General features: G+C 71.8%; 51 protein-coding genes (1 of these 51 only partly in view). 38 read left to right on the top strand and 13 right to left on the bottom strand.

Features of this window, described 5'->3' with window-relative positions; all coding sequences use genetic code 11:
• Nucleotides 1-79: 79 nt before the first annotated feature.
• From ACYVOO_RS02105 to ACYVOO_RS02090, 4 genes are all read left to right on the top strand, one after another.
• Nucleotides 80-967 carry a bifunctional DNA primase/polymerase gene (locus ACYVOO_RS02105; RefSeq protein WP_461013933.1) on the top strand — a complete coding sequence of 296 codons (888 nt, stop codon included), beginning with the start codon at nt 80-82 and terminating at the stop codon, nt 965-967.
• 3 nt (nt 968-970) lie between these two features.
• Complete coding sequence (locus ACYVOO_RS02100; RefSeq protein ID WP_461013932.1) at nt 971-2446, top strand: ATP-binding protein; 1476 nt, start codon at nt 971-973, stop codon at nt 2444-2446.
• A gap of 420 nt (nt 2447-2866) precedes the next feature.
• Nucleotides 2867-3112, top strand: a complete 246-nt coding sequence (locus tag ACYVOO_RS02095) for a helix-turn-helix domain-containing protein (protein WP_461013931.1) — start codon at nt 2867-2869, stop codon at nt 3110-3112.
• Between the two features lie 73 nt (nt 3113-3185).
• Nucleotides 3186-4424, top strand: coding sequence for a tyrosine-type recombinase/integrase (locus ACYVOO_RS02090; RefSeq protein WP_461013930.1), 1239 nt, complete (start codon nt 3186-3188; stop codon nt 4422-4424).
• A gap of 21 nt (nt 4425-4445) precedes the next feature.
• Here the strand turns inward: ACYVOO_RS02090 and ACYVOO_RS02085 are convergent, their stop codons facing one another.
• Nucleotides 4446-5333, bottom strand: coding sequence for a CAP domain-containing protein (locus ACYVOO_RS02085; RefSeq protein ID WP_461013929.1), 888 nt, complete (start codon nt 5331-5333; stop codon nt 4446-4448).
• Between the two features lie 300 nt (nt 5334-5633).
• Between ACYVOO_RS02085 and ACYVOO_RS02080 the strand changes: the two genes are divergently transcribed.
• From ACYVOO_RS02080 to ACYVOO_RS02065, 4 genes are all read left to right on the top strand, one after another.
• The gene (locus tag ACYVOO_RS02080; protein ID WP_461013938.1) at nt 5634-5912 is read left to right on the top strand and encodes an acylphosphatase; all 279 of its coding nucleotides are present in this window, start codon (nt 5634-5636) and stop codon (nt 5910-5912) included.
• Between the two features lie 304 nt (nt 5913-6216).
• On the top strand, nt 6217-6432 hold the full coding sequence (locus tag ACYVOO_RS02075) for a hypothetical protein (RefSeq protein WP_461013928.1): 216 nt from the start codon (nt 6217-6219) through the stop codon (nt 6430-6432).
• A 221-nt stretch (nt 6433-6653) separates the two neighbouring features.
• Entirely contained in the window at nt 6654-10286 is a 3633-nt protein-coding gene (gene smc, locus ACYVOO_RS02070; RefSeq protein WP_461013927.1) for a chromosome segregation protein SMC, read from the top strand.
• A 250-nt stretch (nt 10287-10536) separates the two neighbouring features.
• Nucleotides 10537-11961: a sugar porter family MFS transporter gene (locus ACYVOO_RS02065; protein WP_461013926.1), complete on the top strand. Its 1425-nt coding sequence runs from the start codon at nt 10537-10539 to the stop codon at nt 11959-11961.
• 123 nt (nt 11962-12084) lie between these two features.
• Here ACYVOO_RS02065 and ACYVOO_RS02060 read toward each other — a convergent pair whose 3' ends face one another.
• Nucleotides 12085-13083, bottom strand: coding sequence for an LLM class flavin-dependent oxidoreductase (locus tag ACYVOO_RS02060; protein WP_461013925.1), 999 nt, complete (start codon nt 13081-13083; stop codon nt 12085-12087).
• Between the two features lie 77 nt (nt 13084-13160).
• Here ACYVOO_RS02060 and ftsY point away from each other — a divergent pair, with 77 nt between their 5' ends.
• On the top strand, nt 13161-14378 hold the full coding sequence (gene ftsY / locus ACYVOO_RS02055) for a signal recognition particle-docking protein FtsY (protein ID WP_461013924.1): 1218 nt from the start codon (nt 13161-13163) through the stop codon (nt 14376-14378).
• 205 nt (nt 14379-14583) lie between these two features.
• On the opposite strand, the gene ACYVOO_RS02050 is transcribed toward ftsY, so the two are convergent.
• Entirely contained in the window at nt 14584-15288 is a 705-nt protein-coding gene (locus ACYVOO_RS02050; protein ID WP_461013923.1) for a bifunctional DNA primase/polymerase, read from the bottom strand.
• A 320-nt stretch (nt 15289-15608) separates the two neighbouring features.
• On the opposite strand from ACYVOO_RS02050, the gene ACYVOO_RS02045 reads away from it, so the two are divergent.
• From ACYVOO_RS02045 to ACYVOO_RS02015, 7 genes are all read left to right on the top strand, one after another.
• Nucleotides 15609-17186, top strand: coding sequence for a hypothetical protein (locus ACYVOO_RS02045; protein WP_461013922.1), 1578 nt, complete (start codon nt 15609-15611; stop codon nt 17184-17186).
• 366 nt (nt 17187-17552) lie between these two features.
• Nucleotides 17553-18854 (top strand): ammonium transporter, encoded by a 1302-nt coding sequence (locus ACYVOO_RS02040; protein ID WP_461013921.1) that lies wholly within the window; start codon nt 17553-17555, stop codon nt 18852-18854.
• Entirely contained in the window at nt 18851-19189 is a 339-nt protein-coding gene (locus tag ACYVOO_RS02035; protein WP_453349211.1) for a P-II family nitrogen regulator, read from the top strand. Before ACYVOO_RS02040 ends, ACYVOO_RS02035 begins: the two co-directional genes overlap by 4 nt.
• Nucleotides 19190-19239: 50 nt before the next feature.
• Entirely contained in the window at nt 19240-21816 is a 2577-nt protein-coding gene (locus tag ACYVOO_RS02030) for a [protein-PII] uridylyltransferase (RefSeq protein WP_461013920.1), read from the top strand.
• 99 nt (nt 21817-21915) lie between these two features.
• Nucleotides 21916-22416: an FBP domain-containing protein gene (locus tag ACYVOO_RS02025; RefSeq protein WP_461013919.1), complete on the top strand. Its 501-nt coding sequence runs from the start codon at nt 21916-21918 to the stop codon at nt 22414-22416.
• Between the two features lie 179 nt (nt 22417-22595).
• Entirely contained in the window at nt 22596-24161 is a 1566-nt protein-coding gene (ffh, locus tag ACYVOO_RS02020; protein ID WP_461013918.1) for a signal recognition particle protein, read from the top strand.
• Between the two features lie 153 nt (nt 24162-24314).
• Entirely contained in the window at nt 24315-24833 is a 519-nt protein-coding gene (locus ACYVOO_RS02015; protein ID WP_453349817.1) for a GNAT family N-acetyltransferase, read from the top strand.
• A gap of 50 nt (nt 24834-24883) precedes the next feature.
• Here ACYVOO_RS02015 and ACYVOO_RS02010 read toward each other — a convergent pair whose 3' ends face one another.
• From ACYVOO_RS02010 to ACYVOO_RS01970, 9 genes are all read right to left on the bottom strand, one after another.
• A complete protein-coding gene (locus ACYVOO_RS02010) occupies nt 24884-26113 on the bottom strand; it encodes a phosphopentomutase (RefSeq protein ID WP_461013917.1) in 1230 nt (409 codons plus the stop codon).
• Between the two features lie 71 nt (nt 26114-26184).
• A complete protein-coding gene (locus tag ACYVOO_RS02005) occupies nt 26185-27348 on the bottom strand; it encodes an alanine racemase (RefSeq protein WP_461013916.1) in 1164 nt (387 codons plus the stop codon).
• A gap of 2 nt (nt 27349-27350) precedes the next feature.
• The gene (locus ACYVOO_RS02000; protein WP_461013915.1) at nt 27351-28616 is read right to left on the bottom strand and encodes an aminotransferase class V-fold PLP-dependent enzyme; all 1266 of its coding nucleotides are present in this window, start codon (nt 28614-28616) and stop codon (nt 27351-27353) included.
• Nucleotide 28617: 1 nt separating this feature from the next.
• Nucleotides 28618-29646 (bottom strand): phosphotriesterase family protein, encoded by a 1029-nt coding sequence (locus ACYVOO_RS01995; RefSeq protein ID WP_461013914.1) that lies wholly within the window; start codon nt 29644-29646, stop codon nt 28618-28620.
• An 81-nt stretch (nt 29647-29727) separates the two neighbouring features.
• On the bottom strand, nt 29728-31155 hold the full coding sequence (locus tag ACYVOO_RS01990) for a YhfT family protein (RefSeq protein ID WP_461013913.1): 1428 nt from the start codon (nt 31153-31155) through the stop codon (nt 29728-29730).
• A gap of 34 nt (nt 31156-31189) precedes the next feature.
• Nucleotides 31190-31549, bottom strand: a complete 360-nt coding sequence (locus tag ACYVOO_RS01985) for a DUF2620 family protein (protein WP_453349823.1) — start codon at nt 31547-31549, stop codon at nt 31190-31192.
• Between the two features lie 46 nt (nt 31550-31595).
• Nucleotides 31596-31973: a PRD domain-containing protein gene (locus tag ACYVOO_RS01980; RefSeq protein ID WP_461013912.1), complete on the bottom strand. Its 378-nt coding sequence runs from the start codon at nt 31971-31973 to the stop codon at nt 31596-31598.
• 151 nt (nt 31974-32124) lie between these two features.
• Nucleotides 32125-33066, bottom strand: a complete 942-nt coding sequence (gene yhfZ, locus ACYVOO_RS01975) for a GntR family transcriptional regulator YhfZ (RefSeq protein ID WP_461013911.1) — start codon at nt 33064-33066, stop codon at nt 32125-32127.
• Nucleotides 33067-33215: 149 nt separating this feature from the next.
• A complete protein-coding gene (locus tag ACYVOO_RS01970; RefSeq protein ID WP_453349826.1) occupies nt 33216-34016 on the bottom strand; it encodes a methyltransferase domain-containing protein in 801 nt (266 codons plus the stop codon).
• Between the two features lie 819 nt (nt 34017-34835).
• On the opposite strand from ACYVOO_RS01970, the gene ACYVOO_RS01965 reads away from it, so the two are divergent.
• The 16 genes from ACYVOO_RS01965 (at nt 34836) to ACYVOO_RS01890 (ending at nt 48433) form a co-directional block, all read left to right on the top strand.
• Nucleotides 34836-35498 carry a hypothetical protein gene (locus ACYVOO_RS01965; protein ID WP_461013910.1) on the top strand — a complete coding sequence of 221 codons (663 nt, stop codon included), beginning with the start codon at nt 34836-34838 and terminating at the stop codon, nt 35496-35498.
• 340 nt (nt 35499-35838) lie between these two features.
• Entirely contained in the window at nt 35839-36282 is a 444-nt protein-coding gene (rpsP, locus tag ACYVOO_RS01960) for a 30S ribosomal protein S16 (protein ID WP_453349828.1), read from the top strand.
• Between the two features lie 2 nt (nt 36283-36284).
• Complete coding sequence (locus ACYVOO_RS01955; protein ID WP_453349829.1) at nt 36285-36524, top strand: RNA-binding protein; 240 nt, start codon at nt 36285-36287, stop codon at nt 36522-36524.
• 205 nt (nt 36525-36729) lie between these two features.
• The gene (rimM, locus tag ACYVOO_RS01950; protein ID WP_461013909.1) at nt 36730-37341 is read left to right on the top strand and encodes a ribosome maturation factor RimM; all 612 of its coding nucleotides are present in this window, start codon (nt 36730-36732) and stop codon (nt 37339-37341) included.
• Complete coding sequence (trmD, locus tag ACYVOO_RS01945) at nt 37338-38156, top strand: tRNA (guanosine(37)-N1)-methyltransferase TrmD (protein WP_461013908.1); 819 nt, start codon at nt 37338-37340, stop codon at nt 38154-38156. The genes rimM and trmD overlap by 4 nt, the downstream gene beginning before the upstream one ends.
• Nucleotides 38157-38286: 130 nt before the next feature.
• The gene (gene rplS / locus ACYVOO_RS01940; RefSeq protein ID WP_453349832.1) at nt 38287-38637 is read left to right on the top strand and encodes a 50S ribosomal protein L19; all 351 of its coding nucleotides are present in this window, start codon (nt 38287-38289) and stop codon (nt 38635-38637) included.
• Nucleotides 38638-38756: 119 nt separating this feature from the next.
• On the top strand, nt 38757-39476 hold the full coding sequence (gene lepB / locus ACYVOO_RS01935) for a signal peptidase I (protein ID WP_461013907.1): 720 nt from the start codon (nt 38757-38759) through the stop codon (nt 39474-39476).
• A gap of 532 nt (nt 39477-40008) precedes the next feature.
• Nucleotides 40009-41079 carry a signal peptidase I gene (gene lepB, locus ACYVOO_RS01930; RefSeq protein WP_461013937.1) on the top strand — a complete coding sequence of 357 codons (1071 nt, stop codon included), beginning with the start codon at nt 40009-40011 and terminating at the stop codon, nt 41077-41079.
• The gene (gene lepB, locus ACYVOO_RS01925; protein WP_461013906.1) at nt 41012-42178 is read left to right on the top strand and encodes a signal peptidase I; all 1167 of its coding nucleotides are present in this window, start codon (nt 41012-41014) and stop codon (nt 42176-42178) included. Before lepB (ACYVOO_RS01930) ends, lepB (ACYVOO_RS01925) begins: the two co-directional genes overlap by 68 nt.
• Nucleotides 42179-42292: 114 nt before the next feature.
• The gene (lepB, locus tag ACYVOO_RS01920; RefSeq protein ID WP_461013905.1) at nt 42293-43024 is read left to right on the top strand and encodes a signal peptidase I; all 732 of its coding nucleotides are present in this window, start codon (nt 42293-42295) and stop codon (nt 43022-43024) included.
• 39 nt (nt 43025-43063) lie between these two features.
• Nucleotides 43064-43387, top strand: a complete 324-nt coding sequence (locus ACYVOO_RS01915; protein WP_453349836.1) for a DUF2469 domain-containing protein — start codon at nt 43064-43066, stop codon at nt 43385-43387.
• Nucleotides 43388-43566: 179 nt separating this feature from the next.
• Nucleotides 43567-43950: a YraN family protein gene (locus ACYVOO_RS01910; protein WP_453349837.1), complete on the top strand. Its 384-nt coding sequence runs from the start codon at nt 43567-43569 to the stop codon at nt 43948-43950.
• Nucleotide 43951: 1 nt separating this feature from the next.
• Nucleotides 43952-45556, top strand: a complete 1605-nt coding sequence (locus ACYVOO_RS01905) for a YifB family Mg chelatase-like AAA ATPase (protein ID WP_461013904.1) — start codon at nt 43952-43954, stop codon at nt 45554-45556.
• Nucleotides 45553-46704, top strand: a complete 1152-nt coding sequence (dprA, locus tag ACYVOO_RS01900) for a DNA-processing protein DprA (RefSeq protein WP_461013903.1) — start codon at nt 45553-45555, stop codon at nt 46702-46704. The genes ACYVOO_RS01905 and dprA overlap by 4 nt, the downstream gene beginning before the upstream one ends.
• A gap of 272 nt (nt 46705-46976) precedes the next feature.
• Nucleotides 46977-47822: an RNA polymerase sigma factor WhiG gene (gene whiG, locus ACYVOO_RS01895; RefSeq protein ID WP_461013902.1), complete on the top strand. Its 846-nt coding sequence runs from the start codon at nt 46977-46979 to the stop codon at nt 47820-47822.
• Between the two features lie 71 nt (nt 47823-47893).
• Nucleotides 47894-48433, top strand: a complete 540-nt coding sequence (locus ACYVOO_RS01890) for a TetR/AcrR family transcriptional regulator (protein ID WP_453349859.1) — start codon at nt 47894-47896, stop codon at nt 48431-48433.
• Here ACYVOO_RS01890 and ACYVOO_RS01885 read toward each other — a convergent pair.
• On the bottom strand, nt 48387-49478 hold the full coding sequence (locus ACYVOO_RS01885) for a murein hydrolase activator EnvC family protein (protein ID WP_461013901.1): 1092 nt from the start codon (nt 49476-49478) through the stop codon (nt 48387-48389). The two genes, ACYVOO_RS01890 and ACYVOO_RS01885, sit on opposite strands and share 47 nt — an antisense overlap.
• A gap of 426 nt (nt 49479-49904) precedes the next feature.
• Between ACYVOO_RS01885 and rpsB the strand changes: the two genes are divergently transcribed.
• The 6 genes from rpsB to ACYVOO_RS01855 form a co-directional block, all read left to right on the top strand.
• A complete protein-coding gene (gene rpsB / locus ACYVOO_RS01880) occupies nt 49905-50837 on the top strand; it encodes a 30S ribosomal protein S2 (RefSeq protein WP_461013900.1) in 933 nt (310 codons plus the stop codon).
• A 176-nt stretch (nt 50838-51013) separates the two neighbouring features.
• Complete coding sequence (gene tsf / locus ACYVOO_RS01875) at nt 51014-51850, top strand: translation elongation factor Ts (protein ID WP_453349843.1); 837 nt, start codon at nt 51014-51016, stop codon at nt 51848-51850.
• A gap of 225 nt (nt 51851-52075) precedes the next feature.
• Nucleotides 52076-52849 carry a UMP kinase gene (gene pyrH, locus ACYVOO_RS01870; protein ID WP_453349844.1) on the top strand — a complete coding sequence of 258 codons (774 nt, stop codon included), beginning with the start codon at nt 52076-52078 and terminating at the stop codon, nt 52847-52849.
• A gap of 250 nt (nt 52850-53099) precedes the next feature.
• Nucleotides 53100-53657, top strand: a complete 558-nt coding sequence (gene frr, locus ACYVOO_RS01865) for a ribosome recycling factor (RefSeq protein ID WP_453349845.1) — start codon at nt 53100-53102, stop codon at nt 53655-53657.
• A gap of 47 nt (nt 53658-53704) precedes the next feature.
• Nucleotides 53705-54949, top strand: a complete 1245-nt coding sequence (locus tag ACYVOO_RS01860) for a phosphatidate cytidylyltransferase (RefSeq protein WP_461013899.1) — start codon at nt 53705-53707, stop codon at nt 54947-54949.
• Nucleotides 54950-55129: 180 nt separating this feature from the next.
• Nucleotides 55130-55148 carry the 5' end (the start) of a hypothetical protein gene (locus tag ACYVOO_RS01855; RefSeq protein ID WP_461013898.1) on the top strand. Its footprint extends 782 nt past the window's final position, so the window shows 19 of its 801 coding nt (coding positions 1-19); the start codon lies at nt 55130-55132; the stop codon falls past the right edge of the window.

The raw sequence follows: 55148 nt of genomic DNA, 5'->3' as shown, positions 1-55148 counted from the left end.
AGGGCGGCCCCCGTCTCGCCAAAGTCCGGGGCCGCCCTCATCCATCCGTCCCTCAACAGACCTGATGGAGGTCTCCAGCATGACCCAACCCACCGACATCCGGCGAGCGCGGAACAGGCCGCGTCTGCTGAGCGCCGCCCTGGGCACCGCGTTGGAACTCGCGGCGTCCGGTGTCCCGGTGCTGCCGCTGCGGGCCGGGAAGGTGCCGTTCGGCAACTGCCCGGCGTGCGCCAACAACGTCTGCGGTGGTCGGCCGAACATGAAGACCGCAGGCCCCTGCCGCTGCCCGGCCCCTTGCCACGGGTGGGCCGCCGCCACCATCGACCCGGACGTCATCGACTCTGGCCCCTGGCGGCACGCGTGGCGTGGGGCGGCGGCTGTCGCCTACCACCCGGGCGGGGCCGGGCTGACTGTCGTGGACCTGGACGACGCGGCGGCGGTCGCCTGGGCCCGCACCGCCCTGCCCGCCACCCGGACCGTGCCGACGACGCGGGGTGAGCACTGGATCTACCGGGGCGCCATGCGGTCGGTGAACGCGGTGAGGCCGGGCGTGGACATCAAGTCCACGATGGCCTACGCCCGCTGGCTCGGCCCCGGAACCGGCACCCTCGCGGACCTGCCGGAGGCCGTGCGCGAGCTGGCCGTGAAGGAGCGCCCCACGGCACGGCCCGTGCCGCAGGTCATCAGCGTGCCCGCCGGGGCCGGGGGCGGGGAGTGCCGTCACCGCACCCCCGCCTACCTGGAACGCGGCATCACGATGGCGGAGCAGCGCATCAGGGAGGCCCGCAGCGCGATCCACGCGACCGTCTACCGCACCTTCCTGGCGGTGCTGGCCACGCACGGCCGGTGCGGCTGCCTCACCGACACCCACGTCGCCCGGTTGTTCACGGCCGCGCAGGCCAAGGGCGAAACGCTGAGGCACTGCACGGACGCGTGGACCAACGCCCGCACCGCCCTGGGGATGTGAGCCATGTCCGAGGACGAGAAGACCCCGGCCCGCGAGGTCATCACCGACTACGCCCAAGCCCACTTCCGCTACTTCCGCACCGCCGACGGCACCGTGTACGCGCAGAAGAACGGCCACCCCGTGGCCCGCCCCATCCGCTCCCAAGGGACCACCGGCAGCCACCGACAGGAACTCATGGTCGGACTCTTCCGCGACGGCGTAGGCGTGTTCAACGGCACCGCGCTCAAGGAGGCGTTGGACTTGATCGAAGCACTCGCGCTCACCGAGGACGTACAGCCCACACACATCCGCGTCGCCCCCGGCTTCGACGGCGCCACGTGGCTGGACCTGGGACGGGCCGACGGACAGTCCGTGCGCATCCACCCCACCGGCTGGGACATCACTACCCCTGACCCGCGTGAGGTGTGCTGGCGCCGCACCCAGCTCACCGGAGAACTGCCCCTCCCGGCCAGGGACACCGACGGCAAGGGCATCGACCTGCTACTGCGGCTGTGCAACTTCGCCAGCGCGGAGACTGAGTGCCTGGCCCTCGCCTGGCTGATCGGCTGCCTGGGCCCGTCCGTGCCGGTGCCCGCCCCCTTCCTCACCGGGCCGCAGGGGGCGGGCAAGTCCACCGGGGGGCGGATGCTGGTGCGGATCATCGAGGGTATGAGCGGTGACCTGCGCCGCGCACCGAAGGATGAGGAGAACCTGATTGCGGCGGTGGCGGCCGGGTGGGTCACGGCGCTGGACAACCTCTCGCACCTGACCCCGGATCTCTCCGATGCCGTGTGCTGCATCGTCACGGGCGCGGAGAGCGTCAAGCGGGCTCTGTTCACTGACGGGGACGTGTTCCGCGTCGGCTACCGCCGCCCCCTGCTGCTGACCGGCATCGACGTGGGCGTGATCCGTGGCGACCTCGCGGAACGGCTTCTGCCGCTGCGTCTGGAGAGGCCCCGCGTGCGGCGGACCGAGGCGGAGCTGTGGACCGAGTTCGAGGAGATCCTGCCCGTCGTCCTCGGGTCGCTCCTGGACCTGACGGTCAAGGTGCGCGCGGCCGAGGCCGAGACTCCGACCGATCTGCGGATGGCGGACTTCGCGCACTTGTGCGCGCAACTGGACGCCGCGACCGGCTTCGGCGCGCTGGCCGCCTACCGGGCCAGCCTGGACGACCTGAATGACGACGTGATCGAGGGTGACCTGCTGGCGCAGACCGTGTTGCAGCACGCCGCCAGCATGGAGCCGGGCGCGGCGCAGCGGATGACCTCCACTGAGTGGCTGTACCACCTCAGCCGCCTCTACGCGGGCGAGGAACTGCGGCCCCTGCCTAAGGGCTGGCCGACCACGGGCAAGGTCCTCTCCGACCGGCTCAAGCGCCTCCAGCCCACCCTTGCCGCCCGGGGCGTCCTCATCGACTCCGGCCGCACCCGCGAGGGCCGCTACCTGGAGATGACCCGACAGGCACCCCAACCCCCACAGGAACAGGGCGAGGTCTTCTGACCCGCCGCTGTGGCCGCTCGGACAAGCAAGAAGAGCACCCGGTCAGGCGACGACGCGTGCTCCTCTTGCTGTTCGGCGCAGCGCGCCGCCCAAAGGACGCGCCGCGAAGCGGCTCCTTCTTCACGCCCTGAGCGCACCGCACCACCACAGACACCCCCTCTCTTTTTCCTAAGAGAGGAATCCTGCGTCACCTGCGTCACCCACAGGCTGAATGTGGCCCCTGGCCTGCGGTGACAGCCGTGACGCAGACGGCTAATGGCTGCGTCACCCTGCGTCATCCACGTCACGGATGACGCACCCCCGCACCCCTGCGTCACCCAAACCCGCAGGCCAGAGCCATGCATGACGCACATGACGCGGTGACGCAGAAATCCCAACCTCGGACACACAAGGGCCCGTGACTCGACTTCAGAGGACCCCATGAGCCGAACCCGGTCCGCTCGCCCCGACCCCCGCGCCACCCTTCGGGGCGGCCTACCTGACCGCTACCTCACCCCCGACGACATCGCCGAGATCTTCGGCGTCCCCCTCGAAACCGTCTACCAGTGGCGGAAGAAACGCACCGGACCGCCCGGCTTCCGCATCGGCAAGCACGTGCGCTACGACCCCGCCGACGTACGGACGTACGTCACCCAGCAGAAGAGCGGCGACCTAGCCGCCGCCTAGAAAACACCACATAACCCAGGGGAGGGCCCCACCAGGGCCCTCCCCTCTTCATGCCCAGAGGAGATCCGGACACATGGCAGGCCACATCCAAGACCGCTGGTACAAGACCGAAGAAGACCCTGACGGCAAGACCCGCCGCATCAAGACCGCGCGATACGGCAAGGGCATGCGCTACCGCGCCCGCTACATCGGCCCCGACGGCACCGAGAAGTCCAAGAGCTTCCCAGACGGCCAGAAGCGCCGCGCTGAACAATGGCTGTCCAAGATTGAGACGGACATGGCCAGCGGCCAGTACATCGACCCGGCCGTTGGTCGGATCACCTTCGAGCGGTTCGCCGTTGATGTGTGGATGCCGACGCAGACGACGGACCCGGCCACGCGTGAGTCTGTGGAGATGCGGCTACGGCTGCACGCTTTCCCCCACATCGGTGGCAGGGCCATGGACGCGTTCAAGTCGTCGGATCTGAAGCTGTGGATGCGGTGCCTGGAAGAGGCGGGGCTGTCGGCCGCGTACCGGCGTGGCATCTTCGCGCACGTCTCCACAGTCTTCAGTGCTGCGGTGGAGGAGCGCATCATTCGCGAGAACCCCTGTAGCGCGCGCTCCGTGAAGCCTCCTCAGCGCGACTCGCGCAGGATGCGGCCGTGGTCGACTGACCGAGTGACCGCAGTGCGAGAGGCGTTGCCGGAGCGCTACGAAGCGACGGTTGATCCGGCCGCTGGTTGCGGCATGCGACAGGGTGAGGTCTTCGGGCTGGCACTTGAGGACATCGACAGGTCCAAGGGCGTCGTCCACATAGTCCGTCAGGTCAAGCTCTTGCGCGGGGGGCCGATCTTCGCTCCGCCGAAGGGAGGGAAGGAACGCGACGTCCCGTTGCCCAACGCCGTGGACGTCGGGCTGACGGGGCATATGGCTAGGCACAAGCCTGTGGCTGTCACTCTGCCGTGGGGCAGCCTGTCCGGCCCGCTTGTCACGGCCTTCCTCATCTTCACGAGCCCCGGAGGGCTTCCGCTGGACAGGAACAGGTTCAACCATCGGGTCTGGAAGCCTGCGCTTCGGATCGCGGGTGTGCCAGCGGGGCGTGAGAACGGCATGCATGCGCTCCGGCACTTCTATGCCTCGGTGCTCCTGGACGCTGGGGAGAGCATCAAGGCGGTGAGCGAGTACCTCGGGCACCATGACCCCGGCTTCACGCTTCGCATCTACACGCACCTGATGCCCACGAGCGAGTCAAGGAGTAGGGCCGCAGTCGACCGCGTCTTGGGGTCCGCTTCCGGATCTGACGGCCCAGACGCGGCCCATCGCCCCGACTAAGGGTTCTGACCTGCGGTTTTCCTAGAAGCCGAAGTCCTGCGTCCACCACGGGCCGCCCTCGGCGAAGTGCGCGCCGACGCCCAGCGTGCGGTAGTCGCAGTTGAGGATGTTCGCCTTGTGGCCCGGGCTGTTCATCCAGGAGTCCATCACCGACTGCGCGTTCGCCTGCCCGCGGGCGATGTTCTCGCCGCCGAGGTCGTCTATGCCCTGTTCCTCGGCGCGGTCCCAGGGGCTCTGGCCGTCGGGCGAGGTGTGGTCGAAGAAGCCGAGCCTGGCCATGTCCTCGCTGAAGTCACCGGCGAGCGTGGCCAGCTCGGAGTCGGCGGTCACGGGCTTGCAGCCCGCCTGGGCTCGCTCCTGGTTGACCAGGCTCAGCACCTCGGCCTCCGCCGCTGCCTCGGGCCCCGAGGAGCCCGTCGTGCCGCCGCGGTTCCCGGAACCCTCGGTCTCGGCCTTGCCGCCGCCGCTGCCCGCCCGTGACGCCGAGGAGTCGCCGTCGCCCTTGTTGTCCGAGGGCTGCCGCGACGGCGAACCGGAGGGCTTCTCGGAGGGCTTGCCGGAATCGGAGGGCTGCGCCGAAGGGGCGGTCTTGCGGTCCGCGTCGCGGCTCGAACCCGGGTCGCGTTCAGAGGCGGAGGGAGAAGTGGGGGAGGGGGCCCGGGTCTGTGGGTCCGGCGGTCCGCCCGCCTGGACGCTGTCGGCGCCCTGGCCGCCGCCGAGGGCACCGGGCCCGGGTATCAGCCCGGAGGCCACGGCCACCGCGCCCACCGCGAGCGCGGCGGAAGCGCCGAGCAGGCCGGTGCGTACGGGGGCGGGGCCGCGTTTCCCGTGTGCCCGGTGCCGGTGGGCACCGGGGGCGGGGGCGCGGTCGGGGGAAGGAGCTGCGGTAACGCGTCGATGGCGGCCCATCTCTGCTGTCCTCACAATGCTCGGCGGTCGCTCGTCGTCACTTTTCCCACTCATCACCCACACGAGTGGGCCTCATTGGTGCGGGACTGTACGGCATGACGGAGGGGGCGGATGTGCCTCCCGGAGAAATGTCCGGATAGCGTGCAGGCCATGGCTGCGAGCACATCGAACACACCGGACGACGGTGCGGAAACGGGTCAGGGCGCCCCAGGGGCCGCTCCCGGTGCCGGTACCGACGCGGAAACCGGCCCCGGAACCGGAACGGAAGACGGAGGCCGAAGCGGAGGCGCGAGCGGCGCCGTGGAGCGGGCCCGGCTGACCGCCTGGGTGCGGGGACAGGTACAGGGCGTCGGCTTCCGCTGGTTCACCCGGGCGTGCGCCCTGCGCATCGGCGGCCTCGTCGGCTTCGCCCTCAACCTGGGCGACGGCCGGGTCCAGGTGGTGGCCGAGGGGGCGCGCGCGGACTGCGAGGAACTGCTGGAATGGCTGCGTACGGGCGACACGCCGGGGCGCGTGGACGGCGTCACGGAGATCTGGGACGAGCCGAGGGGCGGCTACGACGGCTTCGCGATCCGGTGATCCAAAACGGTTGCCAATCGCGGTCCGGCGTGCAAGGCTCTCGCCAAGCGAGTCAAAGGTGATCAACAAGCCCGTCGAGTCGAGGGCCTCCGCCTCCGGTCCCGAGAGCGCCACGTCATGGCAGCCCGGCGCCGCGGGGTGTGATCGTGTTGACCGTCATACCTTTTGGTGAGACGCTGGGAACCCCGCGCACCTGTGCTGTTTGGTCTTGAGGAAAAGTGCAGAACAAGCACAGCGGGTGTTCATCATCCCCCTCGACCCACCACCGCTTCGGTCGGTCACTCAGTGTGGAGGACCATCCATCATGGCAAAGGCGCTTCTCGGTTACGTCGGCGGCTCCGACCCCCGAGTCCTCGCCGAGATGCGACGGCTTCAGCAGCGTGTCCAGGACCTGGAATCCGAACTCGTTCGGATGCAGGCCGAGAACGACGCTCTTGCGGCCGCCGCCAGGCACCAGGACTCGGTGCTCGAAGGCATCGAACGCATCGACGTATCCAAGGCGGAGCCCGCGCTGACCTGACCAGCCCGCCGGGCCGGTCGGGCTGTGCAACCCACCGCTAAAGAAAAATCTGCGAGGGACGCTTCGGCGTCCCTTCGTCATTTCCCCACCGGTTGCCCGGAACTTCGTTACCGACTGATGTGCCCCTCCCCCTCCCCGGTGAAACCGAAAAAGTCCTATCGGCGCGCAGCGCCGCATCCGGAGGGCCGTCCCGGAGGGCGTGTGGACTAGAGTCCGACGGCGTGCACCTCAAGAGCCTGACACTGCGGGGCTTCAAATCCTTCGCCTCCGCCACGACGCTGCGCTTCGAGCCCGGCATCACGTGTGTCGTCGGCCCCAACGGCTCCGGCAAGTCCAACGTCGTGGACGCGCTCTCCTGGGTCATGGGTGAACAGGGCGCGAAGTCGCTGCGCGGCGGCAAGATGGAGGACGTCATCTTCGCCGGGACGACCGGGCGGCCCCCGCTCGGCCGCGCCGAGGTCTCCCTCACCATCGACAACGCCGACGGTGCCCTCCCCATCGACTACTCCGAGGTCACCATCACGCGGATCATGTTCCGCAACGGTGGCAGCGAGTACCAGATCAACGGCGACACCTGCAGGCTGCTCGACATCCAGGAACTGCTGTCCGACTCCGGCATCGGCCGCGAGATGCACGTCATCGTCGGTCAGGGGCAGCTCGACGGTGTGCTGCACGCCGATCCGACGGGCCGTCGCGCGTTCATCGAGGAGGCGGCGGGCGTCCTCAAGCACCGCAAGCGCAAGGAGAAGGCGCTGCGGAAGCTGGACGCCATGCAGGCGAACCTCTCGCGCGTGCAGGACCTGACCGACGAACTGCGGCGCCAGCTCAAGCCGCTGGGGCGGCAGGCGGCCGTCGCGCGCAAGGCCCAGGTGATCCAGGCCGATCTGCGTGACGCGCGGCTGCGGCTGCTCGCCGACGACCTGGTCACACTGCGTGAAGCCCTGCGCACCGAGGTCGCCGACGAGGCGGCGCTCAAGGAGCGCAAGGAGGCCGTCGAGGCCGAGATGAAGGACGCGCTGCGCCGCGAGGCCGAACTGGAGCAGCAGGTGCGGACGCTGACGCCGCGTCTGGAGCGGGCCCAGCAGACCTGGTACGAGCTGTCCCAGCTGGCCGAGCGCGTGCGCGGCACCGTCGGCCTCGCCGACCAGCGCGTCCAGCACGCGAGCGCGGCCCCCGCCGAGGAGCGGCGCGGCCGTGACCCGGAGGAGATGGAGCGCGAGGCGGCCAGGATCCGCGAGCAGGAGGCGGAGCTGGAGGCCGCGCTGGAGGCGGCGACGAGGGCGCTGGATGACACCGTCGCGCACCGGGCCGAGCTGGAGCGGCGGCTCCAGGAGGAGGAGCGCCGCCTCAAGGACGTCGCGCGGGCCATCGCGGACCGCCGCGAGGGGCTGGCCAGGCTGCACGGCCAGGTCAACGCGGCCCGCAGCCGCGCCTCCTCGGCCCAGGCGGAGATCGACAGGCTGGCCGCCGCACGCGACGAGGCCGGGGAGCGCGCCGCGCGCGCCCAGCGGGAGTACGAGACGCTCCAGGCCGAGGTGGACGGGCTGGACGCCGGGGATCAGGAACTGGCGGAGGAGCACGAGGCGGCCAAGCGCGAGCTGGCCGACGCTGAGGCCGCGCTCACTGCGGCCCGTGAGGCGGCGACGCTGGCCGAGCGCGAGCGTGCCGCGACCTCCGCCAGGCACGACGCGCTGGCCCTCGGACTGCGCCGCAAGGACGGCTCTGGCGCGCTGCTGTCCGCCGCCGACCAGCTCTCCGGGCTGCTCGGTCCCGCCGCCGAACTGCTCGCCGTCGCGCCGGGGTTCGAGGTGCCCGTCGCCGCGGCGCTGGGCGCGGCGGCCGACGCCGTGGCGGTCGCGGACCCGTCGACGGCGGCCGAGGCGCTGCGCCTGCTCCGTAAGCACGACGCCGGACGGGCCGCGCTGCTCCTGGGCTCTGGGGCCGGAGCCGGGGCCGGCGGAGAAGCGGACGCGGCCCCGCCCGGGGGCGACGGCGCGGCGCGGGACTGGTCAGGGGCGCAGAACGTGCGGCGCGACGGGGAGGGCGGGCCCCTTGAGGCGGCCGGCCTGGTGCGCGGGCCCACGGCGCTGATGCCCGCCGTACGGACGCTGCTGCGCGACGTGGTCGTCGTCGGGACGCTGGAGGAAGCGGAGGAACTGCTCGCGCGGCGCCCCGAGCTGAAGGCGGTCACCGAGGAGGGCGACCTGCTGGGCGCCCACTTCGCGCAGGGCGGCTCGGCGGGCGCTCCCAGCCTGCTGGAGGCGCAGGCGGCCGTCGACGAGGCGGCGGCGGAGCTGGAGGAACTGGCGGCGCGCTGCGAGGAGCTGGACGCCGCGCAGGAACGGGCCAAGGAGCACCGGAGGGAGTGCGCGGCACGCGTCGAGGAGCTGGGTGCGCGCCGCAGCGCGGCCGACAGGGAGAAGTCCCAGGTCGCGGGCCGTCTCGGACAGCTCGGCGGCCAGGCGAGGGCGGCCGGGGGCGAGGCCGAGCGCTCAGCCGCTGCGGTCGCCAAGGCCGAGGAGGCGCTTCAGCGGGCGACGGAGCAGGCGGAGGAGCTGGCCGAACGGCTGGCCGTCGCCGAGGAGGCGCAGGAGGATGAGGAGACCGAGCCGGACACGTCCGTACGGGACAGGCTGTCGGCCGACGGCGCCAACGCGCGGCAGACCGAGATGGAGGCCCGCCTCCAGGTCCGTACGCACGAGGAGCGCGTGAAGTCCCTCGCCGGACGCGCCGACTCCCTCGACCGAGGGGCGCGCGCCGAGCGCGAGGCGCGGGCGCGCGCGGAGCAGCGTCGGGCCAGGATGCGGCACGAGGCCGAGGTGGCGGGCGCCGTGGCGAGCGGGGCGCGGCAGTTGTTGGCACACATCGAGGTGTCCCTCGTACGGGCGACCGAGGCCCGCGAGAGCGCGGAGCGCGCGAAGAGCGAGCGCGAGCAGGCACTGACCGCCGAGCGCAACCAGGGCCGTGAGCTGAAGGACGAGCTGGACAAGCTGACGGACTCGGTGCACCGGGGCGAGGTGCTGGGTGCCGAGAAGCGGATGCGCGTCGAGCAGCTGGAGACGAAGGCGCTGGAGGAGCTGGGCGTGGAGCCCGCCGGGCTCGTCGGCGAGTACGGGCCCGACCAGCTCGTGCCGCCCTCGCCCCCCGCCGAGGGCGAGGAGCTGCCCGAGGACCCGGAGCATCCGCGCAACAAGCCGGTGCCGTTCGTCCGTGCGGAGCAGGAGAAGCGGCTGCGCGCGGCGGAGCGCGCGTACCAGAAGCTGGGGAAGATCAATCCGCTGGCGCTGGAGGAGTTCGCGGCGCTGGAGGAGCGGCACCAGTTCCTCAGCGAGCAACTGGAGGACCTGAAGAAGACGCGTACCGACCTGCTTCAGGTCGTGAAGGAGGTCGACGAGCGCGTCGAGCAGGTCTTCACGGAGGCGTACTACGACACGGCCCGCGAGTTCGAGGGCGTCTTCTCGCGGCTGTTCCCCGGCGGCGAGGGGCGGCTGGTGCTGACGGACCCGGACGACATGCTGGCGACGGGGGTCGATGTGGAGGCCCGTCCGCCCGGCAAGAAGGTCAAGCGGCTCTCGCTGCTCTCGGGCGGCGAGCGCTCGCTGACGGCCGTGGCGCTGCTGGTCTCCATCTTCAAGGCCAGACCCAGCCCGTTCTACGTGATGGACGAGGTCGAGGCGGCCCTGGACGACACCAACCTCCAGCGGCTGATCCGGATCATGGAGGAGCTGAAGGACAGCTCCCAGCTCATCGTGATCACGCACCAGAAGCGGACGATGGAGGTCGCCGACGCGCTGTACGGCGTCTCGATGCAGGGCGACGGCGTCTCGAAGGTCATCAGCCAGCGGCTGAGCTGAGACCGCCCGGCCGAGGCCGACGCGCCGCCCGCACGGGTCCGGCAATCGTTCGGCACTTCACATAGTGAACGTGTGAGGGGTACGTGTGCGAGCAAACTCATCTCTTAAGACCTATTGACTTCGAAACTTGAAGGCATAGTCTCTGCAACGTCACTTTTACCTTCAACTGGTGGGTCGGCCCCTCGTGTGCCCCACTGGAAGGTGACGTCACCGAGCCCGGCACCGCCGCCGGGCACCGCAGGAGAGCACCTTGACCAGCACCTCGCAGATGGCGCAGCCCGCGGCAGGCAGTCAGCCGGCCCCGCTCGGCCGCGTCGTCTTCATCACCGCCTCCGCAGCGATGGGCGGCTTCCTCTTCGGCTACGACAGCTCCGTGATCAACGGCGCGGTCGAGGCCGTACGCGGCAGGTTCGACATCGGCTCCGCACTCCTCGCGCAGGTCATCGCCGCCGCCCTCATCGGCAGCGCCATCGGCGCCGCCATCGCCGGACGCATCGCCGACCGCATCGGCCGTATCCGCGTGATGCAGATCGCGGCGGTGCTCTTCACCGTCAGCGCGGTCGGCTCGGCGCTCCCCTTCGCGCTGTGGGACCTGGCGATGTGGCGGGTACTGGGCGGCGTCGCCATCGGCATGGCGTCGGTGATCGGCCCGGCCTACATCGCCGAGGTGTCACCGCCTGCCTACCGGGGCCGCCTCGCCTCCTTCCAGCAGGGCGCGATCGTCCTGGGCATCGCGGTCTCCCAGCTCGTCAACTGGGGCATCCTCAACCTCGCCGACGGTGACCAGCGCGGCAAGCTCGCCGGGCTCGAGGCCTGGCAGTGGATGCTCGGCATCATGGTGATCCCCGCGATCGTCTACTTCCTGCTCTCCTTCGTGATCCCCGAGTCCCCGCGCTTCCTGATCTCCGCGGGGCGCCAGGCCAAGGCGCGCGAGGTCCTCGCGAGGGTCGAGGGCGACCACGAGAAGCTGGACGCGCGCCTCGCCGAGATCGAAGAGGCGATGCACACCGAGCACAAGTCCAGCTTCCGTGACCTGCTCGGCGGGCGCTTCGGCTTCCTGCCCATCGTCTGGATCGGCATCTTCCTGTCGCTGTTCCAGCAGCTCGTCGGCATCAACGTCGTCTTCTACTACTCGTCGACGCTGTGGCAGTCCGTGGGCATCAACCCGGAGAGCTCGTTCTTCTACTCGTTCACGACCTCGATCGTGAACATCCTCGGCACCGTCATCGCGATGCTCTTCGTCGACAAGATCGGCCGCAAGCCGCTGGCCCTCATCGGCTCCATCGGCATGGCGGTCTCCCTCGCGCTCGTCGCCTGGGCCTTCTCCGCCAAGGAGACGGTCAAGGGCGAGGTGCACCTGCCCGACGCGCAGGGCATGGTCGCGCTGATCGGTGCCCACACCTTCACCCTGTTCTTCGCGCTCTCGTGGGGCGTCGTCGTCTGGGTGCTGCTCGGCGAGATCTTCCCGAGCAAGATCCGTGCCGCCGCGCTCGGCGTCGCCGCCTCCGCGCAGTGGATCGCGAACTGGGCCATCACCGCCAGCTTCCCGAGCCTCTCGGAGTGGAACCTGTCGGCCACGTACGTGATCTACACGATCTTCGCCCTGCTCTCGATTCCGTTCCTGCTCAAGTGGGTGCCGGAACCGAAGGGCAAGGCGTTGGAGGAGATGGGCTAAACACCCCGCCGCCCCTCTCCTCGGCAACGAGAGCTGCCCCGGTCCCTGGTCCGTGCCAGGTGCCGGGGCAGCGCCATGTCGCCATGTCCGGGTTCCCGCGTCCCCGGGTTCCCGCGTCCGCGCTCAGCCCTCCAGGCGCGGCAGCACCCGTTCCCCCAGCAGGTGGAGGGAGCGCCAGCCCTCGTCCACCGGCATCCCGCCGCACAGCGGGTGCAGGGTGAGCTGCCCCGAAGCGCGGGCCAGCTCGACGCACTCCTCGGGCGTGACGAAGCGGTAGATCCCCTCGGCCCGCAGATCCTCGACGCTGCGGGCCCCCGAGCGCACGGCGGAGTGCACGTCCGAGGTCTGCCAGGAGGCGTACGTACGGGCCTCGTACAGGAAGTGCTCGCCCAGCGTCGCCCACGCCCGGTCCGGATCCTCGGTGACGTGCAGCAGCGACTGGTCCGACGGAGGCATCATGCACAGCCCTCGGTCCTCGGTACCGTGCCGCGCGCACTGCTCGTAGTAGTACGCCTCCAGCTCCGGCAGATGCGCCGCGACGAACAAAGGCAGCCCGAGCCGCGCCGCACGGCGCGCCGCAGGACGCGACGAGCCGCCCGCGAAGAGCATCGGCCGGGGCTTCGAGTACGGGCGGGGCGTGACGCGGACCGTACGCCCCCGGAAGGGGAACGGCTCGCCCGTCCACGCGGCGAGCAGCGTCTCCAGCGCCTCGTCCTGGAGGCGGCCCCGCTCCTTCCACTCCACCCCCAGCGCCTCGTACTCCTCCGGCCGGTAGCCGATCCCGGCCACCGTCACCAGGCGTCCGCCGCTGGCCAGGTCGAGGACGGCGATCTCCTCGGCGAGCCGCAGCGGGTCGTACAGCGGGGCGATCACCGCGCACGCGGTCACCGTCAGCCGTCTGGTCCTGCCGAGGATCAGTCCGGCCAGGGTCAGGGGCGCGGGAAGCCAGCCGTCGGGGGAGCCGTGGTGCTCCTCCACGATGGCTGAGGTGATCCCGCTCTCGTCCGCGTAGGCCGCCATGTCGAGGGCCGCGCGGTAGCGGTCGTGGAGCCGTGCGGGCGCGCCGTCGTCGGCGGGCCCCGGCTGGACGAGGTTGAAGCGCACGCTGCTGAGTACCGTCACGGGCGCGGACCGTAGCGGAGCGCGCCCGAAGAGGGAATGACCGCGAATGCTTGACGGTCGCGGATACTGGACGGGCTATGGAAATCGTCATCCTTGTAGTAGTCATCGCCGTGGTCGCGCTGGCCGCGATCAGCGGGCTCGTGGTCAGCGGCCGTAAGAAGAAGGCCGCCAGGCCCGAGCAGCCCGAATCCGCCACCGAGACCACCACCGCACCGCCCGCCGAACCCCACGTCGGCGAGGACGCCGAGGGCAGGCCCGAGGGGGAGCGCAGGACGATCGAAGAGGTCGGCCTGCCGGACGCCGAGGCCCCCGCGGCGGAGGCCGAGGCGCCCGCAGCCCCGGCCGAGCCCGAGGTGGAGACGCCCGAACCGTCGGCGGGACGGCTGGTGCGCCTGCGCGCCCGGCTGTCGCGCTCGCAGAACTCCCTCGGCAAGGGACTGCTCACGCTCCTCTCGCGCGAGCACCTGGACGAGGACACCTGGGAGGAGATCGAGGACACCCTGCTGGCCGCCGACGTCGGCGTCGCGCCGACCCAGGAGCTGGTGGAGCGGCTGCGCGAGCGGGTCAAGGTGCTCGGCACCCGTACGCCCGACGAGCTGCGCGCACTGCTGCGCGAAGAGCTGCTGACGCTGGTCGGCCCCGATCTGGACCGCACCGTGCACACCGAGACCCGGGGCGCCGTGGACCGTCCGGGTGTCGTCCTGGTCGTCGGGGTCAACGGCACGGGCAAGACCACCACGACCGGCAAGCTGGCCCGCGTCCTGGTTGCCGATGGCAAGTCGGTCGTCCTGGGCGCGGCCGACACCTTCCGCGCCGCCGCCGCCGACCAGCTCCAGACCTGGGGCGAGCGCGTCGGCGCCCGCACCGTGCGCGGGCCCGAGGCGGGCGACCCCGCCTCCGTCGCCTTCGACGCCGTCAAGCAGGGCACGGAGGCCGGTGCCGAGGTCGTCCTCATCGACACGGCGGGCCGTCTGCACACCAAGACGGGGCTCATGGACGAGCTGGGCAAGGTCAAGCGCGTCGTCGAGAAGCAGGGCCCGGTCGACGAGGTGCTGCTCGTGCTGGACGCCACCACGGGGCAGAACGGGCTCGTCCAGGCCCGCGTCTTCGCCGAGGTCGTGGACATCACGGGCATCGTGCTCACCAAGCTGGACGGCACGGCCAAGGGCGGCATCGTCGTCGCCGTCCAGCGCGAGCTGGGCGTCCCCGTGAAGCTGGTCGGCCTGGGCGAGGGCGCGGACGACCTGGCGCCCTTCGAGCCGCAGGCGTTCGTGGAGGCGCTGATCGACGGCTGACGGGCACGGGCCCGCCTCGCCGATCGTGTACGACTTCACGTACGACATCGGCCGGTGCGCGGCCTCCCGCGCACGTCGCCCCCATTCCCCCCACCCCCACCCCCGACCCCATTTCCCCTACCCCCACACAGCGCGAAGCGCCCCGCCCCATGGTGCAGATGGGACGGGGCGCGCTCGTGCGGTCGGTGGGGCGGCCGGGCCTTGGCTAACCCGACTGCCGGTTGCAGACGTACGCCAGAGTGCCCAGCAGCAGCCGTGCCTGCGGCGGACGGCCCGCGGCCTCCAGCGTCGGCGGGCGCAGCCAGCGGACCTGGCCGAGCCCCGCCATGTCGGAGGGCGGCGCCGTGATGTGGTCGCCCTCGCCCAGTCCGCGCAGATCGAGCCCCGCGTCGTCCCAGCCCATGCGGTACAGCAGCTCGGGGAGTTCGGCGGCGGCCCCGGGAGCGACGAAGAACCAGGCGCGGCCCGTGGGTGCGACGGCGACGGGCCCCAGCGGCAGGCCCATGCGCTCCAGCCGCACCAGCGCCTGGTGCCCGGCGCCCTCGGCCACCTCGATCACGTCGAAGGCCCGGCCCGTCGGGAGCAGCACGGCGGCGCCCGGCACGGCGCCCCACGCCTCGCTCGCCTCGTCCAGGGTGGCGCCCGCCGGAATCTCCAGGGAGGCGTCGAGCGGATGCGCTCCGGGGGCCGGACAGGCCCGCGCGCCGCACGAGCACTCCACGCGCGCCGAGCGACCGCCGCCGGTGCGCAGGGCGCGGGCCCCCGGCACGACCGGCCAGCCCCACAGCCCCGTGTACTCGGCCACTGCCGTGCACTCGGAGGCGCGGCTGCGTCGCCGGGAGCCGGGGCGCAGCTCTCGAAACTCCCGGATGCCGTTGAGACCGCCGATGGCGCCGATCGTGAAGCCCATGCTCCCTCCAACGGGTCCCGTGTGCCGATGGTTACGACGGCGCTGCGTACAGTGACGACTCCGGTGCCTGCGGGTCCGGCGGCGCGGTCGCATCCCTGTGTCAAGTGAATCGCGAAGAGCCTGGAAGAGGTTCATTCGAAGGGGTGGCGAATGGTGGCGTTTCTGAGGGAACCCTCGCGCGAACGGTGATCGTAGGATTACTTTCGGTACACACAATGCGAGCCCGGCGGCGTGAGTATGCCGGAGGCAAGCCGGGCCGTGACCCGGAGGCATGACGGGCCAGCGACGGCGATGGAGCCGGACGGATGGGGGCGTGACCAGTGGGCGAGGGCGAGAAGCGCCCGAACGAGCGGCTGGATTCGTGGTTCCTGCGGAGTGGCTGGTCGAAGGGCGAGCTTGCGCGGCAGGTCAACCGAAGGGCGCGCCAGATGGGCGCCCACCACATCAGCACGGACACCTCACGCGTGCGCCGCTGGCTCGACGGTGAACAGCCCCGCGAGCCCATCCCCCGCATCCTCTCGGAGCTGTTCTCGGAGCGCTTCGGCTGTGTCGTCGCCGTCGAGGACCTGGGCCTGCGCCCGGCCCGCCCGTCGCCCGCGGCGTCCGGTGTGGACCTGCCCTGGGCGGCCCCGCAGACCGTCTCGATGATCAACGAGTTCTCCCGCAGCGATCTGATGCTGGGGCGGCGCGGCTTCCTCGGCACCTCGCTCGCGATGTCAGCGGGGCCCGCACTGATCGAGCCGATGCAGCGCTGGCTGGTGCCGAGCCCCGGCAGCCCTGGAGGTCCAGGCGGCCCCGGTGCTCCCGGCGGGCCCGGCGCACCAGCCGCAGCCGGCGCCGGTGGCGGCGGTGCGCCGGTGCCCTCCCAGGCGCGGGGGAGCGTCGCGGCAGGCGGTTTCGGGGGGATGCGGCGCGGGCTGAAGCTGTCGGTGCCCGAGCTGGAGCTGCTGGAGCAGACCACGGTGATGTTCCGGCTGTGGGACGCGCAGTGCGGCGGCGGACTGCGGCGCAAGGCGGTCGTCGGCCAGCTCCACGAGGTCACGGACCTCCTCCAGGAGACGCACGCTGAGACGGTCGCCAGGCGGCTGTTCAGCGTCACGGCCGAGCTGGCCGAGCTGGCGGGCTGGATGAGCTACGACATCGGGCTCCAGCCCACGGCGCAGAAGTATTTCGTGCTCGCGCTCCACGCCGCCAAGGAGGCGGGCGACCGCCCCCTCGGCTCGTTCATCCTCAGCAAGATGGGCCGTCAGATGATCCACCTGGGCCGTGCCGAGGACGCGCTGGAGCTGATCCACCTCGCGCAGTACGGCAGCAGGGAAGGAGCCACGGCGCGCACGCAGTCCATGCTGTATGCGATGGAGGCCCGCGCCTACGCGAACATGGGCCAGCCGGGCAAGTGCAAGCGTGCCGTGCGGATGGCCGAGGACACCTTCCAGGACGTCGACGCGGCGGAGGGCGCCGAGCCCGACTGGATCCGCTTCTTCTCCGAGGCGGAGCTGAACGCGGAGACGGCCCACTCCTACCGCGATCTGGCCTACTTCTCGGGCCGCAGCCCCACCTACGCCTCACTGGCGCGGCCCGCGATGGAGCGCGCCGTCGAGCTGTTCCGGCGCGAGGCCGAGGAGGCGGAGGGGGGCGGCCACCGCAGGTCCTACGCGCTCAACCTCATCGGAATGGCCAGCGTGCACCTGCTCCAGAGGGAGCCCGAGCGCTGCGTCGTGCGTGCCGAGGAGGCCATCGACGTGGCGAAGCGACTGCGCTCGGAGCGGGTCAACAACAAGCTGCGGATGACGGCGGCCTCCGCCGCGCAGGACTTCGGCGACGTGGACGAGGTCGTCAAGCTCAACAAGCGGATGGCGGCGGAGCTGCCGGACGGCGAGGCGGCGCTGGCGGGCTGACGGCCCCCGGCCCCCCCCGGCGCGAGCCCCCTCCCGCGCGGCGCACGAGGCCCGTGAACTCCGGCCGCGGCAGCCACCGACGACAGCCCGACTCGGCTCCCCCGCGCCAGGTCGATCCAGGTGACTGCCGCGGCCGGTCCCGTCGCTCTCCGCGTTTCGCCTTGTGCCCGCCGACGTCCGCCAGAGAATAACGGGGAGATCGCGACGGCGGCCCCCAGTTCATCCCGGCGTAACACCGGCCCGCCCATCGTCACGGTGGCGAAACACGGTGGGGCATCGACGGAAACCGGGGTTAGGAAACCTGTGGCGCATCCCGGCCCATCAGATCCTGCCCGCACGGGTCGTTACTTCGAGGAGACGTCCACATTGAACGGCGCGGATACCGCTTTCGTATTGATCAGCGCGTTCCTGGTCATGTTGATGACGCCTGGCCTCGCCTTCTTCTACGGCGGCATGGTCCGGGTCAAGAGCGCGCTCAACATGCTGATGATGTCCTTCATCTCCCTGGGCATCGTCAGCGTCCTCTGGGTGCTGTACGGATACTCACTGGCCTTCGGTCCTGACACCGGCGGGGTCATCGGCAATTTCGACTTCGTGGGACTCAAGGGCATCAATGCCGAGACGCTGACGGAGAAGGGCGGAATCCCCGTCTTCGCCTTCGCGCTCTTCCAGATGATGTTCGCGATTCTCACTCCGGCCCTGATGAGCGGCGCACTCGCCGACCGTGTGAAGTTCAGCGCGTGGATGGTCTTCATCGCCCTGTGGGTGACCCTCGTCTACTTCCCCGTCGCGCACTGGGTGTGGGCCGAGGGCGGCTGGCTCTACGAGCTGGAGGTCATCGACTTCGCGGGCGGTACGGCCGTCCACATCAACTCCGGCATCGGGGCGCTCGCGGCCGTCCTCGTCGTGGGCAAGCGGATCGGCTTCAAGCGCGAGCCGATGCGCCCGCACAGCCTGCCGCTGGTCGTGCTCGGCGCGGCCCTGCTGTGGTTCGGCTGGTTCGGCTTCAACGCGGGCTCCGCGCTCGCCGCCGACGGCAGTGCCGCCACGATGGCCATGAACACCCAGCTCGCCACGGGCACGGCGGTCCTCGGCTGGCTCGTCTACGAGCGGATCAGGCACGGCGCCTTCACCACCCTCGGGGCCGCCTCCGGCGCCATCGCCGGTCTGGTCGCGATCACCCCGTCGGGCGCGAGCGTCAACGCCCTCGGCGCCATCGTGATCGGCCTCGTCGCCGGTGTCGTCTGCTCCTGGGCCGTCAGCCTCAAGTACAAGCTGGGCTACGACGACTCGCTCGACGTGGTCGGCGTCCACCTCGTCGGCGGTGTCATCGGCACGCTGCTGGTCGGCTTCCTGGCCATCGACGGCGTCGGCGGGATCAGCCAGTTCGGCAAGCAGGCGGTCGGTGCCTTCTCGGTCATGGCGTTCTCCTTCGTGGTCTCCTGGATCCTCGCGAAGCTCATCCAGGTCACGATCGGCTTCCGGGCGAGCGAGGACGACGAGACCGCCGGCGTCGACCAGGCGTTCCACGCGGAGACGGCGTACGACTTCAGCGCCGTGGGCGGCTCCTCGGTCGCGTCCCGCCATGTGCCCGCCATGGGCGGCGGCCAGGACAGCTCGACGCCCCGTAAGCCCGAGGGCAACAAGGACAAGAAGGTGGACGCATGAAGCTCATCACCGCGGTCATCAAGCCGCACCGGCTGGACGAAGTGAAGGAAGCCCTCCAGGCGTTCGGGGTACAGGGCCTGACGGTCTCCGAGTCCAGCGGCTACGGGCGTCAGCGCGGCCACACGGAGGTCTACCGGGGTGCGGAGTACACCGTCGATCTCGTGCCGAAGGTGCGGATCGAGGTGCTGGCCGAGGACGAGGACGCCGAGCAGCTCATCGAAGTGGTGATGAAGGCGGCCCGTACCGGCAAGATCGGCGACGGCAAGGTCTGGAGCGTGCCCGTCGACACCGTGGTCCGGGTACGGACCGGCGACCGCGGGCCCGACGCGCTCTAGGGCTCCCGGGCGCGTCAAGGGCACCACACAAAAGGAGTTGGGGACCGCACATGACCGAGAACACGGAAGTGGCGACCGAGGCGGGCCCCAGCCCCAGCGGCGGCTATGCGGCGGCCCGGCTGCGTCTCCTCCAGGGGGAGACGCGGACCGGGCCGCCGCGCCGTGCGGAGCTGGCACGGCTCACGGACGAGTGGCTGGCCGGGCTGCTCGGCGCCCCGCGCGACGGCGTCGCGCTCGTCGCGGTCGGCGGCTACGGGCGCGGCGAACTGTCGCCCCGCAGCGATCTGGACGTGCTGCTGCTCCACGACGGGCGTACCGGACCGGGTGAGATCGCGGAGATCGCCGACCGCGTCTGGTACCCCGTCTGGGACCTCGGCCTCGCCCTCGACCACTCCGTACGCACCACCGCCGAGGCCCGCAAGACCGCGGAGGACGACCTCAAGGTGCAGCTCGGGCTGCTGGACGCGCGGCACGTGGCGGGCGACGCGGCACTCACGGCCGACCTGCGTACCGGGGTGCTCGCGCAGTGGCGTGCCCAGGCGCCCAAGCGGCTGCCCGAACTCCACGAGATGGCCGCCGAGCGGGCCGAGCGGCACGGCGAGCTCCAGTTCCTCCTGGAACCGGACCTCAAGGAGGCGCGGGGCGGGCTCAGGGACGCCACCGCGCTGCGCGCCGTCGCCGCCTCCTGGCTCGCCGACGCGCCGCGCGAGGGCCTGGAGGCGGCGCGCGGGGCGCTGCTCGACGTGCGCGACGCGCTCCACCTGGCCACCGGGCGGGCCACCGACCGGCTCGCGCTCCAGGACCAGGACCAGGTCGCGGCGGCGCTCGGGCTGCTGGACGCCGACGTACTGCTGCGGCACGTCTACGAGTCGGCGCGCACCCTCTCCTACGCGTCCGACGTCACCTGGCGCGAGGTCGGCCGCGTGCTCGCCGCGCGGTCCGGGCGGGCCCGGCTGCGGGGGCTGCTGGGCGGCGGTCGGGGGGCCGCCGCCACGCAGGAGCGGACGCCGCTGGCCGAGGGGGTCGTCGAGCACGAGGGCGAGGTCGCGCTCGCCCGTACGGCGCGGCCAGAGCGTGACCCCGTGCTGCCCCTGCGCGCCGCCGCAGCGGCGGCCCAGGCCGGGCTGCCGCTCTCGCTGCCCTCGGTGCGGCGCATGGCGCGCGCTACGGGGACGACGGGTACGGGCGCGGGCACGGGGCCAGGGGCCGCGGCGAAGCCGCTGCCCGTGCCGTGGCCGGCCGAGGCGCGGGACGAGTTCGTGAGGCTGCTCGGCGCGGGCGAGGCCACGGTGCCCGTGTGGGAGGCGCTGGAGGCGGAGGGCCTGATCACGGGGCTGCTGCCCGACTGGGAGCGGGTGCGCTGCCGTCCGCAGCGCAACCCCGTGCACCGCTGGACCGTCGACCGGCACCTGGTCGAGGCGGCCGTCCGCGCCTCGGCCCTCGCGCGGCGCGTGCACCGCCCCGACCTGCTGCTCGTCGGCGCGCTGCTCCACGACATCGGCAAGGGCTGGCCGGGGGACCACTCCGTGGCCGGGGAGACCATCGCGCGGGACATGGCGGCGCGCATCGGCTTCGACGAGCCCGACATCGAGGTCCTGGCCGTCCTCGTACGGCACCACCTCCTGCTCATCGAGACGGCGACCCGCCGCGATCTGGACGACCCGGAGACGGTGCGTTCCGTCGCCGACCTCGTCGGCAGCGCGGACACGCTGGAGCTGCTGCACGCGCTGACCGAGGCCGACGCGCTCGCGACGGGGCCCGCGGCCTGGTCGGCGTGGCGCGGGGCGCTGGTGGCCGACCTGGTCAAGCGGGTCGCCGCCGTCTTCGCTGGGGAGAGCCCCGAGGAGCAGAGCGAGCCGTTCGTACCGACGGCGGAGGCCGAGCGCCTCGCCGTCGAGGCATGGCGCACCCAGGGGCCCGTACTGGCGCTGCACGCGCGCGCCGAGGCGCCGTCGGCGGACGCGGAAGTGGGAACGGGAGCGGACGGGGCATCGGGAGCGGGGGAGGGCGGCGCGGAACCCGTGGGCGTCGAGCTGCTGATCGCCCTGCCGGACCAGTCCGGAGTGCTGCCGGGAGTGGCGGGGGTGCTCGCGCTGCACCGGCTGACCGTACGCGCGGCCGATCTGCGGGTGCTGCCGCTGCCCGACGAGGTCGCGTCGGAGGCGTCCCCGGGGAGCACGGACCGCGCGGGCGGGTCCGTGCTGCTGCTGACGTGGCGGGTCGCGGCGGAGTACGGCTCGCTGCCGCAGGCGGCGCGGCTGCGGGCCGACCTCGTACGGGCGCTGGACGGCACCCTGGACATCCCCGCGCGGCTCGCCGAGCGCGAGGCCGCCTATCGCAGGCCGCGCCGCCGTGGCACGCCCCCGCCGCCGCCCCGGGTGACGGTGGCGCCGGGAAGCTCGCAGCTCGCGACCGTCATCGAGGTGCGGGCGCAGGACGCGCCCGGGCTGCTGCACCGCATCGGGCGCGCGCTGGAGGACGCGGGCGTGATGGTGCGCAGCGCGCACGTCAGCACGCTCGGCGCCAACGCCGTCGACGCCTTCTACGTGACGGGTCCCGAAGCGGCCCCGCTGCCCCCGGCGGAGGCGGCTGCCCTGGCCCGCGACCTGGAGACGGCGCTGCGCTGACGGGGGGCGGGCGCGGGAGCGGACACGGGGACGGGGCGGGCGGGGGGCGCGGAAAAACCGTACGACGTGGCTTTCCCTCCGTTGTGAGTTTCCCGTGCCATGGACCCGCTCGGCGAAAGTGACATCCGCGCCTCCTTCGTGAACTGCTCCATGGGGGAAGCGCGCAGGCTGAGCCTCCCCGCGGGGCTGGCCGAGCTGCCCTGGTCCGACCTGGACTTCCTCGGCTGGCGCGACCCCGGGGCCCCGGACCGCGGCTATCTCGTCGTGCCCCGCGAGGAGGGGCCGCTGGGCGTCACGCTGCGTGCCCCGAGGGGCGTGCGGCGCAGCCTCACCAAGACCAACGTCTGCTCCCTGTGCGAGACCGCGCACGCGGGCACGGGCGTCGCGCTGCTGGCCGCCCGGCTCGCGGGCCCTGCGGGCCGGGAGGGGAACACCGTCGGCGCGTACGTGTGCGCCGATCTCGCCTGCCCGCTCTACGTCAGGGGCAAGAAGCAGTCCCTGCTCGTCAAGCGCTACCACGGGGGGCTGACGCTCGACGAGCAACTGGAGCGGCTCGCGGTCAATCTCGACGAGTTCCTCGCCAGGGTGCTGAACGGCTGACGCGCACCCCCTGCCCGGAAGGCGGCCCCCGGAACACGGGCGCGCGAGCACACGGAAGCCCGTAATGTCCGGTTGGCGCGGGGACCGGCCGGACCGCACCTGACTGGTGTCCCCGAGGGCGGATACCCTTGGGGGTCGACCGCCGACTTGAACCCAGACGCGAAGGATCCGCGACCGCCGTGTTCGACACTCTCTCCGATCGCCTCGCAGCGACCTTCAAGAACCTCCGGGGCAAGGGCCGCCTGTCCGAGGCGGACATCGACGCCACGGCGCGCGAGATCCGTATCGCCCTGCTGGAGGCGGACGTAGCCCTGCCCGTCGTCCGGGCCTTCATCAAGCAGGTCAAGGAACGCGCGCTCGGCGCCGAGGTCTCCCAGGCGCTGAACCCCGCGCAGCAGGTCATCAAGATCGTCAATGAGGAGCTCGTCAGCATCCTCGGCGGCGAGACCCGGCGGCTGCGCTTCGCCAAGAACCCGCCGACCGTCATCATGCTCGCCGGTCTCCAGGGCGCCGGTAAGACCACCCTCGCGGGCAAGCTCGGCCTCTGGCTGAAGCAGCAGGGCCACACGCCCCTGCTCGTGGCCTGTGACCTCCAGCGCCCGAACGCGGTCAACCAGCTCTCGGTCGTCGCCGAGCGCGCGGGCGTGGCCGTCTACGCGCCGGAGCCGGGCAACGGCGTCGGCGACCCGGTGAAGGTCGCCGAGGACTCCGTCGTCCACGCCCGCGACAAGCAGCACGACGTGGTCATCGTCGACACCGCAGGGCGCCTGGGCATCGACCAGGAGCTGATGCGGCAGGCCGCCGACATCCGTGACGCGGTCAGCCCTGACGAGGTCCTCTTCGTCGTGGACGCGATGATCGGCCAGGACGCGGTCACCACGGCCGAGGCGTTCCGCGACGGCGTCGGGTTCGACGGCGTCGTCCTCTCCAAGCTCGACGGTGACGCGCGGGGCGGCGCCGCGCTGTCGGTCGCGCAGGTGACCGGCAAGCAGATCATGTTCGCCTCCAACGGCGAGAAGCTGGACGACTTCGACGCGTTCCACCCGGACCGCATGGCGTCCCGCATCCTCGGCATGGGCGACATGCTCACGCTCATCGAGAAGGCCGAGCAGACCTTCAGCCAGCAAGAGGCCGAGAAGATGGCGGCCAAGCTGGCGAAGGGCCCGAAGGAGTTCACGCTCGACGACTTCCTCGCACAGATGGAGCAGGTCCGCAAGATGGGCTCGCTCTCCAAGCTGCTCGGCATGATGCCGGGCATGGGCGAGATGAAGGACCAGATCAACAATCTCGACGAGCGCGACGTGGACCGTACGGCCGCGATCATCAAGTCGATGACCCCCGGTGAGCGCGCCGAGCCCACGATCATCAACGGCTCGCGTCGCGCCCGTATCGCCCGCGGTTCCGGTGTGGACGTCAGCGCGGTCAAGAGCCTCGTGGAGCGCTTCTTCGAGGCACGCAAGATGATGTCCAAGATGGCGCAGGGCGGCGGCATGCCGGGAATGCCGGGGATGCCCGGCATGGGCGGCGGCAAGAAGAAGGGCAAGCAGCAGAAGAAGGCCAAGGGCAAGCGCCAGTCGGGCAACCCGATGAAGCGCAAGCAGGAGGAGCAGGCCGCGGCGGACCGCAAGGCCGCGGGACCCGCGCAGGGGCAGGGCGGCAACGCCTTCGGTCTGCCGGGCGCGGGCCAGGACGCGGGCGACTTCGAACTGCCCAAGGAGTTCAGGGACATCCTGCCCCCGAAGTAGGACGTCCCCAGGGCATCCCCCTGTCGCACGTCAGCATGTCAACGGGGCGCCTCCGGGCCCGAAAGGGCCGTCGCGGGCGCCCCGTTGGCACGCGGTAGCGGCGCGACGGGGTGCGGGATGAGTCTCGCGGCCCGAAGGCGGATGATGTCGTCCATGCGCGTATACATCCGCCCTCCGCGGCCTTCCGACGAGCGTCAGTACAGTGAGGCGGTCGTCCGCTCCGCCGACCACCTCAGCCCGTGGAACCCGGTCGAGCCCGACGGCTTCCCCGACCTCCTGCGGCGCCAGGGCCCCACACTGCGCACGTTCATGGTCTTCGACCAGGAAGACGACGGTCTGGTCGGGCGGGTCAACGTCGCGAACATCGTGCGGGCCCGCTTCCGCAACGGCGCGCTGGGCTACGACAGCTATGTGCCCTACGCGGGCACGGGCCGGATGACGGAGGGGCTGCGCCTGATCGTCGACCGCTGCTTCAGCGGCGGCCCCGACGGGCTCGGGCTGCACCGGCTGGAGATCAACGTCCAGCCCGAGAACGCGCGCTCCCTCGCCATGGCGAAGCGGCTCGGCTTCCGGCACGAGGGCTTCTCGCCCCGGATGCTCTACCTCAACGACGCCTGGCGCGACCACGAGCGCTTCGCGCTGACGGCCGAGGAGTGGCCGGGCCTGGGCTGACCCGGGGCGCGACGGGGCGCGGTGCCCTCCCGGAACGCGACCCGTCCAGATCAGGCGCGCAGCGGCGCGCCGTTCGCCAGGCCCGACGGGTCGAGGCCGAGGGCGCGCGCGGCGGTGGCGCCGACGTCGGCGAGGCTGCCCGCGTCGGGGAGGAGTTCGAGCCCGGCGGCCCCCGGCCTGTGGACGAGGACGGGCACGTACTCACGGGTGTGGAAGGCGTGCCCGATCGTCGGATCGTTGCCGTGGTCCCCGGTGACGATGAGCCGGTCGCCCGGCGCGTCCAGCAGCTCCGTCAGCGCCCCGAGCCCCTCGTCGACCCGCTCCAGCACGGCCCCGTAGCCGACGGCGTCCTGCTGGTGCCCCGCGAGGTCCGACTCCTGGACGTTGGCGACGACGAGCGCGTCCCCGCCCCGCTCCGTGGCCCGTACGGCGTCCAGGGTGTGCGCCAGCACCTCGGCCGTGGGCACGGCGGGGCGGCGCACGGCGGCCTCGCACGCGAGGATGTCGGCGGCCTTGCCCACCAGCGTCACCGGGATCCCGGCGCGCGCCGCCAGCTCGGGGAGCTGGCGGGTGTGGTCGAGCGGGGCGCCCAGGTGGCGCACCTGGAGGCCGCCGTTGCGGTAGAAGCCGCTCGCGGGGGTGTCCAGGCCGACGGTTCCGCCGTCGCCCGCGCGCACGGAGTCGGCCAGCGGCCGGTCCGCGTGCCCGCCGACCGCGATCACCCGCGCGACAGGCGCGACCTCGCGCACCGTGCGCGCGATGGCGAGGATCCCCGCGAAGGGCAGGTCCTCCAGCCGCCCGGAGGCGTTCCAGTTGATGCCGGGGTCGGCCTCCAGGTTGTCGTGGACGAGGACGTGCCCGTCGACCACCAGCAGCGGCCTGCCCGCCAGGGGCTCGACGGTGTGCCCCGCCTCCTTGAGGGCGCCCGTCACCTCGTCCAGGTGCGCGCCGAGCCGTGCGACGGTCACCTCGCTGAAGTCGGCGCCCATCATCGTCTGGTGGCCCGCGTAGGTGTCGGCGCCCGGGTAGCCGAGTGCCGCCCTGCCCGCCGCTACGGGGAGCGCCGTGCGGTCGGCGAGGCCGGGGTGCGGGTGGACCAGGCCGAGGCCGAGCGCGCCGAGTGACGGCAGGCGCAGGGGGGCGCCGTTCGCCTCGCGGCAGTGGTCGAGGACGTGGCCGAGAGTGTCGGCGCGGCGGTCGCCCGCGCGCAGCGCGCCCGCGTCGGGCATCGCGCCGACGCCGAGGCCGTCCACGACGACGATGACGGTCCTGCTGCTCATGTCTCGCTCATCTCCTGGTGCGGTCCCCCGTTGTGACGGTGCTGGGTGGTGCTGGGTGGGGCCGGGCGGGGTCAGTAGGGCCGCCCGAGCGGGTCGTAGAGCCCCGTCAGCTCCGGGCTGCCCGAGGACAGCCCGGCGACGACGGCGACGTTGCTGCGGGTCACGAACATCTGGGTGCGGAAGGCGAGCACGGCCGTGTCCCCGAGCCGGACGTCGGCGCCCGGCGGGGGCGCGTCCAGCAGCCGGTAGTAGTCGATGTTCTCGGCGGGCGCGTCCTGCACGGGCAGACGGAGGCCCGAGCGGTGCAGCAGCGCCTCCTTGACCCCGCCGCGCGGATAGAACCCGCCCCCGTGGAGCGCGGGCCGCCCGTCGGCGAGCGTGTGCGCGACCTCGCTGACGTACACGTATGCGGGCTTCTCCGGCTGGTGCGGGTCCCTCGCGTGCAGCGGTGTGGTGCCGGTCAGCGCGTGCCCCGGCTCGCCGTGCGTGGCGCCCGCTGCGGCGAGGAGGGGGAGGCTCGCCGCCGACGTGGCGCTCGGCGCGCTCACCGTCAGCCCTGTGCGGCCCCTGCCCTCCAGAACCTCGCGGGCCTTCGTCAGCAGGCCGAGGTTGGGGGTGGGACGCGGCGCCCCCGTGGCGGGGTCGCACAGCAGGCAGGGGAACGCGGTGACGCCCGCGACGCGGATGCCCGCCATGCGCTCGGCCTCGTCCACGAACGCGTCGAGCCCCTCCAGCGGCACCCCGCCCTCCTGGCCCGGGTAGACGGAGCCGGGTGCGCCCTCCAGGCGTACGAGGACGTCCTGGACGCGGCCGAGGCGCAGGGCCGCGTCCGAGACGGCGCGGGCGTTGTCCACGTCGAAGACCGTGACCGCCTCCGGACGCCAGGACAGCGCCTCGTCCAGGGCGCGCCGGGGGAGCTGCACCAGGTGGCCGAGGTTGCCGGGCGCCGCGCCCGCCGCGCGCAGCACCCTGGCCTCGGGGAGGTCGATGGCGGCGAAGCGGGGCAGATGGCGGGCGATGGCCCGGATCAGCTCGGGGTTGCGGCCGAGCTGTTTGACGACGAACCAGAGGGAGAGCCCGAGCCGTTCGGCCTCGGCGGCGAGGAGCGCCGCGTTGGCCTCCACGGCGTCGCGGTCCACCACGTAGGTGTCGGGCGGGATCGTGCCCGCGTCGTGCAGGGCCGCCGCCGTGGCCACCAGTTCGGGGTTGCGGGTGAGGACGGTGTCGAGGAACACGGTCAGTCCTCCGGGGCGTCTGAGGTCTGCGGGGGCTGTGGCGTCTGCGGGGCCGGGGCCGCGTCCGTACCGGGCGGCGGATGGGGCAGCGGGCGCGGCAGCGGATGTGCCGCGTACACGTCGCGCAGCGCCCGTCGCAGGATGTCCAGGACGAGGTCCGCACCGGCCCGCATGGGGTTGATGCGGACGGTCCAGTCGGCCAGTTCCGGGCGGTCGTCCAGGGCCGAGCTGGACATGCGGTAGAAGAGCGGCGCCACCTCGTAGCGCGAGTTGGAGCCCACCGGGTACGGCGCGGCCCCGTGCCGTGCCGCCGCGTCGGGCACCTCGCGGGCGAGCGGCCGGTCCAGGCGTACGAGCAGGCAGCGGTCCTGCGCGTTGGCGAGCCGCACCTCGGCGACCCCGGGCACCTCGCCGGCGGCCAGCCGCTCGGCGGCCTCGGCCCCGGCCCGCGACTGCAAGGACCACAGCACCGGTACGTGGGTGAGGGCGCGCAGCGCGTCCAGCGCCTGGTGGCCCTGGACCTGCCCGCCGCCGGAGTAGTTGTCGGCGCGCACCCGTCCGACGATGTCCGCCGCGCCGACGACCAGGCCGACGCCCTCGGGCCCGTGCAGCTTGAACAGGGAGAAGCAGGAGGCGTCGGCGCCGAGTTCGACGCCGCACTCCGGGACGCGCAGCGCCGCGTAGTTGTCGTCCACGACCGTCCGCACGCCCGCCTCCCGGCAGGCGGCCAGGACCTCGCCGGGAGCGTAGGAGTCCGCGAGGCGCTGCCGCGTGTGCTGGACGTAGGCGTACCGGAACCGCCCCGAGGCGAGCGCGGCGCGCAGCTCCGCAGGGTCGTTGAAGTCCGCCGTCGCGGTCTTGGCGCCCAGGCCGCGCAGCGTCACCTCAGTGGTCCGGTAGACGGGCGCGTCGTGGATCAGCAGGGGCTCGCCGGGGCCGAGTACGGCGGCCAGCGCGGCCCGGATCGCGCCGGTGCCCGCGCCCTGCACGAGGGCCGCGTCCTGGGCGCCGAAGAAGTCGGCGAGCACGGCCTCCACGCGGGCTGTCGTGCGGGGGCGGCCCAGCCCTGGCACGACGCCCGCGTCGGCCTCGAAGAGCTGCTGCCCCTCGAAGTGCCGCGCCGTGCACTCCAGCAGCCGGAACTGGCGGGAGACGGCGTCCTCCAGGGGGACGGTCGGCAGCGGGTGGGTGGGCGGCAGGGAGGGCGGCGGAGTGGGCGCGTCCCGCCTCGCGCGCTCCCCCGCACGGGTGGCACGTTCGTCGGTCATCTCAGCTCTCCTCCGCTGTCGCGCCCGCCGTCACGTCTGCTGCCGTCGTGCCGGTCAGGAACCGCAGGGCGTTGCGGCGGGTCAGCAGGTCGATCAGGTCCTCGTCGGCCCCCGCCTCGCGCAGGCGCGGCAGGAACGAGCGGAACAGGTGCCCGTAGCCCTGGCCGCCCTCCGCGCGCAGATAGCCGTGCCGGGAGATGTCGCAGCTCAGCAGCACGTGGTCGGCGTACCCTGCCTCCAGTAGCGCGAGGAGCAGCCGCAGCCGGGCCTCGTCGCTCTGGTAGCCCTCCTTGCCGACGGTGTCGAAGGCGAGGTAGGCGCCCCGGGAGGCCAGCTCCTTGTGCGCGGCGCTGTCGTCCAGCAGGTCCTGGTGCCCGACGCACACGCGGTGCGGAGCCAGCCCCTCCCCGGTCAGCAGCTCCAGTTGGGCGAGGCCGCCCCTGCCCAACTGCGCGTGCGTCGTCAGCGACAGTCCGGTCTCGACGGCCGCGCGTGCCGAGGCGGCCAGGGTGCGCCTCTCGGGCCCGCTGGGCGCCTCGCCGTGGCTGCCGACCTCGCCGATGACCCCGGGGAGGACGCCGGTGCCGTCGAGCCCGTGCGTGATGTCCCGTACGAGGAGGTCGGCCAGCGCCCCCGTGTCGGTGTCCGCGACCTCGGGCGGGTGGAACGGCTCGTAGTACCAGCCCGTCGCCGCGACCACGGCGACGCCCGACTCCTCCGCGATCCTGGCCAGCGCACGGGGGTCGCGGCCCATGCCACGGCAGGTCAGCTCGACGACGAGGGAGAGCGCGTACGTCTCGCGCAGCGCGGCCAGCTCGGTGGTGACGGCGGCGCCGTGGCGGCGCGGGTCGAGGAGGGCGTGCGGGTCGGTGTCGCGGGTGAGGTCGAGGGCGAGGTGCTCGTGGGCGAGTACGGGTCCCTGGACGAGGCCCGTCGCGAGCGGGCCTGTCACGGTGCGCAGCTCCGGAGGGTGCGCGGGGGCGTGGGCGGGCGCGTGGGCGGGGTCTCGGGTTCCGGGTGAGTGGTTCATGGGGGGGTGCTGCCTTCCCGGGCGTGCCGGTGGTGCGAGTGGTGCGAGGGGGGCGTTGTCGGCCGGACCGTGCCGCGCCGGTCAGCCCTTGACCGGTGTGAACAGGTCCAGCCAGTAGAGGAGGTTGAGGAGGACGCCGCCGACGAGCACGGCCGCCGGAGCCGCAGCCATCCGGACGACGACCCTGCCCATGGCCTCGTTCAGCAGGTACAGCCCGCCGACGATGAGGATGCCGAGCCCGCCGCCCATGGTGTTCGCGGCCATCAGCGAGCCGAAGAGGATGGCCAGTTGGAGCGTCTCGCTGATCGCGCTGCGCAGATGCTCGGACGAGTCGCGCACGGAGGGCAGCTTGCCGAGCACCTTGCCGATGTACGACAGGGCCAGCACCTCGACGGCGAAGACCAGCGCGCCGACGACCACCGCGAGCCAGGGGTTCGGCAGCAGATAGCCGATCGGGTACACGAGCGTGAAGCCCGCGATGCCGTACGCGCCGGAGGCGAGCGCGGTGGTCGCGATGAGCGGCACGAAGCCGAACACGCGGTAGAAGTCGACCTGTGCGGCGCCCGCGTAGTCGCCCTTGGCGATGAGGAAGCTGGTGGCCTCGCCGCCGCCGAAGACGTGCATCTGGGCCAGCAGACAGACCCCGGCGCCGAGCACCATGAACAGCGGCAGGTAGCGGCGCAGCCGGGCCGCGCTCGCGCTGAACAGCGAGTTCATCGGATCCTCGGCCGGTACGGAGGCCCCCGTGCCGCCAGCGTCGGCCGCGCTGCCCTCGGCCCCCGTGCCGCCCCCTCCGGCTCCGGGCGCGGCGGACCGCAGCAGTCCGGCCCGGTCCAGCCGCCGCTGTCGCACGTCCTTGACGACCGCGAAGCCGATCAGCATCAGCACGCCCACGGCCATCGCCAGCGCGCCCGCGAACATGTCGGGCCACAGCTTCATGGTGAGGAGCACCAGGGCCAGCTCGACGACTCCGGCGACGGCGCCGCGCACCTTCCCGAACTGCCGGGTGATGGCGAGCACGGGGAAGAGCGTGAACAGGAAGAGGATCGGCGTCGACATCTCCTGCATGGCCGTCAGGAAGTCCACGGGCAGGTCGTGCGCGAGGCCGTTGGCCCCGTCGAGCCCGAAGACGACCACCGCGCCCCACGCGCCGCCGAGGAGCGGAGCGAGCCACTTCTTGGGCGAGAGCAGGCCGAGGACGTCGGTCGGCAGGAACAGGAGCCAGGGGTTGAGCACCCCGGTGGACAGCGCCATCGGCGCGCCAAGACCGAAGATGAACCCGGCCGAGAGCCCGAAGGACACCGCGGTGGTGGCGCTGCGCGTGCCGCGCCCCTGGATGAAGTCGAGCAGGAAGGGGCGGACACCGTCGTTGAAGACGGCGAGCGCCATGTGCGAGATGAACGCGGTCAGCGCGCACAGGACGATGACGGTGAGTTGCTGCGCGAGCGAGAAGTCGAGGCTGTGCCCGCCTCCGTCCGCCGCGGTGGCCAATATGGTGCTGGTGCTCACGGGACTGCTCCTTGGTTCCCGGACGCCCGGTGGGTCAGGCGGTGCGCGCGGCGATGGCGCGGGCGATGACGGGCGTGGTGTCGGCGAGCTGGTCGATGCCGAAGCCGAAGACCTTCTTGCCGCCGTCCAGGAGGGCGGTGACCTCGTCCTCGGTGGGGACGGAGCGGCCGAAGGTGTGGCAGGCGTCGCTGCCCAGGAGGCCCAGCAGCAGCCCGAGGGAGGCGCCCGCTCCGGTGTGGCAGGTGCCCAGGTAGTAGTCGGCCTGGCCCGCGCGCAGCTTCATCGCCGCGTCCATGTCGCTGGAGACGTCGGTCTCCAGCCCCGGGAGGTCCAGCTTCCGCAGGGTCTCGGCGACCTCGGCCTTGCCGAGTCCGCCGGTGAGGATCTTCGTCATGGCGGTTTCCTTACGTGGGAGGGGGCTTACGTCTTGGGCGGGGGCTTCAGGTGGCGGGGGAGCGCTGCGCGAGCACGGCCAGGTGCATCGCCAGGAAGCCGACCTCGGAGCCGGGGAGCGCCGCGCCCAGGGCCTCGTGCGCGCGGGCCGCGACGGAACGGGCCCGCTCCACGGCCTCGGGGTGCTCGGCCAGCTCGGCTTCCATGTGCGCGTCGCCCGGCGACTCCGCGAGGGGCTCGCCGTCCAGCAGCCGGGTCAGGGCCATCATCAGGTGGCTCGTGAGCATGCCCGCGGTCTCCTCGGACACGGCGAACCCCTCGGTGTCCAGGGCCGTCAGCTCGTCCGTGACAAAGGCGGCGACCTCGGGCCTGACCTGCCCGCTCTCGCGGAACAGCCGGATCCGCAGGGCCAGCTTGTCCTCCATGGCGTGTTCCTTTCGTGCGCGCTCTTCTCGTGCGCTCTCCTCCCACAGTAATCAGGATTCTGGTTATTGAGGAGAGGGGAGAGCCCCTTTGTTTCGCGTGGCGGTCGTCACGCTCAGGGGGCGGGAGGGCGGATCAGCAGCGGATCAGTGATCAGTAGAGGGGGACGCGGTCGCCGCGCATGACCTCGGCCTGGAGATCCGTGACGACGGAGAAGTCCAGCGACTCCCGCACGGCGTCCAGTGCCCGCGTCCCGTCGGACCTGCCGATGACGGCGGCGCTGGAGTTGCGCAGCGCCAGGTCGCGGGTGATCTCGTCGCCCAGGGGCAGCACCTCGACGTCCGGGCCGAGATGGTCCCGCACCTCGTCGAGGTTCCACACGGTGGCGTCCACCTCGCCGCGCGCGAACAGGTCCCGCAACTGCATGTACGAGGTCTCGACCCACTCCACGTCCGGGCGCCCCGCGAAGGCGCGGGTGGCCAGCATCCGCAGGTCCTCGGACGAGGAGTCCGTCGCGACCCGCAGCCCCGGCGTCTCCTGTGTGACCCCGCGCCGCAGCAGCAGCCCGTGCGCCCCCACGTACGTCGCGGGCCCCAGATCGGTGACCAGTTCGACGGGGTGCTCGGCACAGAGCCGGTCGGCGGCGAAGCGGGAGAGGACGACGAGATCGACCTTGCCCTCCAGTAGTGCGCCGAGACGTGTCGAGGCGCCGCGCATGAAGGTGATCGCGAAGGGCGCGCCCGCGCCCTCGAAGGCGGCGCGCAGCCCGGTGGCCAGGCCCTCGTAGCGGTGCGAGTAGGGGAGCGGCATCGCCGCGAGGAGGGTGCCGAGTCCGGCGAGCCGCCAGAGTATGGCCCGGTCGGCCCGTACGAGATAGGTACCGAGGTGGCCGCGCGCCCTGGTCTCCACGGCGCCCGCCTCCTCCAGCAACTGGAGCCCGGCCTGGACGGTGCCGTTGCCGACCTTCAGCTCCGTGGCGAAGTCGCGCAGACGCGGGAGACGGGTGTCCGGCTCGTAGGTCAGCAGGAGCGCGGCGAGCTGACGTGCCGCCAGTCCGTTGCGCGTCAGGAAGCGCTCGTCTCCGCCGCTGCTCATGACCGGATAGTAACCAGGATCCTGGATACTGACAACGCCGCCTTATGCCGATGCGCCCGCGTCCCCGCAGGTCAGAAGCCTTGCCGCGGTCACCGCGCGGGCCCCGTGCGCATGGGGCCGACGCGCCAGCCTCGCACGGTGCCCCGGCCTCACACGGTACGGGCCACCACGTAGCGGAAGAGATTCGGCATCCACACCGTGCCGTCGGGACGGAGGTGCGGGTGCAGTGCCTCGGTCAGCTCCTTGAGCACCTGCTCCTCGTCGGTGGCACCCACCGCCGCGTCGTAGAGGCCCGTCGAGACGAGCCCGCGCACCGCGCTGTCCATGTCCGCGTAACCGAAGGGGCACGACACCCGCCCCGAACCGTCCAGCCGCAGCCCGGAGCGCAGCGCCAGCTCCTCCAGGTCGTCCCGGCCGCCCGGCTCCCAGGACCCCGCGGCGGGCTCGGCCAGCCGCGCCGCCACCCGCAGCACCGGGGCGGCCGCGCACCGCTCGGGCGGACCCCAGCCCGCGAGGACGACCGGAGTGCCGCGCTCCAGGGTGCCCGTCGTCCCGGCCAGCGCGACGGCCTCGGGCAGCGCGTCGAAGGCGGTCACCAGAGTCGGCGCGGGGCCGCCCAGGGGCAGCGGATCGTCGGCCTCACCGGTCACGAGCCGCGCGTCCCACTGGCGGGCGCTCCAGTCGCCCCCCTCGGGGAGCAGCCGCTCGCGCGCCAGGGCGAGCCGTTCCTCGTCGGACTCCACGCCGACGACGGAGGCGCCCCGGGAGGCCGCGAGCAGCAGCGCGAGCCCGGACCCGCAGCCGAGACCGAGCAGCCGCGTGTGGGGCCCGACCTCCAGGCGTTCGTACACCGCCTCGTAGAGCGGTACCAGCATCCGTTCCTGGATCTCGGCCCAGTCACGGGCCCTCTGGGGCAGGTGGTGATGCTGGTGTACGAGCGTGGGTGTCATCGCAACGCGCCCCAATCAGCCGAAGAATCGTCGCCGCTCCGTGGTTCCCCCGCTGCTTTCGCGCAGTCCGCCCCCACACGTCAGGGAACTGCGCATCTGTCCGTGCGTCCAGGGGGTGCGCCGGGATGTCTTCCACGCCCCTCGTGTGCGCCCCTGACGCACGGCGGTAATGCGTTTCGTCTCTACTGTGCCCACAGACATACGAAGCGCGCCATGCCAAAGCCACCCGTACCGCCCTCAAGGGCGGAGGGCGCCTTGCCCTGGAGGTGTGCACCCGGGGGCCGCGCGCCGTCGGACGGCCGGGGCGCGGACACGGTGCTCCGTGCGGCGTGCGCGGGGGAGCCCCGACGTACGCCGGAATTCCTCCGGCAGGAGGGACGCAACGGCCAGCTCATCCGTGAGGAGGCGCGCGCACGCGCGGTACGCATCCACGAGGGCGCGTACGCCGATTTCATGGCGTGCGCCCTGGCCATCGGGCGAGGCGCCCGAGACGGCGGACGCCGGAGCACGCGCGCGAGCCGCGTGGACGGCCCCGGGCCCCGGGCCCTCGGCCCGCCGGTCCCACGGCTGCCACGGCTCCCACGGCCGGACGGGAACCGGGAGCACCCCCCGCCCGTCCGTTTCCCAGGGGGCGCGGCTATCGTCGCGCGGGTCGGTGGAAAACATCCGCCGCCCGGCACGTGCTGATCGCTACGGCGGCGGAGCCAGTGGCGGTACGTCCCGGCTTGCGGCAGGTGTGCCGCTTCTCCTCAGATCTGCGCACCCGCCCTCGTCCAGACCCATCAGTGTGAACTGACTGGTACGTGCAAAATATTTAGGATGCCCCGGAATCGGAACACTGGGGCAGTCCGGCTCGTTGGGTACGACGTGAGCACGACACCACCAGTTCTCGCCGCCGAGCTGGCAGCCGCCTGGGCCGACATTCAACGGCACCACCCCGAGCTGCCGGATCTGGCCGCGCCCGAATCGCTGATCGGAGAGTCCTCGTCCGCCTGTGGCGGCGGCCTCTCCTTCGAACGGCTCCTGCACGAGGCAGTCCACGGCATCGCCGCCGCACGCGGCGTCCGGGACACCTCGCGAGCGGGCCGCTACCACAATCGCCGTTTCCTGGCGATCGCCGAGGAGTTGGGTCTGGATCACCCCGAGGAGCCACATCCCAGCAGCGGATTCTCGCTCGTGGCACTCACGCCCGAGACGAGGCGCCGCTATCGCCCGACCATCGAGCGCCTCCAGCGTGCGCTGAAGGCGTACAGCGTCGCGACGGAGACCGACACCGGCAGAAGTTTCCGCGGCCCCGCCGCGCGCCACGGCTCCTCCGGGGGCGGCGTCCGCGTCAAGGCGGTCTGCGACTGCGGCCGTAATGTCCGGGTCGTTCCCTCGGTCCTGGCCCAGGCCCCGATCATGTGCGGCGCGTGCGGCAAGCCGTTCCGCATCCCGGATGTGCCCGAGGCCGCAGCCGAGGCGGTGGTGGCCGTCGGCTGAGCGCCGTCGTGCCCCGGCCTCCGTCCGGCCCGGCCCCCCGGGCCCGTCCGGTCCGCTCGGCCCACTCGGTCCTTCGGGTTCGGTCCAGCCCGTCCCGTCCCGGTGCCCCCACCCCGGCCCGCCCGCCGCTCTGCCCGAGCGCGTCCCCCGTGCGCGCTCCACGGTACGGAGCCGGGTTCGGCCGGGACGGCCAGGTGTGGCATGATGGGCGGCTGTACTCGACAGCCGCACAGGACCCCTCTCTCCTCCGGCTGACGCGTCCATCGGACACTCGGGTACCACAACCCCACGTGGCAACTCGCCGTGTCCAACCACGTCAAGACCAGGAGACACCACACCCGTGGCAGTCAAGATCAAGCTGAAGCGCCTGGGCAAGATCCGCGCGCCTCACTACCGCATCATCGTCGCCGACTCCCGTACCCGCCGTGACGGCCGGGCCATCGAGGAGATCGGCCTGTACCACCCGGTGCAGAACCCCTCGCGCATCGAGGTCGACTCGGAGCGCGTGCAGTACTGGCTGAGCGTCGGCGCGCAGCCGACCGAGCCGGTCGCGGCCATCCTCAAGGTCACCGGTGACTGGCAGAAGTTCAAGGGTCTGCCCGCCCCCGCGCCGATGAAGGTCGCCGAGCCCAAGGCCGACAAGAAGGCCCTCTTCGAGGCCGCGGCCAAGGAGTCGGCGGACGAGCCGAAGGGTGAGGCGATCACCCCGAAGGCGAAGAAGGCCGACAAGAAGGCGGACGAGGCCGAGAAGGCCGAGTCCACCACTGAGTCGACCGAGGCCTGAGGATGCTCGAGGAAGCCCTCGAGCACCTGGTGAAGGGCATCGTCGACCACCCCGACGAGGTGCAGGTCGCTTCCCGCACCTTGCGTCGCGGGCGTGTGCTGGAGGTCAGGGTCCACCCCGACGACCTCGGCAAGGTGATCGGCCGCAGTGGCCGTACAGCCCGCGCCCTGCGCACGGTCGTGGGTGCTCTCGGCGGACGCGGTGTCCGCGTCGATCTCGTCGACGTGGACCAGGTCCGCTGAGCCGCAGAACGCAGCACCGGCACGGGCCGGGGACGGCAGTTCGCCGTCCCCGGCCCGTGTTCGCGTTCGCCGCCCTCCGCCCGCCCCGGCAGCGCGCGGAGACGGAGTCGGCGAGGGTGAGGGTGAGGGCGAGGGCGAGGGCGGCGAAGACGTACGGGAACGGGCCGGGCAAGGAACGACAGGGACAGAGGCAGGGACAGGCACAGTGCAGCTAGTCGTCGCGCGTATCGGCCGCGCCCACGGGATCAAGGGCGAGGTCACCGTGGAGGTGCGTACGGACGAGCCCGAGCTGAGGCTCGGCCCCGGCGCCGTACTCGCCACGGAACCCGCCTCCGCGGGCCCCCTCACCATCGAGACGGGCCGTGTCCACAGCGGGCGCCTGCTGCTGCGCTTCGAGGGCGTGCGGGACCGCACAGCCGCCGAGGCGCTGCGCAACACCCTGCTGGTGGCCGAGGTCGATCCGGAGGAGACGCCGGACGACCCGGAGGAGTTCTACGACCACCAGCTCATCGACCTCGACGTCGTCACGGTCGACGGCAGGGAACTCGGCCGCATCCAGGAGATCGCGCACCTGCCGGCGCAGGACCTGCTCGTGGTCAAGGGGGAGGACGGCGCCGAGGTGCTGATCCCCTTCGTCACGGAGATCGTTCCCGAGATCGACCTGGAGGCGCAGCGCGCGCTCGTCGACCCGCCGCCGGGGCTCCTGGAGGAGCCCGACGTGTCCGAGGGGTCCGAGGGGTCCGACGGGTCCGACGAGCGTGACGGAACCGGCGAGTCCGACGGGTCCGGCGGGACCGGTGAGGGCGCGTCCCGGTGAGGCTCGACGTCGTCACGATCTTCCCGGAGTACCTGGAGCCGCTGAACGTCTCGCTCGTCGGCAAGGCCAGGGCCAGGGGCCAGCTCGACGTCCGCGTGCACGACCTGCGCGCCTGGACGCACGACAAGCACCACACCGTCGACGACACCCCGTACGGCGGCGGCCCCGGCATGGTGATGAAGCCCGAGCCGTGGGGCGAGGCGCTGGACGAGATCGTCGCGTCGGGCGGGCCGGAGGCACAGCCTCCGGTGCTGGTCGTCCCGACGCCAAGTGGCCGCCCCTTCACCCAGGAGCTGGCGGTCGAGCTGTCCCTGGCGCCCTGGCTGGTGTTCACACCGGCGCGCTACGAGGGCATCGACCGCCGCGTGATCGAGGACTACGGCGACCGGTTCGACGTGCGCGAGGTCTCCATCGGCGACTACGTGCTCGCCGGGGGCGAGGCACCCGTGCTCGTCATGGTGGAGGCCATCGCGCGCCTGCTGCCCGGGGTGCTCGGGAACGCCGAGTCCCACCGGGACGACTCCTTCGCACCCGGCGTCATGGCGGACCTCCTGGAGGGCCCCGTCTACACGAAGCCCCCGGAATGGCGCGGCCACGAGATCCCCGAGGTGCTGGTCAGCGGGCACCACGGCCGGATCGCCCGCTGGCGCAGGGACCAGGCCCTCGCCCGTACGGCGGCCAACCGCCCCGACCTGATCGAGCGCGCCGACCCGGAGGCGTGGGACAAACACGACCGCGCGGCCCTTGAGGCACTGGGCTGGGAGCGGCGAACGGACGGCCGATTTGGGCGGCCGGGCGAGGCCGTGGAAGAATAGGCCGCTGCCTCACATCCGGCGCGCGACCCTGCCACAGGGGGACCGACGCCCGCACGGAGTGGCGGCACCCCATCCTCATCACGATCATTCCGTCGATGACCTGTGGCATCGGCGAGGAAAGCAGACGGTCATGGCCAACCTTCTCGACACTGTCGACGCTGCCTCCCTGCGCAGCGACGTCCCGCAGTTCCGCCCCGGCGACACTGTCAACGTGCACGTGCGCGTCATCGAGGGCAACCGCTCGCGTGTGCAGCAGTTCAAGGGCGTCGTCATCCGCCGCCAGGGCGGCGGCGTGCGCGAGACCTTCACGGTCCGCAAGGTCAGCTTCGGCGTCGGCGTCGAGCGCACCTTCCCGGTGCACACCCCGATCGTCGAGAAGATCGAGGTCGTGACCCGCGGTGACGTCCGTCGCGCCAAGCTCTACTACCTGCGTGAGCTGCGCGGCAAGGCCGCCAAGATCAAGGAGAAGCGCGAGAACTGATCCCGGCGGACTCCCCGCGCGAGCGCCTCGGCCACTCTGTGGCGGGGCGGTGGCGGCGGGGAGCCCGGATCGATCTCGCTGTCGGGGTTCCGGCCGTGGCCGGATAGGCTTTCGGCCCGATGAACACCGACGCACAGCAGTACGACGACGCGGAGCGCGACCGCTCCTCCGGCCCCGGTGCAGAGGGGCGGGGGCGCAGGTCGCGCTCCGTTCGCTATGGGACACCCCTGGCGGCACTGCTGTTGGTCCTCTTGCTGGTCAGCGCCTTCGTGGTGCAGCCTTTTCTGATCCCCAGCTCGTCGATGACGCCTACGCTGAAAATCGGCGACCGGGTACTCGTCAACAAACTCGCCTACCGCTTCGGCAACGATCCGGAGCGCGGAGACGTTGTGGTCTTCGATGGCACTGGTTCGTTCGTGGAGGAGGGGTCGGGCGAGAACCCCGTCAGCGGGCTGCTCCGCGAGGCGGGAGCGGCCGTCGGCGTGCTGAAGCCGTTGGAGACCGACTATGTCAAGCGCGTGATCGGCGTCGGCGGAGACCGGGTCCGCTGCTGTGACAAGCGGGGGAGGATCGAGGTGAACGGTGAGCCGGTGGACGAGGACTACCTTCATTCCGGGGACGACCCATCGGTCGTGCCGTTCGACATCGAGGTGCCGCAGGGCCGTCTGTGGGTCATGGGGGACCACCGCGCCAATTCCAGCGACTCCCGCGACCACCTCGGCGAGCCCGGAGGCGGCACGGTGCCGCTGGACCGCGTGATCGGAAGGGCCGACTGGATCGGCTGGCCCATAGGCCGCTGGGGCGCCCCCGTCGGCACGGGGACGGCCGGCCATGGGTGATCGCGACGGCCCGGGCCCGGGCCCGGGGTACGGGCAGGGCGCCGGTTCCCAGGACTGGCCCGGAGGCGGCGGGCGGCCTCCGGGGCGCGGGCGCCGGTACGCGTACGGCGTGCCGAGCGACGATGACAGCGATTACGACGAGCACGACGACTACGGCCACGGCGACGGTGACCCCGGCGGCCGTCACATCGGCGGAAGCAGCGGTAACGGTTACGGCAGCAGCAACGGTTACGGCAACGGCCACGGGAACGGTTACGCCGGGGGCGACGCGCCCCTCAACGGCCGCCCGCCCCAGCCCGGTTACCCCCAGGGCGGCGCCAACGGGAGCGGCTACGGCCCCACGGGTGCGTACGAGTACAGCGAGCCCTTCGACTACACCGGCAACGGGTACGGGTCGGGGAACGGGTACGGCGCTGGTGGCGCCGGGACCGGGCAGGGGCCCGGAAACGGCTATGTGAACGGGGCCGGAGGGGGCGCGGACCCTGGCGGGCGGGCCGCCGCCTGGCCACCGGCCGGCGTGGGCGGCGAGACGATGCGCCTGGGCACGCAGGTGCCGCGCCCGCCAGGGTCCCTGGCGCCCCCGCACGGGGACGCGCACGCGGGACCCGGCGCCGAGGACGCGGAGGACGCTCCGGAGGCGGCCACCGGACGCCTGGAGCCGCTGCGGGGGCCCGGTGAGGGCAGGGCGGACAGGCGCAGGGCGGCGAAGCGCATCAAGCGGCGCAGAAGGCTGTCGGCGACCAAAGAGATACCCATCCTCATCGTCGTCGCGCTGCTCATCGCCCTGGTGCTCAAGACGTTCCTGGTGCAGGCGTTCGTCATCCCCTCCGGGTCGATGGAGCAGACGATCAAGATCGGCGACCGCGTGCTCGTCGACAAGCTGACGCCCTGGTTCGGGTCGAAGCCCGAGCGCGGTGACGTGGTCGTCTTCAAGGACCCGGGCGGCTGGCTCGAAGGCGAGAAGAAGCCGACGGGCGACGACCCCATCGGGGTCAAGCAGGTCAAGGAGTTCCTGACCTTCATCGGCCTGTTGCCCTCCGACGACGAACAGGACCTGATCAAGCGCGTCGTCGGGGTCGGCGGCGACAGGGTCAAGTGCTGTGACAAGGACGGCCGGGTCACCGTCAACGGCACCCCGCTCGACGAGCCGTATCTGCACCCCGGCAACAAGCCGTCCGAGATGGACTTCGATGTGACGGTCCCCGTCGGCAAGGTTTTCGTGATGGGCGATCACCGCGCCAACTCGGCGGACTCCCGCTACCACCTGAGAGACCCGGGCAAAGGCACGATTCCCGAGGACCTGGTGCTGGGCCGCGCGGTCGTGATCGCCTGGCCGTTCGACCACTGGCGTCGCCTGGAGGAACCGGAGACCTATGCTTCGGTACCTGACGCGCGTGGCGCGGCGGACTCGGCGTCGGCCATTGGCGACAATCGAGTGACGCAACTCCCGATTCCTGCGGAACTCCCGCTCGTTATGGGAGTGGTGGGCCTGTACCGGGTCTCGGGCAGGCGGCAGCGCGGTGTAAGGAGTGATTGTGGGGGACTTGGCGGTCGGCGCTCGGTCCGGTTCCGGCGACGGAGACCCGGAGGACCGGCGTCCTGACGCACCCGACGTACCCGACGTACCCGAACAGACTGTGGCGCACGGTTCGGCGCCGACCGCGGAGAGAGGCAGTGGCGACAGCGTGAGTTCGGGTGCGAGTGAGGCCCCCCAGGGCGGCGGCGAGTACGGCGAGGCCGCGGCCGACCGCCCCGTCGGACCCGGGACAGGGCCCGCACCCGGACCCGGCGACGGTGACGGGGACGGCGAGGGCCGCGACGGTGGCTCGGGCCATGGCCCCGGCAACGGTTTCGGGCCCGGCGGAGGCAAGGCCAAGCGCGCCGGTTCTGCCAAGTCGCGCTCCTTCTGGAAGGAGCTGCCGCTGCTGATCCTCATCGCCCTGGTGCTCGCCCTGCTGATCAAGACGTTCCTGGTGCAGGCGTTCTCGATCCCCTCGAACTCGATGCAGGACACGTTGCAGCAGGGCGACAGGGTGCTGGTCGACAAGCTGACGCCGTGGTTCGGGTCCAAGCCCGAACGCGGCGAGGTCGTCGTCTTCCACGATCCGGGCGGCTGGCTCAACGAGTCGCCCATGGCGCAGCCCAGCGGGATCGGCGGCGCCGTCCAGGAGGGGCTCAGCTTCATCGGACTGATGCCCTCCGCCGAGGAGAAGGACCTGATCAAGCGCGTCATCGCCGTCGGCGGTGACACGGTGGAGTGCAAGGAGAGCGGCCCGGTCAAGGTCAACGGCAAGGCGCTCAAGGAGGACTCCTACCTCTTCCCGGGCAACACCCCGTGCGGCGACCGCCCCTTCGGCCCCATCAAGATCCCCCAGGGCAAGCTGTGGGTGATGGGCGACCACCGTCAGGACTCCCTCGACTCGCGCTACCACCAGGACCTGGCGGGCGGCGGCACGGTTCCCGAGGAGGAGGTCGTCGGCCGCGCGATCGTCGTGGCCTGGCCGGTCACCCGCTGGTCGACGCTGCCGGTGCCGGACACCTTCGAGCAGAAGGGCCTGGCGGCCAAGGCCGCGGCCACCGCACCGGCCGCGCTGGGCGTGGCCGGGGCCCTGCCGCTGGTGCTGTGGCGGCGCAGGCGTCTGACGCGTCAGGAGAGTCGGACGGGTGCGGAGGCCGGCGCTCCGGGCTCGGCCCGGGACTGAGGAACCGGTTGACGATCACGGGCTGACTCCCGTTCATACGCCCGGGTAGGGTGCGGCCAGACTTCTCAGCAGGGATCTTCTGAGGCCGACGCAGCCACCCGGGAGTGTGCACGTATGGGCAAGCCAGGACGTACCGCCGCCAGCCAGGGTGGCCGTGTGGGAAACGCGCTGTCCGGGCTGGCGGTGGCCCTTGGCTGTGTGCTCTTCCTCGGAGGCTTCGTCTGGGGCGCCGTGCTGTACCAGCCGTACACCGTGCCGACGGATTCCATGGACCCGACCGTCAAGGCCGGTGACCGTGTGCTGGCGGAGCGCATCGACGGCGACGAGGTACGGCGCGGGGACGTCGTGGTCTTCCAGGACTCCGTGTGGAGCGACGTGCCGATGGTCAAGCGGGTCGTCGGCGTCGGCGGCGACAAGGTCGCCTGCTGCGACAAGCAGGGCAGGCTGACGGTGAACGGCGAGTCCGTCGACGAGCCCTATCTGAAGGACCAGGGCCCGGACAGCCAGTCGCCCTTCAAGGAGACGACAGTCCCGCAGGACAAGCTGTTCCTCCTGGGGGACCACCGGATCGACTCCGTCGACTCGCGGGTCCACCTCCAGGACGGCGACCACGGTGCCGTGGCCCGTGCGGATGTGAACGCGCGGGTCGACGCCGTGGCGTGGCCCATGGACGGGTTCGGGATGCTGGCGCGGCCCGGAGGCTTCGCCGCCATGCCCGGCGGAATCTCGGAACAGGGCCCGCTCCGGCCGGTCGCGATCGCGACCGTCGCGGGCGCTGTGCTGATCCTGGCCGGAGCCGCGTACGGGCCGATCGCGCGGCGGGCCGGACGAGGCGGTCGGGACTGACGCACAATGGGGGGACGCACGGCTGAAGGGGAACATGCCATGAGCGCCGAGGACCTCGAAAAGTACGAGACCGAGATGGAGCTGAAGCTCTACCGGGAGTATCGGGACGTCGTCGGTCTGTTCAAGTACGTGATCGAGACGGAGCGGCGTTTCTATCTCACCAACGACTACGAGATGCAGGTGCACTCGGTACAGGGTGAGGTGTTCTTCGAGGTCTCGATGGCCGACGCCTGGGTCTGGGACATGTACAGGCCGGCGCGGTTCGTGAAGCAGGTCCGCGTGCTCACGTTCAAGGACGTGAATATCGAGGAGCTGAACAAGAGCGACCTCGATCTCCCGGAGGACTCCGGCTTCAACGGCTGAGCCGCGCGCCGAGCCGCCTGTCCCGCCCGGTCCCAGTCCCAGACTCGGTTCCGGTCCGCCTTCGCCCTCACCCACAACGGTGAGGGCGTTTTCCACAGTCGCCGGGTTGTCCCCGGAAAACCTCCAAGATCCCTGAGTCGCCTCCGCTGCCGTCACAGTCAGTGACGGAGGTGGTGCGCATGAGCGCCCGTGGAGCACTCGGTCGTTACGGCGAGGATCTGGCAGCCAGGCGGCTGCGTGAGACAGGAATGGCCGTTCTCGAGCGCAACTGGCGCTGCGTCGAGGGCGAGGTGGACATCGTCGCCCGGGACGCGGACGCCCTGGTGATCTGTGAGGTCAAGACCCGCCGTGCCCGTCGGCACGGGACGTACGAACATCCGATGGCCGCACTCACCCCGGCCAAGGCCGCCCGGCTGCGGCGGCTCGCCTCGCGCTGGCTGAGCGAGCGGTGGGTCGCGCGGTACGGCGCTCCGCCGCGTGGCGGGGTGCGGATCGATCTCGTCGGGGTGCTGCTCCCCGACCGCGGGGCGCCGCTGGTGCAGCACGCGAAGGGGGTGGCCTGAGATGGGGTTCGCGCGCACGTGCTCGGTGGCGCTCGTCGGCGTGGAGGGCGTCCCCGTCGAGGTCCAGGCGGATCTGGAGCCGGGAGTCGCCACGTTCACGCTGGTGGGGCTGCCGGACAAGAGCCTGACCGAGAGCAGGGACCGGGTGCGGGCCGCGGTGGTCAACTCGGGCGCTGAGTGGCCGCAGAAGAAGCTGACCGTGGGGCTCAGTCCCGCCTCAGTGCCCAAGAGCGGCAGCGGGTTCGACATCGCCGTCGCCTGCGCCGTCCTCGCCGCGGCCGAGCGGATCGATCCGCGCTCCATCGCCGATCTGATGATGATCGGCGAGCTGGGGCTCGACGGCATGGTGCGCCCCGTCCGGGGCGTCCTCCCCGCCGTGCTGGCGGCGGCGGACGCGGGGTATCGCCGTGTCGTCGTGCCCGAGGCGGCAGCTGCCGAGGCTTCCCTGGTTCCGGACGTCACCGTGCTGGGCGTCCGCAGCCTCCGGCAGCTCATCGCGCTGCTCACCGACGAGCCGGTGCCGGAGGAGGACACCCCGGTGGAGGAGGGGCGTCCGGACCCGTTCGTCGCGGGGCTCTCCGTGCCCGCGGCCGGCCTGGGCATGGGGCGCGGGGAGCATCTGATGGACATGCGGGACGTGGCCGGTCAGTCCGAGGCCAGGCGGGCCCTGGAGGTCGCGGCGGCGGGGCGGCACCACATCTTCTTCAAGGGGCCGCCGGGGGCGGGCAAGACGATGCTGGCCGAGCGCCTGCCCGGGCTGCTGCCACCGCTCAGCTCGAAGGAGTCGCTGGAGGTCACCGCGGTCCACTCGGTGGCCGGGCTGCTGCCTCCGGGGCAGCCGCTCGTGGCCAGGCCGCCGTACTGCGCGCCGCACCACTCGGCGACGATGGCGGCGCTCGTCGGCGGCGGCAGCGGACTGCCGCATCCCGGCGCGGTCTCGCTGGCGCACCACGGAGTGCTGTTCCTGGACGAGGCGGCCGAATGCAGTGTCCGTGTGCTCGACGCGATGCGCCAGCCCCTGGAGTCCGGGCACGTCGTCGTGGCCAGGGCGGCCGGAATGCTGCGGATGCCGGCACGGTTCCTGCTGGTCCTCGCGGCGAACCCCTGTCCCTGCGGGCGGCACGGCATACGGGACGAAGGATGCGAGTGCGGGCCCGCCTCCGTCAGGCGTTATCGCGCGAGGCTGTCCGGGCCGCTGATGGACCGCGTCGATCTGCGCATCCAGGTCGCGCCCCTCTCCCGCGCTGAGCTGGTCTCCCACGAGGGCACGGCGGAGTCCACGGCCGTCGTCGCGGAGCGCGTCCTGGCCGCGCGCGAGCGGGCCGCCGCGCGTTACGCGCAGACGCCCTGGACGACCAACAGCGAGGTGCCAGGGCATGAGCTGCGCACCCGCTGGCCCGTCGTGCCGGGTGCGCTCGGTCACGCGGAGGAGGACATGGAGCGCGGGCTCCTGACCGCGCGCGGCCTGGACCGGGTGCTGCGCGTGGCCTGGACGGTGGCCGATCTCGCGGGCCACGACCGCCCGACGGAGCAGGACGTCAACTGGGCGCTGGAACTGCGCACGGGCATCCGCCGTGGCGCCCCACGGGCCGGGAGCCCCGTATGACCGGTCACGACGAGGGGGACAGGCTCGCCCGTGCCGCGCTGACGCGGATCGCGGAACCGGGTGACGAACTGGTAGGGGGCTGGCTGCGGACCTACGGCGCGCGGGAGGTCGTGGACGCACTGACCGGTGAGGGTGCGCCGCTGGACGGGGCGAGCGAGCGGCGCTGGTCGGGGCTGCGGATACGGGCCAGGCGGGCTGAGGAGGGGCAGCCCGAAGCCGATCTGGAGAGGGTGCGGGCCGTCGGGGGACGCTTTCTGTGCCCCGGGGACGCGGAGTGGCCGGCGCAGCTCGACGATCTTGCCGACGCCCGCCCGTTCGGGATATGGGTGCGCGGCGAGCCCTCACTGCGGTTCTGGGCGCTGCGGTCGGTCGCGGTGGTGGGATCCAGGGCCTGCACGGACTACGGCGCGCATGTCGCCGCTGTGCTGGGCTCCGGACTGGCGGGGCGCGGGTGGACGGTGGTGTCGGGTGGCGCGTACGGGATCGACGGCGCCGCACACCGGGGCGCGCTGGCCGGGGGCGGGCCGACGGCGTGCGTGCTGGCCTGCGGGGTCGATGTGGCGTATCCGCCCGGGCACGGGGCGCTGATCCGGCGCATCGGGGAAGAGGGCCTGCTCCTCGCGGAGTTGCCGCCGGGCGACCACCCGACACGGAGCCGTTTCGTGCTGCGGAACAGGGTGATCGCCGCCCTGACCCGGGGCACCGTCGTCGTCGAGGCGGCGCTGCGCAGCGGTGCGCTGGTGACGGCGCGGTCGGCGCGGCGCATGGGGCGGCTGGTGATGGGGACGCCGGGGCCGGTCACCTCGTCGCTGTCGGCGGGGGTGCACGGGCTCCTCCGGGAGGAGGAGAGCTTCGTGGTCACCGATGCGCCGGAAGTGATCGAACTCGTCGGGGACATGGGGGAGCTGGCCCCCGCGCGGCGCGGAGCCGATCTGCCACGGGACGCCCTGCCCCAGGAGGCCGCACGCGTGCTGGAGGCGATGCCCGCGCGGGGCGCCAGTGATCCCCTCACCCTGGCCCGGGCGGCGGGTGTGGCGGGCGAGGTCACCCTCGTACGCCTCCATGAGCTGCGCGCCCTGGGCTTCGTCGAACGCACCGGCGAGGGCTGGCAGTTGGCACGGAGGAGGGACGGAAACACCAACGAGTGATAAACGGGTGCTTGACCAGTGGATATCGAGTGAAAAGGTGATACGCATGCGTTTGCCCGCCCGCCCCATACCCCGGACGCCTGTGGTGGGCGCTGGCGTGCTCGTCACACCGGCGTGCGGGCAGCGGAACGTATCTGCGCATGCCAGACCGAACGCACATCGCGCACTGCGACGGCTTAGTCACGCTACGCTCACATCGAGTCTGAAAGTGACACACGATCACGACTTCTCCCCTTAACGCCCTCCTCGGCAGAAATGACACAAGGCGACGAATGCCCCAGCACATCTCCGGGTCTGACCGCACCGCCCCTGGCGCGGCACCGACCGCAGTCGATGACGCCGTGTCCAGTGCTGCTCCCACCGCGCTGGACAAGCTGTGGCGGGCGTACAAGACCACGGGCGACGACAAGCTGCGGGAGCAGTTGATCCTGCACTACTCGCCGCTGGTGAAGTACGTCGCGGGGCGCGTCAGTGTGGGGCTGCCGCCCAATGTGGAACAGGCGGACTTCGTGTCCTCCGGCGTCTTCGGGCTGATCGACGCGATCGAGAAGTTCGACCCCGGCCGCTCCATCAAGTTCGAGACGTACGCGATCACCAGGATCCGCGGCGCCATGATCGACGAGCTGCGCGCCCTGGACTGGATCCCCAGGTCCGTGCGCCAGAAGGCCCGCGCGGTCGAGCGCGCCTACGCGACGCTGGAGGCCAGCCTGCGACGCAGTCCCTCCGAGGCGGAGGTCGCGGCGGAGATGGACATTCCGCTGGAGGAACTGCACGGCGTTTTCAGCCAGTTGTCACTGGCCAATGTCGTCGCCCTGGAGGAACTCCTCCACGCGGGAGGCGAGGGCGGCGACCGGCTCAGCCTGATGGACACCCTGGAGGACACGGCCGCCGACAATCCGGTCGAGGTCGCCGAGGACCGCGAGCTGCGCAGGCTGCTGGCCCGCGCGATCAACACCCTTCCGGAGCGGGAGAAAACGGTGGTCACGCTCTACTACTACGAAGGACTCACACTGGCGGAAATCGGCCAGGTTCTCGGGGTCACCGAGAGCCGGGTGAGCCAGATCCACACCAAGTCCGTCCTGCAATTGCGCGCCAAGCTTGCCGACGTGGGTCGCTGAATCGGTACTGCTCTCCGTAAGGTAGGGGGGTGCCCAGGATTCGAGCGGCCTCTGTGGCCGAGCACCGCACCATGCAGCGCGCGGCTCTGCTGGACGCTGCCCGCTCGCTGCTGTCCGAAGGCGGTACGGAGGCGTTGACCTTCCCCGCCCTCGCCCAGCGCACGGGTCTCGCGCGCTCCTCCGTCTACGAGTACTTCCGCTCCCGGGCGGCCGTCGTCGAGGAACTGTGCGCGGTCGACTTCCCGGTCTGGGCGGCCGAGGTCGAGGCCGCGATGGCCGCCGCGGGGACGCCGGAGGCCCAGATCGAGGCGTACGTGAGACGACAGCTCGCCCTCGTCGGCGACCGTCGGCACCGCGCCGTCGTCGCCATCTCCGCGGGAGAGCTGGACGCGGGGGCGCGGGAGAAGATCCGCGCCGCGCACGGCGGGTTGATCGCCATGGTCGTCGAGGCCCTCGGCGCCCTCGGGCACGAGCAGCCCAGGCTGGCCGCGATGCTGTTGCAGGGCGTGGTGGATGCCGCGGTGCGACGCATCGAGCTGGGAGCCGCGGAGGATCCCGCGCAGATCACGGAGGCCGCCGTGTCGATGGCCCTCCGAGGCGTCCGCGGCTGACCTTCCCGCCCTGCCCCTCCTGCCCGGCCGATGCCCGGGTGTCCTCTTCGGCTGTGGAGGTTCCGGCCCGAGGCCGGGGCCTGACCCGGCCGCGTCCGGCCCCCGCGACGCGTGTTCCCGCCCTCGCGCCGCGCATCCCGCATCCCCGTACGAGGCGTGCGTGCGCCCACAGCGCCGTCCCGCACAGGGCTGCCGCCGAGGCTGCCAGGGGCACCGTCGACGTGGCATCATCCCCTCCCGTCCGCCCCGCCGCCGAGGCGTGGGCCAGCCCCGGTTCCAGTGGCGGCGCCCCTCGCCCAGGGCCCCGCGACGGGGGCAGGGGAACCCCGAACACGGGGAGGAGGCGTGCGGCGCCTCCCCTCAGCAGGGCGTACGGCAGCAGGCTGAGGGGGTCGAGGTAGCGATCGCCGCGCAGAAGTCCCCAGTGGAGGCAGCCCTCCTCGCAGTGGAACGGGCCGGGGGCCAGCCTGCCGACCTCTTCGCCCGCGCTCACGCGGTCGCCCTTGCGCGCTGACGGGCGCACGGGTTCATAGGTGGTGCGGAGGGGCGGGCTGCCCGAGCCTGTGAGCTGGACCGAGATCACGCCTCTGCCCGCCACCTTGCCCGCGAAGACGACCCTGCCGGGTGCGGCGGCGCGGACCGCTTGGCCGGGGCGTGCGGTCAGGTCCACCCCGCGATGACCGGCCGCCCACGGCTCGGGAGGGAGCTCCCAGCCCCGGACGACCACCGGTCGCAGTGCTCTGTGAGCGCCCTCGACCGGCCATGCCCGGTCACCCCTGTCCGGCCTGGCCTCCCCGTCGGCCACTGGGGCGGCCTTCGCGGGCTCCGCAGCCTCCGCTCGCGCAGGCGGAACCCGCGCGAAGAGCACCGCGGCCGCCATGAGGCACAGCGTGAGGGCGATCACGGGCGTGATCAGCGCGGGACGTGCGCGGCGCGGTCTCGGCGCGGCGCGCTCCGCGCGGGGCGTCAGCCCTCCGCCGCTCCTGGACGGGCGCAGGGGCAGATGCGTGAACGGCCTCATGGGCAGGTGCGTGGGCGGGCTCATGGGCAGACCGTCCCGCGTCCCGGCCGACGGCAGGGATCATGGAGAATTTCCGTGGACGACCGGGCGGATGTGGACAACGCCGTCACCCGCGAGGGGGACGGGCGGACTCCGCGCGGGGGAGCCACGGGAGGCCCGCCGGAGGCGATCTGCACAGACTCGTCACACGGCACGCACACCCCCGCGTCCGGGGGCGGCCTGCCGTGGGGGCGCGGCACACTTCCGCGGTCCCGTACACTGCTGAGTGCGGCCCGGGTGACCGGGCTGACTTCGCACGCCCCGCCACCCTCACCCGGTGGCCGCGCATCTCGGTCCTCGGGAAGGCCCTTCACCAGGCATTTCCCCGGCATTGCGCGTCAGGGGCGTCAGGCAAGCGGCGGCCGACCGGGCCGTCGCTGACGACAACCGAGTACCTCAAGGAGAACGGCCATGGCCGTCGTCACGATGCGGGAGCTGCTGGAGAGCGGCGTCCACTTCGGGCACCAGACCCGCCGCTGGAACCCGAAGATGAAGCGCTTCATCTTCACCGAGCGCAACGGCATTTACATCATCGACCTGCTCCAGTCGCTGTCGTACATCGACCGCGCCTACGAGTTCGTCAAGGAGACCGTCGCCCACGGCGGCTCCATCATGTTCGTCGGCACGAAGAAGCAGGCCCAGGAGGCCATCGCCGAGCAGGCCACCCGCGTGGGCATGCCCTACGTGAACCAGCGCTGGCTCGGCGGCATGCTGACCAACTTCTCGACCGTCTACAAGCGCCTTCAGCGCCTGAAGGAGCTTGAGCAGATCGACTTCGAGGATGTGGCCGCCTCCGGCCTCACCAAGAAGGAGCTGCTCGTCCTCTCCCGCGAGAAGGCGAAGCTGGAGAAGACCCTCGGTGGTATCCGCGAGATGCAGAAGGTGCCCAGCGCCGTCTGGATCGTGGACACCAAGAAGGAGCACATCGCCGTCGGTGAGGCGCGCAAGCTCAACATCCCGGTGGTCGCGATCCTCGACACCAACTGCGACCCCGACGAGGTCGACTACAAGATCCCGGGCAACGACGACGCGATCCGCTCCGTCACGCTGCTGACCCGCGTGATCGCCGACGCCGTCGCCGAGGGCCTCATCGCCCGCTCCGGTGCCGCCGAGGCCGCCAAGGGCGGCGAGAAGCCCGCCGAGCCGCTGGCCGAGTGGGAGCGCGAGCTGCTGGAGGGCGAGAAGGCGGAGAAGCCCGAGGACGCCGAGAAGCCCGCGGCGACCGAGGCCCCCGCAGCCGAGGCCGCGCAGCCCGAGGCCGAGGCCGAGGTGCAGTCCTCGCCCGAGACCGAGAAGGCCGCCGACGCCGAGCAGGCCGACGAGAAGTCCGCCGAGCAGGGCTGACTCACCGCAGGCGAGCTGCTTCCACGCTCATGCGTGACAGGTGATACGGCGGGGGCGATCAGTCCCCGCCGTATCACCGTGGAGCACCTGGGACCCGCTCCCGATCTGCCCGGCCCCGCCGCACTCCGAGCAGACCGACCATCCTCATCGACTTTTCGAGAAGAGATTCACAGACCATGGCGAACTACACCGCCGCTGACGTCAAGAAGCTCCGTGAGCTCACCGGTGCCGGCATGATGGACTGCAAGAAGGCGCTGGACGAGGCCGAGGGCAGCGTCGACAAGGCTGTCGAGATCCTCCGCGTCAAGGGCCAGAAGGGCGTCGCCAAGCGCGAGAGCCGTACCGCCGAGAACGGCGCGGTCGTGGCCCTCATCGCCGACGACAACACCTCCGGCGTGCTCGTCGAGCTGAAGTGCGAGACCGACTTCGTCGCCAAGGGCGACAAGTTCGTCGCCGCCGCCGAGGCCATCGCCGCGCACGTCGCCGCGACCTCCCCGGCCGACATCGAGGCCCTCCGCTCCTCCGAGATCGAGCCCGGCAAGACGGTCCAGGCGTTCGTCGACGAGGCCAACGCCACCCTCGGCGAGAAGATCGTCCTCGACCGCTTCGCGCAGTTCTCCGGTGGCTACGTCGGCTCGTACCTGCACCGCACCAGCCCGGACCTGCCCCCGCAGGTCGGCGTCCTCGTCGAGCTGGACAAGGAGAACGCCGAGATCGCGAAGGACGTCGCGCAGCACATCGCGGCCTTCTCCCCGAAGTTCCTCTCCCGTGAGGACATCCCCGCCGAGACGGTCGAGAACGAGCGCCGTATCGCCGAGGAGACCGCCCGCGAGGAGGGCAAGCCGGAGCAGGCGCTGCCGAAGATCGTCGAGGGCCGGGTCACGGGCTTCTTCAAGGAGAACGCTCTCCTGGACCAGCCCTTCGCCAAGGACAACAAGAAGTCCGTCCAGAAGATCCTGGACGAGGCCGGTGTCACGCTGAAGGGCTTCGCCCGCTTCCGCGTCGGCGCCTGACGACACCCCGTACACCCCGTACACCCCGTACGACCGTACGACCACGTACGTCGCACGCCGCCCCGCGCACGCACGGCGAGCAGGTCGTGCCGCGGGACGCGGTACGCGCCCGATAAGGTCGGGCACAGGGCAGTTGTGACGAGGAGGCCATTGCCGGAAAGGGAACCTGCGGGGATCCGACGGCAATGGCCTCCTTCGTCTGTGCACGATGCACGAGGAGAACTCATGAGCAAGGACACCGAAACCGACAAGGACGGCGTCGGCGTCGGCCGCGGCGGAAGGCGACGGTTTCTGCTGAAGCTGTCCGGCGAGGCGTTCGCCGGGGGCGGGGGCCTCGGTGTCGATCCCGACGTCGTGCACAAGGTCGCCCGTGAGATCGCCTCGGTCGTCCGCGACGGCGCGGAGATCGCCGTCGTCATCGGCGGCGGCAACTTCTTCCGCGGCGCGGAGCTTCAGCAGCGCGGCATGGACCGGGCACGCTCCGACTACATGGGCATGCTCGGCACGGTCATGAACTGCCTCGCCCTCCAGGACTTCCTAGAGAAGGAGGGCATCGACTCCCGCGTCCAGACCGCCATCACCATGGGGCAGGTCGCGGAGCCGTACATCCCGCTGCGCGCCGTACGGCACCTGGAGAAGGGACGCGTCGTCATCTTCGGCGCGGGCATGGGCATGCCGTACTTCTCCACCGACACCACCGCCGCGCAGCGCGCCCTGGAGATCGAGGCCGAGGCGCTGCTGATGGGCAAGAACGGCGTGGACGGGGTCTACGACTCCGACCCGGCGAAGAACGCCGACGCGGTGAAGTTCGACGCCCTGGAGTACGGCGAGGTCATCACGAGGGACCTCAAGGTCGCCGACGCCACGGCCATTACGCTCTGCCGCGACAACAAACTGCCCATCCTGGTCTTCGAACTGCTCGCCGAGGGCAATATCGCTCGCGCGGTGAAGGGTGAGAAGATCGGCACCTTGGTGAGCAACCAGGGCACCCGCCACTGAGGTCCGGCACCGACAGTCAGCACTTACGGTCAGTATGGAAGGTCCGGTACTGACGGGCCGGTACTGGCGGGCCGGTACTGACGGTTCGCCGCTGAAGGACCGCCACTGACGGTCCGGCGCGTTCGGCGCGTTCGGCAACACCGTGCCTGCGGAAGGGCACGGCACGGGGATGGACAACCGCCTGCCGGTCGGACACCGTGCAGGCATCAGGGCTATTCGCAACGCTCATTCATCGAACCAGGAGCACGTGGTGATCGAAGAGACCCTCCTCGAAGCCGAGGAGAAGATGGAGAAGGCGGTCGTCGTCGCCAAGGAGGACTTCGCCGCGATTCGTACAGGGCGTGCGCACCCGGCGATGTTCAACAAGATCGTGGCGGAGTACTACGGCACGCTGACTCCCATCAACCAACTGGCGTCGTTCTCGGTGCCGGAGCCGCGCATGGCGGTGGTGACCCCGTTCGACAAGAGCGCGCTGCGCAACATCGAGCAGGCGATCCGCGACTCCGACCTGGGCGTCAACCCGTCGAACGACGGCCACCTCATCCGGGTGACGTTCCCCGAGCTGACCGAGGAGCGCCGCAAGGAGTTCATCAAGGTCGCGAAGAGCAAGGGCGAGGACGCGAAGATCTCCGTCCGCAGCGTCCGCCGCAAGGCCAAGGAGACCATCGACAAGGCCATCAAGGACGGCGACGTCGGCGAGGACGAGGGCCGTCGCGCGGAGAAGGAACTCGACGACACCACGTCCAAGTACGTGGCGCAGATCGACGAGCTGCTCAAGCACAAGGAGTCGGAGCTGCTTGAGGTCTGAGTTCAGAGTTCGCTGAGGTCCAAGGTCAAGGTCTAAGGCTGCAATCCGTGAACGACTCATCCTGGGGAGCTCCGCCGCCGAGCGCCGGATTCCGGGGTCCTCCCGACCAGGGGCCCGCCGCACCGGCGGGTCCCGCGCACGAGGGCGGCGACGCGTCGCAGACTCGGCGTATGCCCATCGTGTCCGACCCAGGGGGTCCCGGCAGCCTTGGCGGTGGCGGACAGGACGACGACCGCCACTCCCCCGGCGGCCGTCAGCGCCGCCCCGACCACCACGGCGGCTCCGGCCGCCCTGACCAGCACGATCCGTCCACGGGCGCGCCCATGGGCGGGTACGTGGAGGGGCCCGGGTACGGGTCCGCTGACGGCCATGTGAACGGTTCCGCCGGGGGCGCCGGAGACGGCAGCGCCCTGGCGCACGGGGGAGCGGGCGCCGACGCGCAGGCGCCCGCGGCCGACGCACCCCGTAGCGGCAAGAAGCGCGCCGGCCGCGATCTGGGGGCCGCGATAGGGGTCGGCCTCGGCCTCGGCGCGGTGGTCCTCGCCTCCCTCTTCGTCTACAAGCCGGTCTTCGTCGGCGTCATCGTCGTCGCCGTCGTGGTCGGCCTGTGGGAACTCACCTCGCGCTTCGCCGAGCGCAAGGACATCAAGGCGCCGCTGGTGCCGCTCGCCGTGGGCGGTGCGGCGATGATCGTCGCGGGATACGTACGGGGCGCGGACGGCGCCTGGGTCGCCATGGCGCTGACCGCGCTGGCCGTCCTCGTCTGGCGGATGACCGAGTCTCCGCACGACTACCTGCGAGACGTCACCGCGGGCGTCTTCGCGGCGTTCTACGTCCCCTTTCTGGCCACGTTCGTCGCGCTGATGCTGGCCGCCGACGACGGCCCGTGGCGGGTGCTGACGTTCCTGCTGCTGACGGTCGTCAGCGACACGGGCGCGTACGCGGTGGGCTGGCGCTTCGGCACGCACAAGCTGGCGCCGCGCATCAGCCCCGGCAAGACCAGGGAGGGGCTCGTCGGCGCCATCGCCTTCGCCATGGCGGCGGGCGCCCTGTGCATGCAGTTCCTGATCGACGACGGCACCTGGTGGCAGGGGCTCCTGGTGGGCCTCGCGGTCGCGACGAGCGCGACGCTGGGTGACCTGGGGGAGTCGATGATGAAGCGGGACCTGGGCATCAAGGACATGGGCACACTGCTGCCCGGCCACGGCGGCATCATGGACCGCCTCGACTCCCTGCTGCCGACGGCGCCCGTGGTGTGGCTGCTGTTCGTGGTGTTCGTGGGCGCTGGCTGATCCTCTCCGGTTCTGCGTGGGCGGGGCGGTGGGGCTGGGCTGTGCGCGTTGGTGCCGGTGGGGGCGTGTGAACCGCTCCCGCCCAGGTCCCGTAGTCCCGTAGGAGACGTGCCGGGCAGGCGGCACCGCTGTACGACAGCTCGCGGGAACGGGAAAGCGGGAACGGGAAAGGGGACAAGGGTGTCTGTTCAGGAGCGTG

The sequence above is a fragment of the Streptomyces daliensis genome (genome assembly GCF_054782395.1).
The sequence above is the reverse complement of the archived record's forward strand: the minus strand, read 5'-3'. Positions and strand labels throughout refer to the sequence as shown.

Excerpts from the sequence above, each read along its gene's own strand:
- ACYVOO_RS02105 (WP_461013933.1), top strand. The coding sequence starts at position 80 with ATGACCCAACCCACCGACATCCGGCGAGCGCGGAACAGGCCGCGTCTG.
- ACYVOO_RS02100 (WP_461013932.1), top strand. The coding sequence starts at position 971 with ATGTCCGAGGACGAGAAGACCCCGGCCCGCGAGGTCATCACCGACTAC.
- ACYVOO_RS02095 (WP_461013931.1), top strand. The coding sequence starts at position 2,867 with ATGAGCCGAACCCGGTCCGCTCGCCCCGACCCCCGCGCCACCCTTCGG.
- ACYVOO_RS02090 (WP_461013930.1), top strand. The coding sequence starts at position 3,186 with ATGGCAGGCCACATCCAAGACCGCTGGTACAAGACCGAAGAAGACCCT.
- ACYVOO_RS02085 (WP_461013929.1), bottom strand. The coding sequence starts at position 5,333 with ATGGGCCGCCATCGACGCGTTACCGCAGCTCCTTCCCCCGACCGCGCC.
- ACYVOO_RS02075 (WP_461013928.1), top strand. The coding sequence starts at position 6,217 with ATGGCAAAGGCGCTTCTCGGTTACGTCGGCGGCTCCGACCCCCGAGTC.
- ftsY (WP_461013924.1), top strand. The coding sequence starts at position 13,161 with ATGGAAATCGTCATCCTTGTAGTAGTCATCGCCGTGGTCGCGCTGGCC.
- ACYVOO_RS02050 (WP_461013923.1), bottom strand. The coding sequence starts at position 15,288 with ATGGGCTTCACGATCGGCGCCATCGGCGGTCTCAACGGCATCCGGGAG.
- ACYVOO_RS02035 (WP_453349211.1), top strand. The coding sequence starts at position 18,851 with ATGAAGCTCATCACCGCGGTCATCAAGCCGCACCGGCTGGACGAAGTG.
- ACYVOO_RS02030 (WP_461013920.1), top strand. The coding sequence starts at position 19,240 with ATGACCGAGAACACGGAAGTGGCGACCGAGGCGGGCCCCAGCCCCAGC.
- ACYVOO_RS02025 (WP_461013919.1), top strand. The coding sequence starts at position 21,916 with ATGGACCCGCTCGGCGAAAGTGACATCCGCGCCTCCTTCGTGAACTGC.
- ACYVOO_RS02015 (WP_453349817.1), top strand. The coding sequence starts at position 24,315 with ATGCGCGTATACATCCGCCCTCCGCGGCCTTCCGACGAGCGTCAGTAC.
- ACYVOO_RS02010 (WP_461013917.1), bottom strand. The coding sequence starts at position 26,113 with ATGAGCAGCAGGACCGTCATCGTCGTCGTGGACGGCCTCGGCGTCGGC.
- ACYVOO_RS02000 (WP_461013915.1), bottom strand. The coding sequence starts at position 28,616 with ATGACCGACGAACGTGCCACCCGTGCGGGGGAGCGCGCGAGGCGGGAC.
- ACYVOO_RS01995 (WP_461013914.1), bottom strand. The coding sequence starts at position 29,646 with ATGAACCACTCACCCGGAACCCGAGACCCCGCCCACGCGCCCGCCCAC.
- ACYVOO_RS01985 (WP_453349823.1), bottom strand. The coding sequence starts at position 31,549 with ATGACGAAGATCCTCACCGGCGGACTCGGCAAGGCCGAGGTCGCCGAG.
- ACYVOO_RS01980 (WP_461013912.1), bottom strand. The coding sequence starts at position 31,973 with ATGGAGGACAAGCTGGCCCTGCGGATCCGGCTGTTCCGCGAGAGCGGG.
- yhfZ (WP_461013911.1), bottom strand. The coding sequence starts at position 33,066 with ATGAGCAGCGGCGGAGACGAGCGCTTCCTGACGCGCAACGGACTGGCG.
- ACYVOO_RS01970 (WP_453349826.1), bottom strand. The coding sequence starts at position 34,016 with ATGACACCCACGCTCGTACACCAGCATCACCACCTGCCCCAGAGGGCC.
- ACYVOO_RS01965 (WP_461013910.1), top strand. The coding sequence starts at position 34,836 with ATGCCCCGGAATCGGAACACTGGGGCAGTCCGGCTCGTTGGGTACGAC.
- ACYVOO_RS01955 (WP_453349829.1), top strand. The coding sequence starts at position 36,285 with ATGCTCGAGGAAGCCCTCGAGCACCTGGTGAAGGGCATCGTCGACCAC.
- rplS (WP_453349832.1), top strand. The coding sequence starts at position 38,287 with ATGGCCAACCTTCTCGACACTGTCGACGCTGCCTCCCTGCGCAGCGAC.
- lepB (WP_461013907.1), top strand. The coding sequence starts at position 38,757 with ATGAACACCGACGCACAGCAGTACGACGACGCGGAGCGCGACCGCTCC.
- lepB (WP_461013937.1), top strand. The coding sequence starts at position 40,009 with ATGCGCCTGGGCACGCAGGTGCCGCGCCCGCCAGGGTCCCTGGCGCCC.
- lepB (WP_461013905.1), top strand. The coding sequence starts at position 42,293 with ATGGGCAAGCCAGGACGTACCGCCGCCAGCCAGGGTGGCCGTGTGGGA.
- ACYVOO_RS01915 (WP_453349836.1), top strand. The coding sequence starts at position 43,064 with ATGAGCGCCGAGGACCTCGAAAAGTACGAGACCGAGATGGAGCTGAAG.
- ACYVOO_RS01910 (WP_453349837.1), top strand. The coding sequence starts at position 43,567 with ATGAGCGCCCGTGGAGCACTCGGTCGTTACGGCGAGGATCTGGCAGCC.
- ACYVOO_RS01905 (WP_461013904.1), top strand. The coding sequence starts at position 43,952 with ATGGGGTTCGCGCGCACGTGCTCGGTGGCGCTCGTCGGCGTGGAGGGC.
- dprA (WP_461013903.1), top strand. The coding sequence starts at position 45,553 with ATGACCGGTCACGACGAGGGGGACAGGCTCGCCCGTGCCGCGCTGACG.
- whiG (WP_461013902.1), top strand. The coding sequence starts at position 46,977 with ATGCCCCAGCACATCTCCGGGTCTGACCGCACCGCCCCTGGCGCGGCA.
- ACYVOO_RS01890 (WP_453349859.1), top strand. The coding sequence starts at position 47,894 with ATGCAGCGCGCGGCTCTGCTGGACGCTGCCCGCTCGCTGCTGTCCGAA.
- ACYVOO_RS01885 (WP_461013901.1), bottom strand. The coding sequence starts at position 49,478 with ATGAGCCCGCCCACGCACCTGCCCATGAGGCCGTTCACGCATCTGCCC.
- rpsB (WP_461013900.1), top strand. The coding sequence starts at position 49,905 with ATGGCCGTCGTCACGATGCGGGAGCTGCTGGAGAGCGGCGTCCACTTC.
- tsf (WP_453349843.1), top strand. The coding sequence starts at position 51,014 with ATGGCGAACTACACCGCCGCTGACGTCAAGAAGCTCCGTGAGCTCACC.
- pyrH (WP_453349844.1), top strand. The coding sequence starts at position 52,076 with ATGAGCAAGGACACCGAAACCGACAAGGACGGCGTCGGCGTCGGCCGC.